The organism is Pseudoalteromonas sp. S327, from assembly GCF_005886415.1.
GTDB lineage: Bacteria > Pseudomonadota > Gammaproteobacteria > Enterobacterales > Alteromonadaceae > Pseudoalteromonas > Pseudoalteromonas atlantica.
Window position 1 is genome coordinate 1 of the sequence record NZ_PNDP01000030.1, and the last position, 57,671, is coordinate 57,671.

Sequence of the window (57,671 nt, forward strand, 5' to 3'; positions counted from 1 at the left end):
TTCAAACTTTTCTTTTGCCATCTTAAAAAATTCCTAATTAAGAAATTAAAGCCTGACTCACTATTGAGCCAGACAAGCTAAAATCATATAACAGCGCGAGCTGAAATTATTGTATCTGCAACATTTTTAGAGGCTTCAGCGTACTTCAAAAACTCCATAGAGTAAGAAGCACGGCCCTGTGTTGCAGATCGTAAAGCAGTTGCATAACCAAACATTTCAGAAAGAGGAACCTGAGCATTAACTTGCTTAAGTCCACCTATTGCATCTTCCATGCCTTCGATTATGCCGCGACGACGGTTTAAGTCGCCAACTACATCACCCATGTTTGAGTCAGGAGTGATTACTTCAACCTTCATCATTGGCTCTAAAAGTACAGGGTCAGCTTTAAGCGCCCCAGCTTTCATTGCCATTGAACCTGCAATTTTAAATGCCATTTCATTCGAGTCTACATCATGGAATGAACCATCATATAAAGTCGCTTTAACGCCAAGTAATGGGTAGCCTGCCAGTACACCTTGAGACATTTGCTCTTGGATACCTTTGTCTACCGCAGGGATAAATTCTTTTGGAACCGAACCACCTACAGTTTCGTTAACGAACTCATAAATTGGTGCTTCATCATCCGAAATATCCATCGGTTCAAGTTTAACCCAGACGTGACCATATTGACCACGACCACCTGATTGACGTACAAACTTCCCTTCAACTTCAACAGTTGAACGAATAGCTTCTCGGTATGCAACCTGCGGCTTACCAACGTTACATTCAACACTGAATTCACGTTTCATACGGTCGACAATGATATCAAGGTGAAGTTCACCCATACCAGAGATTATAGTCTGGCCTGATTCTTCGTCAGTTTGTACACGAAAAGACGGATCTTCTGCGGCTAGTTTACCTAGTGCAATACCCATCTTATCTTGGTCAGCGATTGTGCGAGGCTCAACCGCAACAGAGATAACTGGCTCTGGGAACTCCATACGCTCTAGCGTAATGATAGAGTTCGGATCACACAGTGTCTCACCTGTTGTTACGTCTTTAAGACCAATAGCTGCCGCAATATCGCCTGCGTGAACTTCTTTGATCTCTTCACGTGAGTTTGAATGCATCTGTACGATACGACCAAATCGCTCACGCTTACTTTTAACTGGGTTATAAACCGCGTCACCCTGTTTAACAGTACCAGAGTAAACACGGAAAAAGGTTAAAGTGCCAACAAACGGGTCTGTTGCAATTTTAAATGCAAGTGCAGCAAACGGCGCTTTATCATCAGCTGGACGTTCTTCCTCAGTTCCATTTTCTAGGATACCTTGGATTTGTTTCACTTGTGTTGGTGCAGGCATGTATTCAACAACGCCATCAAGCACAGCTTGAACGCCTTTGTTTTTAAATGCACTACCACACGTAATGGGAACAATTTCGTTCGCTAATGTGCGTTGACGTAAGGCAGATTTAATCTCTGCTTCACTTAACTCTTCACCTTCTAAGTACTTATCCATTAGTTCTTCAGAGGCTTCAGCTGCACTTTCAACTAAATGAGAGTGCCATTCTTGAGCGAGCTCTTGAAGTTCTGCCGGTATTGCCTCATAAGAGAAAGTCATACCCTGGTCCGCTTCGTTCCAGTTAATGGCTTTCATTTTTATCAGGTCAATAACACCTTTAAAGTCGTCTTCAGCGCCAATTGGCAACTGGATTGGAACAGGCGTTGCTCCAAGACGAGATTTCACCTGGTCAACAACCGTTAAGAAGTCAGCGCCGGTGCGATCCATTTTATTTACGAAGATCATTCTTGGAACTTCGTATTTGTTCGCTTGGCGCCAAACTGTCTCAGTTTGCGGCTGTACACCTGATGAAGCACAAAGAACAACTACCGCACCATCAAGTACGCGTAAAGAACGCTCTACTTCAATAGTGAAATCTACGTGTCCTGGAGTATCAATGATATTGATACGATGGTCGTCAAATTGAGCGTCCATCCCTTTCCAGAAACACGTTGTTGCAGCAGAAGTGATTGTGATACCACGCTCTTGTTCCTGCTCCATCCAATCCATAGTTGCGGCGCCATCATGTACTTCACCGATCTTATGAGAAAGACCTGTGTAGAACAGAACACGTTCTGTTGTGGTGGTTTTGCCTGCATCTACGTGAGCTACTATGCCGATATTACGGTAGCGCTCAAGTGGAGTTGTACGTGCCATATGATCCTCTTAAAGGTTAAGGACAGATTACCAACGGTAATGTGCGAATGCTTTATTCGCTTCAGCCATACGGTGAACGTCTTCACGTTTCTTAACCGCAGTGCCTTTGTTGTCAGCAGCGTCAACGATTTCTTGAGCTAAACGTAAGCCCATAGATTTTTCGCCACGCTTACGTGCAGCGTCTACTAACCAACGCATACCTAATGCGTTGCGACGTACTGGACGTACTTCAACTGGAACTTGATAAGTTGAACCACCAACACGGCGAGATTTAACCTCTACCTGTGGACGGATGTTATCAAGTGCAGATTCAAAGATTTCTAGGTGCGACTTGCCTGATTTCTCAGCAGCCACGTCTAGCGCACCATAAACAATTTTTTCAGCAGTAGATTTCTTGCCGTCTAGCATTACGATGTTAACGAATTTAGCAAGAAGTTCCGATCCGAACTTAGGATCTGGAAGAATTTTACGTTGACCTATTACGCGTCTTCTAGGCATTTTGTATCTCCGGTTTATTCAGGTTTGTCCTTTTGGAACAATCACCCAAAACAATAATTAATAATATTTAGTGCTTGGCCTTACTAACGGAAAACAATTAGCCTTTAGGGCGTTTTGCACCGTATTTAGAACGAGCTTGACGACGGTCGCTAACGCCTGCACAGTCAAGTGCACCACGTACAGTGTGAAAACGCACACCTGGTAAATCTTTAACACGACCACCACGGATTAGGATTACACTGTGCTCTTGAAGGTTATGACCTTCACCACCGATGTATGATGTTACTTCGAAACCGTTAGTTAAACGTACACGAGCTACTTTACGTAACGCTGAGTTTGGTTTCTTAGGTGTAGTTGTATATACGCGAGTACATACACCACGCTTTTGCGGACACGCTTTAAGCGCAGCTGAGTTACTTTTAGTAACCTTGCTACGACGTGGCTTACGCACTAGCTGGTTAATAGTTGCCATTTAAATAGCTCCTGAAATTAAAATTACTACTGAAAAAAATAAAAAAATCCGCCCTTTTTACAAGCTTGTAACATACATGCAAGTAAATGGGTGGCGGAATTTTAATGAGCAAAGTTTAACCTGTCAACCTAAACTCATCGTAAGACAGTAGATAACTGTCTTACGATTTATTAATCTGTTGATTAATAAGAGTTTATTGATTTCCAGATAAATCTGCGTTCAGAGCATCTGTTAGTGCTTGAGTTGCCTCTTCTGCACTTACTGTTTGCTCTTCAACAACTTCACCCTGCTTGCGGCGAGCCATACGGTCTTGGTGATACGCAAAGCCAGTACCGGCTGGGATCAGACGACCCACAATTACGTTTTCTTTCAGACCACGAAGCTCATCGCTCTTACCATTCACTGCGGCATCTGTAAGAACACGTGTTGTTTCTTGGAAAGACGCTGCCGAGATGAAAGATTCGGTTGCTAGTGATGCTTTCGTGATACCCATAAGTTGTATTTCAAACTTCGCTGGGATTTTACCTTGTTTTTCAAGGTCACGATTAGCGATATTAACGCGAGCTACTTCAATTTGCTCACCCGCTAAGAACTCAGTATCACCGCCGTCAAGGATGGTACATTTACGTAGCATCTGACGAATAATTGTTTCAATGTGCTTATCATTGATCTTAACGCCCTGCAAACGGTAAACCTCTTGCACTTCGTTAACAATGTAGTTAGCAACATGAGTCACACCACGTAGGCGTAAGATGTCATGTGGTGATTCAGGACCATCGGCGATAACTTCACCTTTAGACACTTGCTCACCTTCAAACACGTTAAGTTGACGCCACTTAGGAATCATCTCTTCGTAATGATCGCCTTCAGCTGGTGTAATAACTAAACGTTTCTTACCTTTAGTCTCTTTACCGAAGCTAATAGTACCTGTGATTTCAGCTAAGATAGCTGGATCTTTTGGCTTACGTGCTTCAAATAAGTCGGCTACGCGTGGTAGACCACCCGTGATATCACGAGTTTTCGAACCTTCTTGCGGAATACGTGCAAGTACGTCACCTGGGTTTGCTGTAACGCCATCTGTCACTTCAATCGTAGTGAATGAAGGTAGACGTGTTTCTTGCAAGCCGCGCTCTTCACTTTCGATGATAAGCTTAGGCTCTTTCGCATTTACTTTAGCAAGGTCTTTAACAACTACACGGGTTAAGCCGGTTAGTTCATCAGTTTGTGCTTCCGTATTTGAGTCATCAATATCGCTGAACGAGATTTTTGACTTATGCTCAAGAACGATTGGGTGACTATGCGGGTCCCAAGTAGCAACGATGTCGTTACCTTGAACTTCTGCATTGTCTTGTACTGTTAGTACCGCACCGTAAGGTACTTTATAACGCTCTTTTTCACGACCGAAGCTATCAATGATAGTGATTTCAGTTGAACGTGAAGTAATTACAATCTTACCGTCGGTATTAAGTACATACTTAGCGTTATGTAGTTTTAACGTACCGTCAGTTTTAACTTGTACATTGTTTTCAGCTGATGCTCTTGATGCCGCACCACCGATGTGGAATGTACGCATCGTAAGCTGTGTACCCGGCTCACCGATTGATTGTGCCGCGATAACACCTACTGATTCACCCGCGTTGATGATATGACCACGTGCAAGGTCACGACCATAACACTTAGCACATACACCAAAGTCGTTATCACACGTGATAACAGAACGTACGCGAACTTCATCTACTGAGTGCTCTTCTAAAAGGTCACACAGTTTTTCATCAAGCATGATATTACGTTCTACTAATACAGTATCTGTATTAGGGATAACCACAGGCTCAGCTACAACACGACCTAGTACACGTTCGCGAAGTGCTTCTACAACGTCACCACCTTCAATAAGCGGTTTCATTGTTAAGCCATCTTCTGTGCCACAGTCGTCTTCATTGATCACCAAATCTTGTGCAACGTCTACTAGACGACGCGTTAGGTAACCTGAGTTAGCTGTTTTAAGTGCTGTATCGGCAAGACCTTTACGCGCACCGTGCGTTGAGATGAAGTACTGTAGTACGTTTAGACCTTCACGGAAGTTAGCCGTGATTGGCGTCTCGATGATTGAACCATCTGGACGTGCCATTAGACCACGCATACCTGCTAGCTGACGGATCTGAGCGGCACTACCACGAGCACCTGAATCGGCCATCATAAACACTGAGTTAAATGACGGTTGCTCTTCTTCTTCACCTTTGGCATTGATAACCGTGTCTTTAGACAAGTTGGCCATCATTTCACGTGATAAGTTTTCATTTACACGTGACCAGATATCGATAACTTTATTGTACTTTTCACCAGCCGTTACAAGACCTGATTGGAATTGTTGGTTGATTTCAGTTACCTCAGCTTCAGCTGATTCAATGATTGATGCTTTAACTGGTGGGATAACTAAGTCATCGATACCAATTGAAACACCTGACTTCATTGCGTAGTGGAAACCGGTGTACATAACTTGGTCAGCAAACACAACAGTGTCTTTAAGACCTAGACGACGGTAACACTCGTTTAATAAGCCAGAAATCTGCTTTTTACCTAATGCTTGGTTGATTGACTCAAACGGCATACCTTTAGGTAAAATTAGAGACAGAATTGCACGACCAACAGTAGTGTCGATAAGCGTCACAGTGTCTTCAACAACACCTGCTTCGTTAGTGATTGACTGACTAATACGCACTTTAACGCGCGCGTGAAGTTCTGCGTTACCACTACGGTATGCTTTTTCTGCTTCTTTAGGATCTTTAAATACAATGCCTTCGCCTTTCGCATTAATGCGATCGCGCGTCATGTAGTAAAGACCTAATACAACATCCTGTGAAGGAACGATGATTGGCTCACCATTCGCTGGAGATAGAATGTTGTTAGTAGACATCATTAGTGCACGAGCTTCTAACTGAGCTTCAAGCGTTAACGGTACGTGTACCGCCATTTGGTCACCATCGAAGTCGGCGTTGTAAGCCGCACATACTAATGGGTGTAAATGGATTGCTTTACCTTCAATTAGTACAGGTTCGAACGCTTGGATACCTAAACGGTGAAGTGTAGGTGCACGGTTAAGTAATACTGGATGTTCACGAATTACTTCGTCTAGTACATCCCATACTTCCGCTACTTCGCGCTCTACCATTTTCTTAGCAGCTTTGATTGTCGTAGCCATGCCGCGACGCTCTAATTTGCCATAGATGAATGGTTTGAATAGCTCAAGTGCCATCTTCTTAGGAAGACCACATTGGTGAAGCTTAAGTGTAGGACCAACCGTGATTACAGAACGGCCAGAGTAATCTACACGCTTACCAAGTAAGTTCTGACGGAAACGACCTTGCTTACCCTTGATCATATCAGCAAGAGATTTAAGCGGACGCTTGTTAGAACCTGTAATTGCACGACCACGACGACCGTTATCAAGTAGCGCATCTACCGCTTCTTGTAACATACGTTTTTCGTTGCGTACGATAATATCTGGTGCAGCTAAATCTAATAGACGCTTAAGACGGTTATTACGGTTAATAACACGACGGTAAAGGTCGTTTAGATCAGATGTCGCAAAACGACCACCGTCTAGCGGTACTAATGGACGTAAGTCAGGTGGCAATACTGGAAGTACTGTCATGATCATCCACTCAGGGTTATTGCCTGATTGGTGGAACGATTCCATTAACTTAAGACGCTTAGTGATCTTTTTACGCTTCGTTTCAGAGTTAATTGTTGGTAACTCTTCACGCATTTCTGCAATTAATTGGCCAAGATCAAGTTCACGAAGCAAGTCTAATACTGCTTCTGCACCCATCTTAGCTTCAAACTCATCACCGTGCTCTTCAAGTGCATCTAGGTATTCTTCTTCACCTAATAGTTGACCACGCTCAAGCGTTGTCATACCAGGCTCAGTTACTACGAATGATTCGAAGTAAAGAACACGTTCAATATCACGAAGTGTCATATCAAGCATTAAGCCAATACGAGACGGTAATGATTTTAAAAACCATATATGTGCTACTGGGCTCGCAAGATCGATATGACCCATACGATCACGACGCACTTTTGTAAGTGTAACTTCAACGCCACACTTCTCACAGATCACACCACGGTGTTTAAGGCGTTTATATTTACCACATAAACACTCATAATCTTTCACTGGGCCGAAAATACGGGCACAGAATAAGCCATCGCGCTCAGGCTTGAAAGTACGGTAGTTAATAGTCTCAGGTTTCTTTACTTCACCGTATGACCATGAACGAACCATGTCTGGTGAAGCAAGACCAATGCGAATTGCATCGAATTCTTCGGTCTTATTTTGTTGCTTCAGAAACTTAAGTAAGTCTTTCACCTTAGCTCTCCTGTCGGAGTTAATCTTGAGGGCGGATAATCTCGCCCCTACATTCTATTCAGCCGTAACAGATGCTGCAGGGTTAACTGCAGCATCTAATTGGCTTAATTTTCTTCCAACTCGATGTTGATACCCAGTGAGCGGATTTCTTTCAACAATACGTTGAACGATTCTGGCATACCTGGTTCCATTTTATGGTTACCATCAACGATGTTTTTATACATCTTAGTACGACCGTTCACGTCATCCGATTTCACTGTTAGCATTTCTTGTAGAGTGTAAGCAGCACCGTAAGCTTCAAGTGCCCATACTTCCATCTCACCAAAACGCTGGCCACCGAACTGTGCTTTACCACCCAGCGGCTGCTGAGTAACAAGGCTATAAGAACCAGTAGAACGTGCGTGCATCTTATCGTCAACCAAGTGGTTAAGTTTAAGCATGTACATGTAACCAACAGTTACTTGACGTTCAAACTGATCGCCAGTACGGCCATCATAGAGTGTAACCTGACCACTTCTTGGGTATCCACCAAGCTCTAGCATGTCTTTGATTTCGTCTTCTTTAGCGCCATCAAATGCAGGAGTAGCGATTGGTAAACCACCTTTTAAGTTATCAGCTAAACGACGAATTTCATCATCAGAGAAGCTAGCAATATCTACTTCTTGACGAGATTCACCGATTTCGTAAGCTTGCTTGATGAATTCACGTAGCTCATGTAGCTCACGTTGTTCCTTCATCATTTCCTCTAAGCGCTCACCAATACCACGTGCAGCTAGACCCATATGTGTTTCAAGGATCTGACCGATGTTCATTCGTGATGGTACACCTAGTGGATTTAGTACGATATCTACCGTACGACCTTTATCATCGTATGGCATATCTTCTACTGGTACGATAGTCGAGATAACACCTTTGTTACCGTGACGACCCGCCATTTTATCACCCGGTTGGATACGACGTTTAACAGCTAGGTATACTTTAACAATCTTAAGTACGCCTGGTGCTAAGTCATCACCTTGAGTAATTTTACGACGTTTGTTTTCAAACTTCTTATCGTATTCAGCTTTAAGCTCATCGTACTGTGCAGCTAGTTGCTCAAGTTCAGCTTGCTTGTCTTCTTGTGCAAGGCTTTGAGTAAGTAGCTTTTCAGCATTTAGTGACGCTAAGTTGTCTTCATCGAAGCCTGCTGCAGCAAGTAGCTTGCGAGCACGGTCTAATACACCGGCTTCTAGAATACGGAACTCTTCGTTGAAGTCTTTCTTCGCTTCGCGAAGCTGCATGTCTTCAACTTCTAACGCACGCTTATCTTTTTCAACACCATCACGGGTGAAAACTTGTACGTCAATTACAGTACCAGTTACAGAGTTTGGTACACGTAAAGAGCTGTCTTTAACGTCAGACGCTTTTTCGCCGAAGATAGCACGCAGTAGCTTCTCTTCAGGTGTTAATTGCGTCTCGCCTTTCGGAGTCACTTTACCTACTAGGATATCGCCGCCTTTAACTTCAGCACCAATATAAACAACGCCTGATTCATCAAGCTTGCCTAGCGCAGACTCACCCACATTCGGGATATCTGCAGTGATCTCTTCAGGACCTAATTTAGTATCACGGGCAACACACTGTAGTTCTTGAATGTGGATAGTCGTTAGACGATCTTCTTCAACTACGCGCTCTGATAGTAAGATTGAATCCTCGAAGTTATAACCGTTCCATGGCATGAATGCCACGCGAAGGTTTTGACCAAGGGCTAAGTCACCTAAGTCAGTCGAAGGACCATCTGCTAACACGTCACCACGAGTAACCGGTTCGCCAACCATGCACGTTGGTTTTTGGTTAATACATGTATTTTGGTTAGAACGTGTGTATTTAGTAAGGTTGTAAATGTCGATGCCCGCTTCACCAGGAATACGCTCATCGTCATGTACGTTTACAACGATGCGGCTAGCATCGGCGTACATTACTTCACCACCACGTTTAGCAACAATCGTTACACCAGAATCTTTCGCTAGTGTTAACTCAATACCTGTACCTACTAACGGCTTATCCGCTTTCAATGTTGGTACTGCTTGACGTTGCATGTTTGAACCCATCAATGCACGGTTAGCATCATCGTGTTCTAGGAACGGGATAAGTGCTGCCGCTACAGAGATCACCTGTTGTGGTGATACATCCATATATTGCTGGTCCATGCGACCCATAAAGGTAGATTCACCTTTGTGACGACACGGAATAAGTTCATCAACAAACTCATTGGTTTCAGTTAAGTTTGAGTTCGCCTGTGCGATAACAAACTGACCTTCTTCAATGGCTGATAAATAATCAACTTCATCAGTTACTACACCATCTACCACTTTACGGTAAGGTGTTTCTAAGAAACCGTAATCATTTGTACGTGCGTACGTAGATAACGAGTTAATTAGACCGATGTTTGGACCCTCAGGAGTCTCGATTGGACATACGCGACCATAGTGAGTTACGTGAACGTCACGTACTTCAAAGCCAGCGCGCTCACGTGTTAGACCGCCCGGGCCTAATGCAGAAATACGACGCTTATGCGTTACTTCTGATAGCGGGTTATTTTGGTCCATAAACTGTGATAACTGAGACGAGCCGAAGAACTCTTTAACCGCTGCCGAAATAGGCTTAGCGTTAATAAGATCTTGTGGCATTATCGCGTCAAGGTCACCTAAGCTTAAACGCTCACGTACAGCACGTTCTACACGTACTAGACCAACACGGAATTGGTTCTCAGCCATTTCGCCAACACTACGTATACGACGGTTGCCTAAGTGGTCAATATCATCAACATCGCCTTGACCGTTACGAATAGCAATTAATACTTTCATAACAGACACGATGTCTTCTTTGCTTAATGTGCCAGGGCCTGTGTCTGTATCGTAACCAACACGGCTATTGAACTTCATACGACCTACAGTAGATAAGTCATAACGTTCTTCAGAGAAGAATAAGTTCTCGAATAAGGCTTCAGCCGCGTCTTTCGTCGGTGGCTCGCCTGGGCGCATCATGCGGTAAATTTCTACTAATGCTTCTAAACGGTTGCTAGACGAGTCAATATTTAATGTATTTGACATGTAAGCGCCGCTGTCCACTTCATTGATGTATAACGTCTCAATTTTAGTGTGACCTGCTTTAACCAATTCAGCCATCAACTCTAGTGATAGCTCGTCATTAGCGTTTGCAATAACTTCACCTGTTGACTCATCAACATAGTTTTTAGCTACAATACGGCCAATGATGTACTCATGTGGTACTTCTAATTGATTAATGCCTTTTTTCTCGATGCTCTTGATGTGGCGAGCCGTAATACGACGACCGCTTTCAACAAGTACTTCACCGTCTTCGCCTTTGATATCAAAAGCGGCAGTTTCACCACGTAAACGTGAAGGCACAAGTTCCATAAGAACTTTACCGTCAGTTACTTCAAACGCGGTAGTATCGAAGAACATATCTAAGATTTCTTCGCTAGAGTACTCAAGTGCACGTAAAATAATAGACGCCGGTAATTTACGACGACGGTCTATACGTACATATAAGTTATCTTTTGCATCAAATTCGAAGTCTAACCATGAACCACGGTAAGGTATAACGCGTGCGTTATATAATACTTTACCCGATGAATGGGTTTTACCGCGGTCGTTATCAAAGAATACACCAGGGCTACGGTGTAGCTGAGAAACGATAACACGCTCTGTACCATTGATTACAAAAGTACCGGTATCAGTCATGAGCGGAATTTCGCCCATGTAAACTTCTTGCTCTTTAATGTCTTTAACTGTGCCTGGAGCTTCTTTGTCCATAACTACAAGACGCAGTTTCACGCGAAGTGGAGCAGAATAAGTCACACCGCGAATTTGACATTCTTTTACATCGAATACTGGCTCACCAATACGATAACTTACGTATTGAAGCTCAGAATTTCCCGAGTAGCTTTTAATAGGGAACACAGAACGGAAGGCTGCTTCCAAACCATGATCGCCATCAGCGTCTGGGACTAAGAATTTTTTAAACGATTCTAACTGTGTCGACAGTAAGAAAGGTATATCCAAAACTTGTGGACGTTTACCAAAATCCTTACGGATACGTTTCTTTTCAGAATAAGAGTAAGCCATGGGGTTCCTCAGCTTGCTGATCTTTGACCCGACCTGTTCTTGTAAGAACAGACTTAACTGGCATCTATGCCAAGATTTACAACATTTAATTGTTGTTCTAATTAACTCCGCCTTAGCAACACTAGCAAACTATAAAGCGTTGAAAGTAAAGAGAAAATCAGATTTTATTTGAGCTACAGGAATACATAACTCTATAGCGCAAAAAGGCCGGTGATTAAATAATCACCAGCCCTTGCCTGATTACTCAGGCAGCGAACCTAGCGTGAGCTAGATTACTTAACCTCAACTTCAGCACCAGCTTCAGTAAGGTCTTTTTGAAGTGCTTCAGCTTCTTCTTTAGATACACCTTCTTTGATAGGTGCAGGAGCAGCTTCAACAAGAGCTTTCGCTTCTTTAAGGCCTAGGCCTGTTGCGCTACGTACAGCTTTGATTGCCGCAACCTTGTTAGCGCCAGCGCCAGTAAGGATTACGTCAAATTCAGTTTTCTCTTCAGCAGCTTCAGCAGCAGGACCTGCTACCATAGCAGCTGCAGCAGTTACGCCGAATTTTTCTTCCATTGCTTCAACAAGAGCAACAACGTCCATTACTGACATTTCAGCAATTGCGTCAAGGATTTGGTCTTTAGTTACAGACATTACAAATTTCCTAATAATTAACGGACTCTAGGTCCAAATAAATTTACACCGAAAGAGAGGTTAAACAGCTTAAAATTAAGCAGCTTGCTCTTCTTTCTGTACACGTACTGCTTCAATTGTTTTACACAATTTGCCAGCAGACGCTTCTTTCATAGCGCTCATTAAGCGTGCAACAGCTTCATCGTATGTAGGTAATGTAGCAAGCATTGCTGCATCTACAACATTTCCTTCAAAAGCGGCCGTTTTAACTTCGAATTTCTCATTCTTTTTCGCGAAATCTGCGAAGATACGCGCAGCAGCACCAGGGTGCTCTGATGAGAAAGCGATTAAGCTTGGACCAACTAACGAATCAGATAGACATTCAAATTCAGTACCTTCAACAGCACGTTTTGCTAGAGTGTTACGAACAACTTTCATCCATACACCAGCTTCACGAGCTTCTTTACGAAGGGCTGTAATTGCGCCTACTGCTACACCACGAGAATCTGCAACAACTGCAGAAAGAGCACCATTGGCTGCTTCGTTGACTTCAGCAACAATTGCTTTTTTGCCTTGAAGATTTAAAGCCATGGGTGTTACTCCTGGTTTAATGGGTCACCGACACTCGGCTTCCCTGTTTTACTCTTCCCTATCAACAAACTTGATAGAGATGCTTTTTACGGCGAGAGCCAGAAGAGATTAGGAAAAATCTATCTGGGGATTCACACCGTCTACGTAGGTAATATTAAGGCCGAAGCCACCTACGGTCTTGGACGGAAGCCCAATTTATCGCATCACTCAAGAGCTTAGCGAAATTATGGACTTCAACCCGAATTCTTTACTTGTTAAATAATAAATTATTCAACAAAATGGCGCAAAATTATAGTACAAATTTCACGCCATGTAAACACCTATTAAGCTACAGAAGTGCTTAAAGTGTTTTGGTCAACAGCAACACCTGCGCCCATTGTTGTAGAGATGGTTACTTTCTTAACGTAAACACCTTTAGCTTGAGAAGGTTTAGCCTTCTTAAGCGCAACGATTAGAGCTTCAAGGTTTTGTTGAAGTTGCTCAGCAGTGAAATCAACCTTACCGATAGTAGTATGGATGATACCATTTTTGTCATTACGGTAACGTACTTGACCTGCTTTCGCATTTTTAACTGCTTCTGCAACGTTAGGCGTTACAGTACCAGTTTTAGGGTTTGGCATTAGACCACGTGGACCTAAGATTTGACCTAGTTGACCAACAACACGCATAGCGTCTGGTGATGCAACAACAACGTCAAAATCCATCTCGCCTTTCTTAACTAGTTCAGCAAGATCTTCCATGCCTACTAATTCAGCACCGGCTTCTTTTGCAGCTTCTGCATTAGCGCCTTGAGTGAATACAGCAACACGAACATCACGGCCAGTACCGTTAGGTAGTACAGTTGCACCACGAACGTTCTGGTCAGATTTACGAGCGTCAATACCAAGGTTAACAGCAACGTCAACACTTTCTACGAATTTAGCTGTCGCTAACTCTTTTAAAAGAGCAACTGCTTCATTGATTTCGTAATCTTTAGTTACTTCCACTTTTTCGCGGATAGTACGCATACGTTTAGTTAATTTAGCCATTTCTTAGTCCTCTACGTTCAAGCCCATCGCACGCGCAGAACCTGCGATAGTGCGAACCGCAGCGTCCATATCAGCCGCTGTAAGGTCAGCTCGTTTTGTCTCAACGATCTCTTCAAGTTGAGCACGAGTTACTGTGCCTACTTTTTCAGTGTTAGGACGGCCTGAGCCTGATTTGATACCAGCAGCTTTCTTAAGTAAGTAAGCAGCAGGTGGCGTTTTCATATCGAACGTAAATGAACGGTCACCGTAAACAGAGATCACTACAGGAACTGGAGCGCCTTTTTCGATAGACTCTGTACGCGCGTTAAACGCTTTACAGAATTCCATGATGTTTACACCGTGTTGACCTAGTGCAGGACCTACTGGAGGACTAGGATTAGCCATACCAGCGGCAACTTGTAGCTTGATTAAAGCTTCAACTTTTTTAGCCATTATAAATACCTCATTTGGTGGGTCTTAGCCTTGTGCGCGCGAGGACGCGTACTCTAACGGCTTCCCAGTTTAAAAATTGGTTTCGTACTTTTTGCGAGCAAAAATAAATTTTTGCCTTAATACAAAAAGGCCGCTGATTATAAGTTAATCAGCGGCCTTTTTCAAGCTTCGTGCCAAAATTTTAGTAAATAATGGCGAAGCTTTTTTAATCAATTACTTATCTTGTTCAACTTGACCAAATTCAAGTTCAACCGGTGTAGAACGACCAAAAATAAGTACCGACACTTTCACGCGGCTCTTTTCGTAGTCAACTTCTTCAACAACACCGCTAAAGTCAGCAAATGGACCATCAGTAACACGCACAACTTCACCTGGCTCAAATAATGTAGCTGGTTTAGGTGCTTCAGCGTTTTCTTGAAGACGGTTAAGAATGCGTTCTGCTTCTTTAGAACTAATAGGCGCTGGGCGGTCAGAAGTACCACCAATAAAGCCCATTACACGTTCAGTGCTGTTCACTAAGTGCCAGCTTGCATCGTTCATATCCATTTGTACTAGTACGTAACCTGGGAAGAATTTACGCTCAGATTTACGCTTTTGACCGGCGCGCATCTCAACAACTTCTTCTGTTGGTACTAATATCTCACCAAAGCTCTCTTCAAGACCTTCAATTTTAATGTGCTCTGATAACGTTTGCGCTACACGCTTTTCGTAACCAGAGAATGCTTGTACAACGTACCAGCGTAATTTAATTTCTTTGTTCTCATCCGACATGGGATCAGATCTCCAATCCAGTTAAAAAGCCTACAGCGCGGAATAAAATGCCATCTAATCCCCAAAGGATAAGCGCCATAATCACTGTTGCAACCATTACGATTAATGTCGTGTGGGTAGTTTCTTGACGCGTTGGCCAAACAACTTTACGTACTTCAATGCGTGCTTCTTTAGCAAATGCTAAAAAGTCACGGCCTTTAGCGGTTTGCGAGGCAATACCTAAACCTGCTGCTATAGCAACCACAACGCCAATTGCACGTAGTAATACAGACTGATCTGCAAACATGTGATTACCAACAACTGCGCCTGCAAGTAGCGCGATTGCTACTAACCACTTTACCGACTCCATCGCACTTGATGGTGTTTCTACATTCGTGCTCATAATATTATTACCTTAACTACAGACACAACAACCCTACACAACGGCAGGGTTAATCCATTAAAATCTAAACTTAAAAACAGACTTATTTAAACCGATTTTTAACCCCAGACTTACTCAACTTATGAGTAAAAATGGCAGGGGCGGAGAGATTCGAACTCCCAACCGTCGGTTTTGGAGACCGCTGTTCTACCAATTGGAACTACGCCCCTGCAAAGTGGATGCCTATTATACTTACGCAAATCATTAACACAAGCCTAAAAGATACCCACATAGGAAAATCTAATTAATTAATTCCATTATTGTTTCGCCTGCCAATCATTTACTCTCTTATATAAAGGCGTAGTGCTTAATTTAATGGTTATTTTTCTAATACTTTATATACATCACTTAGTAAGCTTGATGCGCCAAACCTAAATGTAGCGGCTTGTAAGTAGTCATCGCCCATAATTGAGCGTGTCAGTGCTAAATACTCCTTTGCATCAATAACAGTTTTAACTCCGCCTGCGGCTTTAAAACCAACAACCTTACCCGATTGTTTAATAGCGCTGAGCATCACGTTTGTTGCGTCAAGCGTTGCATTTATTGCCACTTTACCTGTGCTGGTTTTTACAAAATCAGCCCCGCCTTGAATAGCCAAGTTTGTAGCTTTAGTGATTAGCTCTGCAGTTTTAAGTTCGCCACTTTCTATAATTACTTTTAATTGCGCTTTTGTACCACAGGCTTTTTTGCTTTGAGTTACATACTCAAGCACTTTGCTGTGCTCGCCAGCAATAAGTGCTTTATACGGGATCACTAAATCTATTTCATCCGCGCCGCGCTCAATTGCTAGCAGTGTTTCGTTTATCACATCGCTCAGTGGCGCATCACCACTAGGAAAATTTGTAACCGTTGCTACTTTTACATGGTTAAGCTCACGCGCAGCCAGTGCTATTTTTGCATCATCTACAAAATCACTGTAAACGCATACTGCAGCAGGCGTGCCCAATTTAGGGTTAATACTATTTACAAGCTGCTGAATATCACTGGCCGTGTCTGAGGTGTTTAGGCTTGTTAAATCCATAAGCGATACAGCTAAGTGTGCATCGTTGTGTTGTTCAGTCATACGTAATCCCTTTAAGTAGGCGATAAATTAGGTTTAGCGCCATAGTAACAAATTAACGTAATCTCGCTATAGCTCATAACCAAACACTATAAGCACATTATTTTGCGTGTAATGCGCGTTAATCCCCTATAGATTAAGGCTTAAACCTAAAACAACCACCCATTATAACTTTTGGTTATATAAACTTGGTTTTAATTATTTTTTACTTACTAGTGCGCGCTATATTCTGCCCCCTGCTCAATAGCGTTTTATTTTAGATTTTACTTAGAGGTGTTAACCACGTGCAGTATTTACCTATCTTTACCAAACTCGACAACAAACCTGTGCTGGTTGTTGGCGGTGGAGAGGTCGCATTACGCAAATGTCGCGCGTTTTTAAAAGCCCGCGCAAATGTAACCTTAGTGGCACCTTGGTTTTGTGATGAATTAAAAGAACATGCACAAAACAATGAAGTAACGCTTATTGATGCCTATTTTGATGAGTCGCACCTTGATGGCAAAATGCTGGTTATAGCAGCCACAGACTTAGACGAAGTAAACAACAATGTATTTGAGCTAGCTAACGCACGCAATGTATTTGTAAATGTGGTTGATGACCAACCTAAATGTACGTTTATATTCCCATCAATTGTAGACCGTGACCCAATAACCATTGCTATTTCAAGTGCAGGCACCGCGCCAGTACTTGCTCGGCGACTACGTGAAAAGCTTGAAACGTTAATCCCACAACACATTGGCCCACTGGCTACTTTAGTTGGCAGTTTTAGAGACAAAGTAAAACAGCGCTTTAAGCACTTTGCCGATCGTCGCCAATTTTGGGAAGGCGTGTTTGATTCATCAGTCGTAAGCAAAGTGCAAACAGGTAATACCGATGCAGCACAAGCACAACTAGATCAAATGCTTGATGCCAAAGCCGAGCCAGAAGGCGAAGTGTATGTAGTGGGTGCAGGCCCAGGCGACCCTGAGCTTTTAACACTTAAAGCATTGCAGTTAATGCAGCAAGCCGATGTCGTTGTATACGACTATTTAGTGTCTGATGAAATTATGGAATTAGTACGCCGTGATGCCGATTTAGTTTGCGTAGGCAAGCGTATGGGCAATCACAGTGTAGCGCAAGAAGATACCAACCAAATGCTGGTTGATTTTGCCAAGCAAGGCAAAAAAGTATGTCGCATTAAAGGCGGCGACCCATTTATTTACGGACGTGGTGGCGAAGAAGTACAAGTACTGGCTGCCAATAATGTTAATTATCAAATAGTACCGGGTATAACTGCCGCCGCTGGTTGTAGCGCGTATGCGGGTATTCCGCTTACTCACCGCGACCACGCACAAGCCATCCAGTTTGTAACAGGGCATTGTAAAAAAGATGGCCAGGAGCTCGATTGGCAATCGCTTGCTAAAGCGCATCAAACTTTAGCTATTTATATGGGCGTTATTAAATCGCCACATATACAGGCTCAGCTTTTAAAACATGGCCGCAGCGCTAATACGCCAGTTGCCATAATCGAAAACGGCACGCGTAAAAACCAGCGTGTTGTTACGGGGCAATTAGGTGAGCTTGCAGATTTAATAGAGCGCAACAGTGTGGTATCGCCAGCATTACTTATTATTGGCGAAGTAGCCGCCCTGCACTCGCAGCTTGCATGGTTTGGCCAAAACGAGCAAACCAGTAGCTTTGCTCAGCCGCTGACCGGCGTATCAAATACATAATTATATTTTACTTAATCACTTTTAATCATTTTAGTAGGACGACTAACAATGGCTTTAACTCACCTTCAGCAACTTGAAGCTGAAAGTATCAAAATCATGCGCGAAGTCGCCGCTGAGTTTGAGAACCCAGTAATGCTTTACTCAATTGGTAAAGATTCATCGGTACTTTTGCACTTAGCGCGTAAAGCATTTTACCCTGCAAAAATTCCGTTTCCGTTATTACACGTAGACACCAACTGGAAGTTTCGTGAAATGATTGAGTTTCGCGATCGCCTTGCAAAAGAATACGGTTTTGACCTGCTGGTACACAAAAACCCAGAAGGCATGGCAATGGGTATTAGCCCGTTTGAGCATGGCTCGGGTAAACATACCGACATAATGAAAACCCAAGGCTTAAAGCAAGCGCTAGATAAATACGGCTTTGATGCTGCATTTGGTGGTGCACGCCGCGATGAAGAAAAGTCTCGCGCTAAAGAGCGTGTTTACTCGTTCCGCGATAAACACCACCGCTGGGACCCTAAAAACCAACGTCCGGAGCTTTGGAATACTTACAACAGCCAAGTTAACCCAGGTGAGAGCATTCGTGTATTCCCACTGTCTAACTGGACTGAGCTTGATATTTGGCAATACATTTACCAAGAAAACATTGAAATGGTTCCGCTTTATTTAGCGAAAGAGCGCCCAGTAGTAGAGCGCGACGGCACCTTAATTATGGTCGACGATGAGCGCATGCCACTTGCTGAGGGCGAAGTACCACAAATGAAGTCGGTACGTTTTCGTACTTTAGGCTGCTACCCACTTACCGGGGCAGTTGAATCTACAGCCAGTAACCTAACAGAAATTATTGAAGAAATGCTGCTATCTACGTCATCTGAACGTGAAGGCCGTGTAATAGATCACGACTCAGCAGGCTCAATGGAGAAGAAAAAACGTGAGGGGTATTTCTAATGTCTACCAATACTAACGACACCATTAACGAAGTAAAAGAGATTGGCATAGACGCCTACCTAGCACGCCAACAAGATAAAAGCTTATTGCGTATGCTTACCTGTGGCAGCGTAGATGACGGTAAATCAACACTGATTGGCCGCCTACTGCACGACAGCCACCAAATTTATGAAGATCAGCTAGCAGCTCTTCATAAAGATAACGAAAAAGTAGGTAACGCAGGCGAAGAGCTAGACTTAGCGCTACTAGTAGATGGCCTACAAGCTGAGCGCGAGCAAGGTATTACTATTGACGTAGCGTACCGTTATTTTTCAACGGCTAAGCGTAAATTTATTATTGCCGACACCCCAGGGCACGAGCAATACACACGCAACATGGTAACAGGCGCATCAACAAGCGATGTAGCCATTATTTTGGTTGATGCCCGCTACGGTGTGCAAGTACAAACTAAGCGTCATAGCTTTATTTGTGACTCACTAGGTATTAAACAGTTTGTGGTCGCGATTAATAAAATGGATATCGTTGATTTTGACGAAACCGTTTATGAAAAAATTAAAGCCGATTACCTTAAATTTGCTGAGCAACTTAACGTATCAAACATTAAGTTTGTGCCTATGTCGGCGCTTAAAGGCGACAACGTAGTAACCCGCTCTGCTCATACGCCTTATTACACCGACAAGCCATTGCTTGAGCTTTTAGAAGACTCACCAGCGGCCGAAACCGATACCGGCTTTGAAGCACGCTTGCCTGTGCAATATGTAGTGCGCCCTAACTTAAACTTCCGTGGTTTTCAGGGCACATTGGCATCAGGTAAATTACAAGTTGGCGATGCAATAAAAGTATTACCGTCGGGTAAAACATCAAGTATTAAAGAAATTGTGACCTTTAATGGCAACCTAGATCACGCAGAGGCCGGCCAAGCAATTACCGTTACCCTCAATAGCGAAATTGATATTAGCCGCGGCGATGTCATTGTGCCGCAAAGCTCAAGTGCAACGGTTACTAATCTTATAAAAGCTAAACTTGTGTGGATGCACGAAGAACCGCTGGTACTAGGTAAAAGCTACAACATTAAACTAGGTAGCAAAAATACATCAGCCGTGGTTAAAAAGATTGACCACACTATTGATGTAAACACCCTAGAGCACGGCACAGCCGATTCACTTCAGCTAAACGAAATTGCCATTGTCACGCTTGAACTAAGCGAAACAATATTAGCTGACGAGTATCACAACAACCACGAAACTGGCTCATTTATCCTTATCGACCGTTTATCTAACTTAACGGTTGCCGCAGGTATGATTGAGCAAGTACTAAAAAGCGAAAAACAAAACAGCGATTTCAGCGACTTTGAAATTGAGTTTAATAGCTTAGTACGCAAGCACTTCCCACATTGGCAAGCGCTTGATATTTCAAAACTGTAAGTATAAAAATGTCTGTTAGGAATATAAAAGCATGGTAGAGCAGCTCGTTTTAACAGGCATTATGCTTACCTTAGTTGGGTGCCTTTTTGGCACCCGCATTAATCCAGCATGGTTATTTGTAAGTGCTATTGGTACGGGTTATTTAACAGGCCTGATTGACCTTGAAAGCATGTTAGTAAACTACGCAAACCCGTCGCTCATTACCCTCGTATTATTAGTGCTGGTTTCAATCGCTATTGAAAAAACCACACTCATACAACAGCTTTCCCAATCGTTATCTAAAGGGAGCTTAGTAAAGTCGGTAACAAAGCTTGGTTTATCAACCGCGTTTTTATCGTCATTTACTAACAATACCGCGGTTGTGGCATCGCTTATCACCGCCATAAAAGACAACCCAAATCATTCACCCTCAAAGCTACTATTACCGCTGTCGTACACCGCTATATTAGGCGGCACCATTACACTTATTGGTACATCAACCAATTTAATAGTGAACGGTTTTGCCGTAGATGCAGGCATGGCGCCACTGGGCTTTTTCGATTTTACCTTAGTGGGCATTGGCGCATTAAGTGTGGGCCTCATTACTATTTTAGTGATGCTCAAATACCTGCCCGACAACGGCAAAAACACACAAGAGGTTATTCCCTTTTACTTAGAGGGAAAAGTGCAGGCAGACTCTAAACTTATTGGCCGCACCGTAGAAGAAAACGGCCTACGCGATTTAAAAGATTTATTTCTCGCCGAAATTATTCGTGGCGATGAGCGTATATACGCAGTAACCCCTCAGCAAATTATTAGACAAAACGACGTACTGCTGTTTGTTGGCGATATTAAATCGGTGCCCTTATTAAGACGCTTTGACGGATTAAAAGTGGTGCACGACAACCACGAAAAAGACATAGAACACTTAGTTGAAGTGGTTGTAAGCCAATCATCAAAGTTTATTGGCAAAACCGTAAAAGAGGCGCGTTTTAGAGAGCAGTTTCATGCCGCTGTTATTGCCATTCGCCGAGGGCACGACCGCTTACAAGGCGGCCTTGGGCAAGTGCAATTGCAAGCCGGCGACTCCTTAATACTCGCCCCAGGTAAAAACTTTTACTCTTTACCTAATTTAAACCGCGAATTTGTGTATATATCGGGGTTTGATTTACAAACACATCTAAAACCTAAACAATCTAATATTGTATTGGCAGGCTTTGCCGCCGTGTTAGGGTTAAGCATTGTAGGTATAGTTCCTTTAGTAAAAGGCCTGCTGGTGTTACTCATTGGCTTATTGCTTAGCGGTACAGTTAAACTGAGCGAAGTAAAACGTCGCTTTCCCATTGAGCTACTCGCCGTTGTAGGCAGTGCCATAGGGCTTGCTAAATTAATGATAGAAACCGGGCTTGCCGGGCAAATATCAGATGCCCTATTTATGGTACTAGGTGATTTTGGCCCTTATGGCGCGTTTATCGCCATATTTTTAATGACCGTATTATTCACCGAGCTTATTACTAATAATGCCGCAGCAGCGCTTTCATTCCCTGTGGCTTACTCGCTAGCAGTGGGTTTTAATGTAGACCCACTACCCTTTATTATGGCGGTAGCGTTTGGTGCATCAGCCAGTTTTATATCGCCGTTTGGGTATCAAACAAACCTTATGGTTTACAGCGCGGGTAACTACCGCTTAAAAGATTACATAACAATGGGCTTGCCCCTTTCTATTATTTATTCAATCACGGTATTAACCTTGATCCCGCTCGTATTTCCTTTTTAATACGGGCGCTTACAGTACAAGAGACACACCACTATGGATGAAAATATTGTTTGGCATAACTACGCAATCACAAAAGCACAACGTAGTGAGCAAAAAAAACATAAACCGGCCATTTTATGGTTTACCGGTTTTTCTGGCTCTGGCAAAAGCACCGTAGCCAACGCATTAGAAGCGGCGCTTAATCAGCAAGGTGCGCACACTTACCTGCTTGATGGCGACAACGTACGTCACGGCTTATGTAAAGACCTTGGCTTTAGCGACGAAGACCGCATCGAAAACATACGCCGCGTTGGCGAAACCGCCAAACTAATGACCGATGCCGGCCTATTAGTGCTTACCGCGTTTATCTCGCCATTTAGAGCAGAGCGCGACATGGTGCGCAGCCTAGTCGATGACGGCGAGTTTATTGAAGTATTTATAGATACCCCGCTTGATGTATGCGAAAGCCGCGATCCTAAAGGCTTATACAAAAAAGCCCGCGCAGGTGAGATTAAACACTTTACCGGTATCGACTCAAGCTACGAAGTACCCAACAACCCAGAAATAATTTTAGATACCAGTAAAAACACCCTAGACCAATCGGTTACACAACTGATAACGTATCTAAAACAAAAGCATATTATAGGTTAACCCCAATGAACCAAACCGAGCTACTAGAAGAAACCCTCATCCTTGCCCGCAAAGCAGGCCAAGCCATAATGGGGATTTACGAAAAGGACTTTAACGTTGAATACAAAGCCGATGAAAGCCCAGTAACCGACGCCGACTTAGCAGCTCATAAAGTCATTGTGACAGGGCTAAAACAGCTCACGCCCGACACACCTATACTTAGCGAAGAAAGCGCTGATATAAGCTGGGACATTCGTCAAACATGGAAAAGCTACTGGTTAGTAGACCCAATCGACGGCACTAAAGAGTTTATTAAAAAGAACGGCGAATTTACCGTAAATATAGCCCTAATCGAAAACGGCAAACCCGTGCTTGCTGTCGTTGACGCGCCCGCGCTTGGCGTATCCTACTTAGCCAGTAACGATATTGGCGCGTTTAAAGACAAAGGCGATGAGCGTATTGAACTTAAAGTAACCACCAAACCTAATAAAGGGTTAATCCGCGTGGTTGGCAGTCGCTCGCACCCATCACCCGATTTAGCCGAGTTTGTAAAACGCTTTGACGACGTTGAAATGGTCTCAAAAGGAAGCTCACTAAAATTATGCTTAGTTGCCGAAGGCAGCGCTGATATTTACCCGCGCTTAGGCCCAACCTGTGAGTGGGATACGGGAGCTGGCCATGCTATTGCTGAAATAGCCGGTGCTAAAGTCACTAAGCTCGATGGCAGCCCACTTATTTATAACACCAAAGATGAGTATTTGAATCCGTATTTTGTAGTGAGTGCGGTGGAAGAATAAAAGCTAAGAGCTTCGAGCTGTTAGCCACGAGCAGCTCAATGTAAACCTAAACACCGTAGGTTGGGTTGAGTGGAACGAAACCCAACAAGCACCCGTTGACCATCTACACTATTTCGCACTAAACAAAAACTTGTCTATCAATTGATAAAACGTATGCTTTTTACGGATAAGTTCTCTTATATCTTTATTTAGTTCAGGAGCATTTGGGATACATCTAAAATCAACTTCTTTAAAGCTCGAAATAAAATCAGTAACATCTTCGATCTTATCAGCACCTATTAAACTAACTAGTTTAATTCCAGACAGTTGAAATGAATCCAAGTCATTCTTAATGTCTTTTTTATCTTTACAACGCAAAAATGATTTTAGCAGTCCAAACAAAAGTGTAGCTGCTACTAAATCTGACTTACTAAAGGCACTTCTTAAGAGTGGAATTAACACCGTATCTAAACTGTTATCCGCTTTTAGACCCACATAACACATCAGATCACATAAGAAAGTAATATTTTTTTGTTCATTACCAAGCGGCATCATCCACTCATTTTTTATCGGTAACATTTTAAATAATGGATATAGCCATTCAAGGGTTATATTAGAAGCTATTATCTTAATAATTTCCTTATGAATATCATCCATAGCCAAGCGTTCTGATTGATCACCTCCAAGCACTGCGGATAAATCATAACCTACCGATTTTTTATGCTTATTTAAGTCATCAGCAGTAAATAATTCGCCTACGAACATAAACCTCTCAAAGCTGTATTCCCGGGTGGAGTTATAACTTAGTATTTTAGTAATCATAGGAAGTAATTTATTAAAGTCAGATTTTTTAATTTCAAAAAAAGAGCGTATATCTCGTATTATTTCTTGGTCACTACATATTTTTTGGGGAAGTGTTTCCAATACAACTCTATCTAAATAACAAACATCTCCAAAGTTTCGTCCAAAATATTGAAAGTAATTGCACGTATCATTAAGAGTTAATTCACGATGTTCTTTTTTTATTCTTGCTAAGACTTTCTCTTCTTTTATTTGACCTGAGGATATTTTAACTTGATCAGTATGCTTCTGTGCAGGTGACGTTTTATACTTTAAACCAAACATTACTTTGTAATATTCAAACATAAAGTTATCTTTATTAGTGTTGTCGTATTCACTAATTCTTTCGATGAATTCTGTAAGATCGAACCCTTGATAGCCTGAAGGATAGCTTTTATTTTGAAGTAATTGCTCAAACTTATCTGGTGAAACTTCTTTTAAAACAGTACTCATTAATAATGAGGTAAAATTAACTTCCCCCATTAATCCAGTAGGTTGCCATATTTGAGACACCCTCCTTAGAATTTTCTTTAACTTCCTTAATGAAGTTATTTTTTTATCGACTAGTTCTACTGAATTATAAAAAGGAATCTTTATTAATTCTTTTATACGCCACTTAGCTATATCTATAGTGTCAACAAACTTACCATCTTCTAAAATATAAAAACGTTTGCAGTCTTTAATTTTAGCGGCATAAACCTGATGGTAACTAATAGCAAATTCTAAAGAACTAATTATAAAGTTAGATAAAATTCTTCTAGCATCAAATGATAAAACATCCTCCCTATAATCAGTTGCCTTTGAAATAACTTCAGCGGCAACTTCATTCTCATTACCCATTACGACGATAAAGTTAATATGACTTAAACCTTTACCTTTCAGTTTATCCAAAAGTGCAGCTATATCATTCAAACGTTTTTCGTTTTCATCACCTGTTCCGCGATCGGCATCTTGCAAAGTAATCAGTAATTTATGATTTGTAACTTTTAATACTGCGTTGAGCTTTAAAAAGCTGCCCTCAATATCAACAGGGCCAGCAAGTAATGTTGAAGCGAATTGAAATACGCTCCCCCCTGATTTAAGAGCTTCGGTATAATGTTTAGGTAAGGCACGGAAAGCGCACATATCAATATACTGGCTTATATCGTCGATAATATGACTCAATACAACATGCGCAACACTGCCGCTGGCTGCGCCCCACGTTGATATATCGCTGTGTATCCATATCCCATCTGTTTTATCCGCAACCCTTAAGTCATTAGCAATAGCGTTCACAATGCTGCTTTTACCACACCCAAACGAGCCACAAAGTGCTATATGTTGAGCTAATGGTTTTTTTTGATATTCATCGCCCCCATTGATCAAACGGTTATAAATTCGGTCAGCATAAACTTGTAAGTCGGGCTCTAAATCACTTTTATGATCAATAGGTCGATCATCAGCAAACCATTTTTGAAATTCTTTTAAACTATTCAGCTCTGGATTTACTTGAATGGTTACTTCTTCATTTTCAGTAATGATGCTTGGCTGTTTACTTTGTCTATATTCATCAAATAATAAGTAAGCCGCCAATATAAAATAGCTAACGGCTAGATAAATGAAAACGTCAAAAGCAGGGGCTATATCAGCTAGGTTGACTGCAAAAATGATAAAGACTGCACTAAGAGCAACCAATACAGCAGTAAATATTGGCTTTTTGGTATAAAGCTTTATTTGATAAATCACGGTTATTAGCATGGCAATAAACGTAAGTGCTAGGTATTTTAAGCTCATAAAACTTCGTGCGTATAACGTAGCTTCATCAAGTTTTGATACTGTAGTTATTACGTACAAAGCAGTCAGAAGTAATGACACTAATACAGCAATTGTCACCGGCGGATATCGCCAGTTAAACCCAATACTGCGTTTGGGGTGCGATATATAAAACTTATCAAGCAGCAGCTTTATGCCAATACCGGCTAAAAAAGCGCTGCTGTAATGCAAAGCAGGACTCGCATTTAAAATAGCGCCTAAACTTGAATATGACTTTTGTACAAAACCGGCTTTGCTTAAAAATACAGTAATTGTTGCGACGGTAATTGCGCACAATAAAAGGGAAAGCCAGCGTGTAGCTGTAATAGGGAGAGTTTTAACTTGTGACAACTTAATATCCTTATCAATACGTTACCTTGCCAGTGTATATCAATTGAATATTATTGGATAAGCAAGTTTAATAAATAAATCCGCCTCTTGGCTTTACCGCTCGAATGGCGCTATGGCGTGTTGGGTTTCGCTTCGCTCTACCCAACCTACAACTGTGCTGGTTCGGGTATTTGTTTATTTTTACAGCGCTGTTTCGTATTCATGACACTTTTGGTGCAACGGCGTCTAATTAATTAGTCTACAACCCCCCTCAAAACATGAAAATTTTAGCTAAAAACTATATTCTTGCGCGCGATTATTATTTAAATAATGGATGAGTACACACATGACACCATCACAAGATGCAACGCTTTCAAATGCATCAACAACAGGTGAACACACACCTACTTCTAAATGGAACCTGCACGATACGCAGTGGACGTTAAGCCTTTTTGGTACCGCCGTTGGCGCGGGCATTTTATTTTTACCTATTAACATTGGTATAGGTGGTTTTTGGCCGCTTATTATTATGGCGTGTTTAGCCTTTCCAATGACCTTTTTAGCACACCGCGGCTTAGCCCGCTTTGTGTTGTCGTCTAAAAACAAAGATTCAGATTTTACTGATGTTGTTGAAGAGCACTTTGGTGTAACGGCGGGTAGATTAATCTCTTTATTATACTTTTTATCTATATTCCCCATTTTGCTTATTTACGGCGTAGGCTTAACCAATACCGTTGACAGCTTTATGGTTAACCAAATGGGCCTTGAGTCACCTTCTCGCGTGTTGCTTTCGGGCGTATTGGTTGCCGGTATGATTAGCCTAATGATGGGCGGTGAGCGTTTAATGCTACGTGCCTTTGCTATTTTGGTGTATCCGCTTGTAGGTATTTTATTTTGCTTATCGCTCTATTTAATCCCTAGCTGGCAAATGCCTGATATGAGCCTACCTGAGGCGGGCAGCTTTACTAAAACACTGTGGTTATCTATTCCTATTATTGTGTTTTCGTTTAGCCATGCGGCGGCTATTTCAAGCTTTGTGAACGTGCAGCGTGGGCATTATGGCAATCAGGCCACTAATAAGGCTGAGGCTATTTTAAAGCGCACTAGCTTACTACTTATTGTATTTGTACTGCTGTTTGTGTTTTCGTGCGTGCTTTCGCTTACTAGCGAGCAAATGGCTGCTGCTAAAGCGGCTAACGTATCGATTTTATCTTACCTTGCTAATATCACCAGTAACTCGTATATAGCGACTCTTGGGCCGCTGGTTGCCTTTATTGCGATTACGTCATCGTTTTTAGGGCACTTTTTAGGTGCACGTGAAAGCTTTACCGGTTTGGTGACTAAGCAAACCAGCTTAAGTGCAAAAGTAGCCGACAAAATTGGCGTACTCATTATGTTTTTTGCTATTTGGTTTTGTGCGGTTAAAAACCCAAGCATTTTAGACATGATGGATCAGCTCTCTGGCCCTATCATTGCGATGATTTTATTTATTATGCCAATGATTGCCGTATACAAAGTGCCTGCGCTGAGTAAATACCGCAACCGTTTAAGCACATTGTTTGTACTTGCTGTGGGCTCACTGGCCGTATGCGCGCTTATTTACAGCATGCTTAATTAAGCGAATTGCTATAAATACCCCCATAAAAAAATGGCGCTCACCGAGCGCCATTTTTAATACAACTAAATTACTTTTAAACTAATTTATTCTGCGTCTGGCAGGTTACGACCGTAGAATATTTCCTGCATTTCGCGGGTTAGTTTAGAGCGAATTTCTTCTTCTTCCTCATCCGACAGCTCATCAGTAGATAGGCCGAACAGGTAAGTGTTTAAGTCGGTTTCTTTTAACATCATTTTGGTGTGGAACAGGTTTTCTTGATACACGTTCACGTCCATCATTTGGTACGCTTCTTTGGTATCTTCTGTCATGAAGTTTTGAATCGAGTTAATTGCATGGTCAATGTAGTGTTTAACCCCGTTTACGTCGCGGGTAAAACCACGTACGCGGTAGTCAATGGTTACTACGTCTGACTCAAGGCTATGAATTAAGAAGTTTAACGCTTTAAGTGGCGAAATAATGCCACAGGTAGATACTTCAATATCAGCACGGAATGTACAAATACCATCATCAGGGTGTGCTTCTGGGTAGGTATGTACACAAATGTGGCTCTTATCTAGGTGCGCAACAACAGAATCTGGTAATGGGCCTGGCGCTTCGTCAGCATCGTAATTTTGCTGCTCTTCTACCGGCTCTTCCGAAACCAAAATAGTCACACTTGCGCCTTGTGGTTCATAATCTTGGCGCGCCACATTTAAAATGTTAGCACCAATAATATCAACAACATCACCTAGTATGTCGGTTAGTCTATCTGCACTGTACTGCTCGTCGATATATTCAATATATTCTTTACGTTGTTGCTCGGTCTTTGCGTAGCAAATGTCGTAAATACTAAAGCTTAAACTTTTGGTTAAATTATTAAAGCCATGAAGTTTAAGTTTATCGAAGGGTTTGTTCATGATAAACCAACCTATAAATTAGTGAAATCTGCACCTGCAGAATGAAAAGTTCGCGGATTTTATACGAATTTTCCTCACGGAAAAAGCGTTATTTTACCTGTTCTTGCACAACTTCGTGGCTATGGGTAATTTCTACTGTTTTATCAAGCATTAAAGCAACAGAACAATACTTTTCAGCAGAGAGCGAAACCGCACGCGCTAGGTGTTTTTCCGAGACATTATTGCCTGTAACAACAAAGTGTAAATTAATTTTAGTAAATACACGAGGTGCTGTTTCGGCGCGCTCTGAGCTTAGTTGTACTTGCACATCAGAAAAATCTTGTTTGGCTTTTTTTAAAATACTTACAACATCTACCGACGAGCAACAACCTACCGACATAAGTACCATTTCCATTGGACTTGGTGCAGCGCTGTCGCTACCGGCATCAAAAACTACATTGTGATTAGAATTAGAACGGCCAATAAAGGTGTCACCTTCAACCCATTTTACATTTGCTTGCATGTGTTTATCTCTAAAAAAATTTTGTTGATTGTATAACAATCTGCAACGATACGTGAGCGCTGAGATTAAATTTAGTGGTGTTATTAATAAGGCGAGAAGTAATAGAAGCGCAGTCATTAGGTAATACTGCGCTGTGTTAACGGGTAACGTTAAGAGGTTTGTGTTACCGCGTTATCAAATAAGTTTTTAATAAGCCCAGCAAACTCATCTATAAATGCGTGTTGTTCAACCGTAACAGGTTGTGAGGTTATGCTGCTTAGTACTTCTTGTAAGTCGTAAACAATACCGTCTACCTCGCGCACTATTTGGCTGCGTTGTTCAGTATTAAGATTAGTATGTTGTTCACAAATTAGCATAACGTTATGCGCTATTACGTCTTCTATGAGTTCCATAACGGTAGGGGCACCGGGTTTGATTTCGCCTGGCTTCTCAAATAACGCTAAATTTTGAGTTAGATACATGATCAAGTCATCGTACCCTTGCCTGTCTAAAACCATTGTGATTTTCACCTTTGAATAACTAATTGCATAGATTTAAGCAGAAAGCGCCACTAATTACTAGCTTTGCGCGATACCAATACAAAAAAAGCAGCCTAAGCTGCTTTTCTCATTCTTTATAACTATAAATAGAACAGTAATTAATCTATTTTTAAGCCTGGGCTTAGTGTTGCTGGCATCGTTACTTTTTCAAGTTCTACCGATGCTACAGGGTATGCACAGTAATCGGCTGCGTAATATGCGCTTGCTCTGTGATTTCCTGATGCGCCAATACCACCAAATGGGGCTGCACTTGATGCACCTGTAATTGGGCGGTTCCAGTTAACAATACCGGCACGAATACGGCGTAAAAAGTGATTGTAGTCGGCTTCGCTGTCGCTTAATAAACCTGCTGATAAACCAAAGCTGGTATCGTTTGCTTTATCAATTGCGTGGTCAAAGTCATCAAAGCGGAACACTTTTAATAATGGGCCAAAGTGCTCTTCATCTGGGAAATCGCTAATTGCTGAACACTCAATAATACCCGGTGTTACAAAACCAGTATTGGCTGTGTGCTCAAGCTCTACTAGTACTTCACCGCCAAGCTCAACAAGCTCGTTTTGTGCTTTTACCATGCCTGCTGCAGCCGCAGATGAGATCATAGAGCCCATAAATGGCTGATCTTCATCATCGTAGTTGCCTACTTTAATGGCTTTAGTTGCAGTGATAAGGCGCGCTAAAATATCATCGCCTTGTTGGCCTTTAGGTAAAAATACTTTACGTGCACACGTACAACGTTGGCCGCTTGAAATAAACGCCGATTGAATAATATCGTGTACCGCGGCTTTAGTATCTGCCACATCTTTAATAATCAGTGGGTTATTGCCACCCATTTCAAGCGCTAAAATTTTACCCGGCTGACCCGCAAACTGCTCATGTAAAATATGACCAGTACGCGAAGAACCTGTAAAGAATAAACCATCTATGCCTTTATGCGCAGCAAGGGCTTTACCTGTTTCTACTTCACCTTGAACAAGGTTAATTACACCGGCAGGTAAACCGGCTTTTTCCCATAGTTTAAGCGTAAGCTCAGCAACCATTGGCGTAAGCTCTGATGGCTTAAATACTACTGTGTTACCGGCTAAAAGCGCTGGCACAATGTGGCCATTAGGTAAGTGCCCTGGGAAGTTATATGGGCCAAATACGGCAACTACACCATGTGGTTTATGACGGATCATCGCACGCCCTACCGGCATAGCGTTTTCTACGTCGCCGGTGCGCTCTAAAAATGCTTTTTCAGAAATGGCAATTTTACCTACCATTGCGCCCGCTTCTGTACGCGTTTCCCACAGTGGTTTACCGGTTTCTTGGGCAATCGCAACAGCAAGTTCTTCGCTGTGCTCTTTAAGTGTTGCAGCAAAGGTTTTAACTATCTCTAGGCGCTCGTTAAAGCTTTTATCTGCCCAGCTGTAAAATGCTTCGCGCGCCGAATTTACCGCGCTATCTACTTGCTCTGCAGTCGCTGAAGATGCCTGCCAAATAACGTCGTTATTTGCAGGGTTTACTGAATTAAATGCGTCGCCTTGGCCTTGTGACCACTGACCATTAATAAATTGTGCAGGATGAGTCATTATACTTTCTCCTTAATTAGACTGGGGTTGCGCTTACGATGTCGCCCGATTGTAGCTGTAGGGCATCGGCTATTTGTTGCGATAAAATAAGGCTGCTTGCACGCTCATCAAAGCTAAGCGCTGCAACCGTTGCACGGTAATCTTCTAACTTGCCGTTAGCAAGCAGTACCATGGTATCGCCCGATGCTTCGCCTATTTCTACTTTAAAGTCTTTTGCATTACGAATAGTGGCAATGTTATCTACTTTTGCTTCTACTGTGGGGCCCGCATCAAAAATATCGACGTAACCGTTGAAGGTAAATCCTTCATTTTTTAATAGCTCAATAGCTGGGCGTGTGTTGTCGTGTACTTTACCAATCACCGCTTGAGCGTCTTTGCTAAGCAAGTTTACGTAAATTGGGTACTTTGGCATTAGTTCAGCAATAAACACTTTTTGGCCTATACCTGTTAGGTAATCGGCGGTAGGAAAGTCCATTGAGAAAAAGTGCTCTTCTAGCCACTGCCAAAACGGGCTGCTGCCGTTTTCGTCAGACACGCCGCGCATTTCTGCTATTACTGTTTGTGCAAAACGCTGCTCATGTTGTTTTATAAACATAAAGCGCGCTTTTGAAAGAAGTTTACCGTTACAGTTTTTACGATAGCCATCTTTCAAAAATAAGGTACATAGTTCTGTCGCGCCGGTGTAGTCGTTACATAGGGTTAAAATATCAACCGCTTTGTATACATCTAACGTGCGTGATGAGTGAATTACTTTACTTAAGTGGTAATGATAAAACGCATCATCAAGCCCTACTGCAGCTTCAATAGCTGAAGTACCGACTACTTCACCGGTTTCGGTATCTTCAAGAACAAACAGGTAGCCTTCGTCACCAGGTTGTGACGTTTGTTTAGCAAATGAACTTACAGAATGGTCAATTTTCTTTTGCAGTAACTCTTCGTTTAACGGCAAAGATGTAAAACCATGGCCCGATTCGTGGGCAATTTTTAATAATGCTGCGTAATCATTTTGCTGGATTGGGCGAAGGATCATCATGAGTCCGCTTGCTCCCTTATCAATAACGGTAAATAGAATATGCAGGGCAAGCAGGCTTGCCCTTAATAAGGTGGTTTAAAGCGCTTAAGCGTTTACTACGCTTGCTACTGCTTTTTCAAAACGCGCCATACCTTCGCGAATATCCGCTTCGGTGATTACTAACGATGGCGTAAAGCGTACTACATCAGCACCCGCTACAAGCGACATAAGCCCTTGCTCGGTAGCTGCTACTAAAAACTCTTTAGCACGGCCTTTGTATTGCTCGTTAACCGCTGCACCAATTAATAAACCTTGGCCACGAATTTCGCTAAACACGTTGTATTTTTCGTTTACCGCGTTAAGAAGCTCGTTAAATAATGCTGCTTTTTCTTTTACGCCCGCCAGTACTTCAGGGGTATTTACAGTATCAAATGCGGCTTCGGCTACTGCACACGCCAGTGGGTTACCACCGTAAGTAGAACCATGAGTCCCTACTTTTAAGTGCTGAGCAATCTCAGTAGTAGTTAGCATAGCGCCAATAGGGAAACCGCCGCCAAGTGCTTTAGCTGACGTTAAAATATCAGGCACTACGTTTAAACCTTGGTATGCGTATAGCTCACCAGTACGGCCAACACCTGTTTGTACTTCATCAAAAATAAGCAGTGCATTGTGTTTAGTACATAGCTCACGAACGCCTTGTGCAAATTCGTCAGTTGGCGAAATAATACCGCCCTCACCTTGCAGTGGCTCCATCATTACGGCACATGTTTTGTCGCTAATTAGCGCTTCAAATGCAGCTAGGTCATTGTAATCACAATGTACGATGTCGCCTGGCTTAGGACCAAAACCATCTGAGTATGCAGCTTGCCCGCCTACGGTTACGGTAAAGAACGTACGACCGTGAAAGCCTTTGTTAAATGAGATAATTTGTGATTTTTCAGCACCAAATTTATCAAGTGCAAAACGACGAGCTAATTTAAGCGCAGCTTCGTTTGCTTCTGCGCCTGAGTTTGCAAAGTAAACTTTTTCAGCAAAGGTCGCATCGACCATTTTTTTAGCTAAACGCAGCGCAGGCTCGTTAGTCATTACGTTTGATAGGTGCCAAATTTTTTCGCCTTGCTCTTTTAATGCACCTACTAATGCAGGATGGCAATGGCCAAGACAGTTAACAGCAATACCACCGGCAAAGTCGATAAATTCTTTACCTTGTTGATCCCATACGCGAGAGCCTTCGCCTCGAACAGGAATAACGCTTGAAGGCGCGTAGTTAGGAACCATTACGTGATCAAATAATTCGCGATTGACTGTCATTTTTTTTCCTCTTAATTGTGAGCAACACAAAACATCAAAATAGGTGTTTGGTTATAAATGTAACCAAGATATTTACGCACTAAATAGCAAAAGGTTGAGCGTAAAACTGCCTTGTGGTTCAATTTTCAGGCGCTCATTATTTCAGATATTTGTGGTGCTGTCTCGTTAAAAACTTTCATGCAGGCCTTTAAAATAAAGGCCTTGGGATATTATTTCATAGATAGTGAATAACTATCTGCATAGAAAATAAATGCCATTTTTTAATACTTATGCGCCTGCGCAGTGAGTCGCGCCTTACATTAAGCGCTTAAAGCGAGGTGTGCTTGGGGAGATGTTAATGAATGAATAGTCGCAAAAAAATTAACAAAAAATTCAATAGTTAATGAAAATTTGCCGCCACCAACGGCAATTTACCGATATAAGGACCAGCGAGTAAGCTGCTTTTTAGTCAATTTGAATAGCAAGGTTGGTAAAATTGCTTATTTCGAGGGCTTTTAGCTCATTTTTAGTGAATTGGTGATACGAAAACCACGCCTGCATTTCATCTTGTTCAATAAGTTGGTGCTGTTTTAGATTTAAATACTGCGAATAGCATCGCGCTTTAAGCATGACTTCACTCATAGGGAAAACATCACTACTTTGCTCAATACCATGAACAAGTTGCGCCATGACATGATTAAACGGCAAAAACTTAAAAGCCATTTTTCGAATAACTTTAGCACTTAACTCAAGCGACTTATTACTTAACAACGTGGTTAAAAATAAGGGATCTGGCTTTAGCTCCATCAATGCCGTGTGTAAATCTTTTTGCTGTGCTTCGCGTGCTATTTGCACTTTGCGTTGCCATACCTGTTCAAAGGTTTTTAAGTACAAGCGTACTAAGGCTATGCGCCCTACATCTATAAGCATGCCCAGTGTAAACGCATGTACAGGGTTTACATCGTTAAGCTCTGCAATTTTTTGCGCCGCAATTGCATTGGCCATGGCGGCATCGCGCAGGCGGCGTTTTAATAATGGAAATGGCTCTGTGCTGTGTGGCATCCAATGGCGCATAGCAAAAGTAGGAATTACCAATTGTAAGTTATCAAGGCCAATATAGCGCAGTGCAAGTGCGGGGCTGTCTACTTTAACTGAGGTACTTTTGCTGCGCTGCTTTCGGTAGTAAGGCAGGTTTACCAATGACACTAATTCGCGGCCAAGCCAACTAGAATCATTTACCAATGGCTCTAAACGCCCAACACTTGCCGACTTAACCGCCAGTATATCAAGCATGGTAGCAACGTTATCTTCTATGCCTATGGTGTTTTGAATAACAGCATCCATATCTTCTAATTGCTTAAATATGGCTGTTTCTATTACTTTATGAAGTTGTTTGCTCGCTTGTGCTCGGTACTTATGATGCGCGGTGCTACTTTGCTGGCGTTTATGCTGTGCGGCAACTTCTACTTCTAATAAAGTGCGTTGCTTCATTGGTTCGCCATAATCAATTTCCAGCGTATGAATAAAGCCAATTTGTTGATGTGCAAAAATATGGCCAAGCAGCAAGTCGTGAGCACGCTGGTCAAGCATTGAGGCTATTCGCTTTTGCGACGCAAGTTCAGTCATAAAGTCCATTCAGTATAAGTATTACCATTCGGTGGTTACTGTAAGGTTAGAAGCGAGATAAAAAGTTAGCAAGCAATTCGAGCCCTTGAGTTGTTAAAATAGCCTCGGGATGAAATTGCACGCCTTCAAGAGCAAGCTCTGTGTGAAGTAGCCCCATAATTTCGTCAAACTCACCTTGCTCGGTTTGGCTCCATGCGGTAATGGCTAATTCACTCGGTAAACTGTGTTTTTCGACCACCAGCGAGTGATAACGACACACAGTAAGCGGGTTTTCTAAACCGGTAAATACCCCTTTATTATTATGAACAATAGGTGAGGTTTTACCATGCATGACTTGCTTAGCACGTATAACCTTGCCCCCTAGCGCTTGCGCGATGGTTTGATGCCCTAAGCAAATACCCAAAATAGGGTAAATGCCTTTTAGCTGCTCAACGACATTGAGTGACACACCCGCTTCGTTTGGCGTACAAGGCCCCGGAGAAATAACAATATGCTTGGGGTTAAGTTGCTTAATTTGCGCAACAGATATTTCGTCATTACGCTTTACCAGCACCTCTTGGTTTAAGCGCTGAAAGTATTGTACTAGGTTATAAGTAAACGAATCGTAGTTGTCGATCATCAACAGCATTACACAACGACCTTATTTAATAATGTAGTGCTCTTTGCTCACATGTGTGGCTTGTAAAATGAGCGATAGAAGCTTTTATAAGGCCATTCTATCACTAATAATTACCCAACATACATTAGCAAAACGCCTTAAAAACTTACGCCTTTAGCTAAAAATGCTTCAAATTCGTTTGCTGGTATTGGCCGGCTTAACAAGTACCCTTGAATTAGGTCGCAGTTATACTCTTTTAGTTTTTCAAGTTGGGCATGCTCTTCTACGCCTTCGGCGATAATATCGAGCCCTAAGTTTTTAGCTAATTGGCAAATACTCAATACTAAAGCCTGATCCCGTGTGTCTGTCGCCATATTGCGCACAAACGACTGATCTATTTTTAATTTATTAACCGGAAAACGCTGTAAGTAACCCAGCGACGAATAGCCCGTACCAAAGTCATCAATTGATAAGCTAATACCCAGTGCACTCAGCGCCTGCAGTACTGAAATACCAAACTCTTCATCGTCCATAATGGCGGTTTCGGTAATTTCTAGCTCAATTAAATGCGCGGGCACGTTAAAATGCGCCAACCGCTGTTTTATGCTTTGCACAAAGTCTTGCTGTGTAAATTGTCTTGCCGATATATTAATAGCCAAGCGGATATTTAAGTTTTGCTGATGCCATTTTTTAGCTTGGGCAAAGGCACTATCGAGTATCCATTCACCTAATGGCAATATAAACCCGCTGTGCTCGGCAATAGGAATAAACTGCGCCGGAGAGACAAACTTCCCATTATCAAACCACCTAATTAAACATTCGCAGCTGTTTATGGTTTGCGATTTAAGGTGCATTTTAGGCTGAAAATAAAGCTCAAACTGCTGCTTTTCAATGGCGGTATCAAGGCGCCGAGCAATATGCAGCTGCTGTGCATGCTTAACTCCGCTTTCGGTATCAAAATAAGCGTAGGGAATATTACGTTTTACTGCCTCTTCTAAAGCAATATTGGCGTGCAGTAGAAGCGTTTTATAGTTATTACTAGTTGGGTAGCGTGTTACACCGCAGTTAAAGCTCATGCGCATTTCACCGTACGGTGTGCTAATAGCTTGGCTTAAACGGCTTTGTACGCCTTTGAGTAAGTCATCTAGGGTTGTTGAGCAATCTTGCTCGGTATAAATAACCACAAAGTTTGCATCGGCAATGTGATAAAAGGTCAGTTTGTTTTTGCTTTTTAACTGCTGAGAAAATTTATTAGCGCTGTGCGATAAGTGCATAGCAAAGGCATTTATACACTCGTTAGCGCCCGATAAACCATATTGCTCAAGCAATAGCTTAAAGTGGCTTACATCAATCAGCATTAAACTAAAAGGCTGCTCAAGCGAAATTAGCTCATTGGTGTATGTTTCTAAACTGGCTTGGTTTGGCAACTTTGAATACGGGTGATGAAAGGCTAAATACTCTAATGAGCGCTCTGCCTCAAATTGCTCTGTTACATCGCGTATGTGTATATCAAAGGCATCTATTTCTTGCAGCCAATGTATTTGGTAAGTGAGGTAATGGTTATCTAGCTGTGTATAAAAACGCTCAACATGACTAGCCGACTGCTTAGTGTCTATTAGTTGCTGCTTTATATTAGGGCTTAGTAATGCAATGGGCGTGCTATGTTTATCGCTTACGTACGCTTTATGCATAGCAATAGCGGCAGGGTTACAGTAGTTAAGCTCAAGGCTGGCGCTTAAACTCACAATTGGGTTAGGGTTGCGCGTTGGAAATAGCGCTAAACGTTCGTTACGGGCACTAAGCTTTATAAATTTAGATGCGTAACGCCCTGTATAAATGCTTACCAGCACTATGGCAAACGTAAACAAAAACACAATATTGACTGTGGTGTGCAGGTTGCTTTCGGTGTCTTTGTAGCCGCTATCAACCGCATTTGAAATAACCGTTTCTGCATTTGTTAAGTGCCCCATCACTTGGGCTTGCAGTTCGGTGAGTTGCTCTAGTTGCTCTCTGGCTAAATCCCAACTAGTGCTGCTGCTTGATAGGTTTTCGTGTAATTTAAGTGCTAAGTCTAAACCACTTTTAAACTCATCACTTAAGCTGCTTTCTAGCGCTAATGTGCTGTGGTTTTGATCTAGGTTTTTTATCAGCGCAAGTATACGTACATGATTCTCTAAAAAGTCGATTAAATAAAGTTCACGTTTACTCGTTGCGTAATACTCATATAATAAGCGCTCTTGCTTTACTAGGTAGGTTTCGATTAATCGAATATCGCGTAGCGCCGGAATTTGTTGTTCCATTAAGGTCGATGAGGTGCGCTTAATGGTTTCTGCCTGATAATAAACCATCGCAGACAGTACACAGCCTACCAGCACAATACCGATATAAAACTGCTTAGCTTTACTGGCAAATTTATTAGTGAATATTTTCATATAAACGCTTGCTCTGACCCCAAAACATTAACAACTCATTTTAAAACGTAATTATATACGATTAATAAAAGCACTATTGTTTATATTTGGTTATAAAAAAAGATGTACAAACGTTAATCAGGCGGGCATAAAAAAGAAAGAGGCCGGCGAGGATGCCGGCCGTAATGATACCAATCCGCAATAATACTTAATCATTTTCAGGGGCTAAACGTGTCGCTATCTACGTTAAAATTCTCATTTAGAGCAACTAAATAGCGAATTTTTTGCCTTGCTATCAACACGCTTTTCCATCCTCAAAATAGATCACTTAATTATGCGGATTGGTATAATTTATTGTACAGAAATAACAACTTTACCCATAGCTTGGCCACTTGCTAAGCGGTCATGCGCTTTAGCTGCTTCTTCTAAGCTAAAGTCTTGCTCATCAAGTACTGGGCGCATACCGCCTGCTTCAACAATTTGCGTAAGTTTAGTAAGTTTGTCGCCGTGGTCTTGACGGTTAAAGTCGTGGATCATTGGAATAAGCATAAAGATTACGTTTAACGATAACCCTTTAAAGTGTACTGGGCTTAAATCTACTTCTAATAAAGAAAGCGTTGTAGATACCTGTGCATTTAGCTTTGCTGCAGCAAATGAGTTAGTCAGGTTACCACCACCTACGGTGTCAAATACCATGTCAAAACCAACGTTGCTTGTGTGTTTTTCAACGTACTGCTCTACGGTTTCATCTTTAAAGTTTATGCCTGTAGCGCCAAAGCTTTCTATTAGTGCTAGTTGCTCTGCGTTACCGCCAGTTGAGTAAACATCAGCGCCAAAATGCTTAGCTAGTTGTACTGCTAAATGGCCTACACCACCTGCGCCGCCGTGTACTAATACTTTTTGGCCTGCACTTACACTTGCACGTGTTAAGCCTTCAAGTGCTGTAATACCTACAAGTGGAATAGCGGCTGCTTCTTTCATGCTTAGGTTTTTAGGTTTGTGAGCAATTAAGCGCTTATCAGCAAGAATAAACTCAGCAAGTGCACCTGGTAAATCGCCTAGGCCACCAGCACAACCATATACTTCATCACCTACTGCAAAGTCTGTTACGCCTTCGCCAACAGCTTCAACGGTGCCTGCAAAGTCCATCCCTAAAATGCCTGGTAGTTTTGGAGCAAAGGGTAAGTCAGCACCCATTTGACGAATCATCATATCAATTGTATTTACGCTTGTTGCGGCAATACGAACTAACACATTACCTGCTGTTACTTGTGGTTTTGCAACCTCAGCTGCTACAAACTCTTCGGTGCCACCAAAATTATTAATTGTCATTGCTTTCATGGGTATTGCCTCTGTTATCTGTTGATAAGTAATTATGTAATGAAGCTTCATTCTAGACACACCCTTTACAAATGATAATAAGGCTAAACACACAATCAGTTTCAAAATAATATTTATAATAGAGTTTAAAAATCACTCTATCACTGTTTAAAAGTAGGCATTAAACAAAATCCTACCCAGTCGCTGCGCTATACCAATTTAAGCTAGCTATGGTTGATTTATTATTGTCTAAGCCCCAGAGTAATATATGAAAAGGTAGTAATTCACTTAAGTAACTCATTTATCCTACTAAGGAGCGAATATGTTAGGCGAAGACCACTCACTTACCAATGACTTTCCACAGTACCTAAATACCATTGCAGAGCTAAATAAAAGCGACACAGAATTTGCTAAAAAGGCAGATAAATACGACAAGCTAGATAAAGAAATTCGTGTTTTAGAGCTTAAAGATGCGCCCATTAGCGATGAGCAAATGAATCAACTAAAACATGAGCGTTCAGAATTAAAAGATTGGTTGTACGAGCGTTTACAACAAGAGTAATGTTGCACGCAAAAAAAGAGTTCACCGTTAGGTGAACTCTTCGACGATCAACAAAGGGTAAAACATTTAAAGCACATATCGGCTTTATAAAAAACAACTAGGCTTTATAAGGCATGTGTGAAATCTTTTCGCGTTAATTTGCTACTAGCTATCAGCATTTAGCTGAGCAAGCAGGCTATCTAACGTATCAACTAACTGCTGATTTTTAGCAGGGTTGAGCGCATCTGGATGTGGCGGTGCAAAGCGCTCTGCATCGTTATCGAAATAAAGGCCAGTGGCATCTTTAAATTCGTCACTTAATGCGGCGCGGCAAAAAATATCAGCGCCTAGTTTTAAGTCGCCACCAGCAAGCCCGTAAGCATCTTTTACCATTTTACTACCTAGTAACGACTTAGGGTTTACCGCAACAACTAACGGCCCGTTACCTTTAAGTGCTAAACCTAAGTGACGCGACCACATAGTAATAGCCAATTTGCTTTGCGCGTAGGCTGCGCTATCTGATAGCGGCTTTTTGCCCACTAACGAGTCAAAGTTAACGCTGGTTTGTGCAGCCGATGACACGTTAACCACACGTGATTGCGTGTTCATTACAGGCAGTAACGCTTTAGTAAGTAAATAAGGCGCTAACGTATTAACTGCAAACCGTGCATCTAGCCCATTTACAGTAGTGATATTTGCCAATTTATAAACACCGGCGTTATTAATAACTACATCAAGTATTTCATTCGCGTTTTGTAAGTCGGCTAACACTGACTGAGCCAAGGTGTTTACTTGCGCCATATCGCTTAAATCGGCAATGTAGGTGGCTGTGCTTGCTTGCGGGTAATCAGCGTTTAAGCTTGCTTGTACAGTATTTAACTTGTCCTGGTTGCGGCCATGTAATAATACAGTATGCCCTTGCGCTAACAACATTTTAGCGGTCTCTAGGCCAATACCGTCGGTGGCACCGGTTAATAAAATTGTTTTTTTCATGTTGAACGTTCCTTTTTGTATTAAGACTTTGGCCATTGCATTAACGACAAATTACACACGCATTAGCTCACTGCTATTTATTAATAGTACCACCACTTTTAGCGACTAATAATTAGTGGCTCAGTAGAATCAGTTTATAGAATTAATTGATAAACCTATGCGCCCTTATTAAGTAGGTATAGCCATTGTGCCTTTGCTTGGGTAAATTTTAAGCGTTTATTTGAAATAACGGGCAATCATAACTATTGTTTTTAAATTACCTTAATAGTAGTATTTATCATATAAATACACTTTTCGAGAAAACACATGAAAGTTTTAGTTACAGGCGGTATGGGTTATATAGGTAGCCACACTTGTATTGCCCTCCATGAGGCAGGCATTACCCCAGTTATTTACGACAACTTATCTAACGCAAGCCCCCGTGTGCTTGATCAACTCGAAAAAATTACCGGCACCCGTTTTGAGTTTATTTTAGGTGACATTCAAGACGAGCAGCAGTTTAAACTTGCCCTTAAACACAGCCAAGCTGAGGCTGTATTTCACTTTGCAGCACTTAAAGCGGTAGGTGAATCAACCGAGCAACCACTGCGTTATTACCAAAACAATGTGTCGGGCACATTAAGCATGCTACAAAACATGCAAGAGGTAGGCGTTAACCATATTATATTTAGCTCATCGGCCACTGTGTACGGCGAGCCAGACTACCTACCTATTGATGAAAAACACCCTATACGCGCTACTAACCCTTACGGTTGGACCAAAGTTATGGTTGAACAAGCCATGCAAGACGTATGTAATGCCAACAGCCAATTTATGGGCATTGCTCTTCGCTACTTTAACCCTGTTGGTGCGCACCCAAGCGGCTTATTAGGCGAAAGCCCAAATGGTATCCCCAATAACTTAATGCCATTTATTGCTCAAACTGCGGTAGGTAAACGCGAAGTGGTTAATATTTTTGGTGACGACTACGACACCAAAGATGGCACCGGCGTGCGCGACTATATTCACGTTTTAGATTTAGCTAAGGGCCATGTAGCGGCCTTTATGCAACATAAAACAGATACCGCCTTTCATGCATACAACCTAGGCACAGGCCAAGGTTATTCGGTGCTTGATATGATCAAAGCATTTAGCGCATCAGCCAGTAAAGATATTCCTTATAAAAGTGCACCGCGCCGTGCAGGCGATATTGCCTGTAATTACGCCGATGCCACAAAAGCACAAACCACCCTTAACTGGCACGCAGAACTAACACTGAGCGACATGACCAACGACACATGGCGCTGGCAAACTAATTACCCAAGTGGGTTGGAGAGTTAACATGGCTTTATTAGAAAGTACTCACAGACGTAAAAACCCGCTAACGGGGCGCTGGGTATTAGTATCACCGCATCGTAATAACCGCCCGTGGTTAGGTGCTACAGAAGCAGTAAACGAAAGCATATTACCAAAACACGATGAAAGCTGCCCACTTTGCCCAGGCAACACCCGTGCAAATGGCGACAGCAACCCAGATTACAAATACACCCATGTATTTAGAAATGACTTTGGCGCACTGACGCCTAATGAGAGCGAGCAATCGCAAAGCTTAGACTCAGACAGCGATTTATTTATTGCTGATGAAGCAAGCGGCGAATGCCGTGTGATTTGTTTTTCACCAGAGCATAACAAAACACTGCCAGAGCTTGAGCACGATGCCCTGCACGAAGTAGTAAAAACCTGGAAAGACAACTACACAGAACTTGCACAACACTATGAATGTGTTCAGGTGTTTGAAAATAAAGGCGAGATCATGGGTTGCTCGCAACCTCATCCGCATGGCCAAGTATGGGCGCATTCGCACTTATCAACCGAAATAGAAGCCGAAGATACCCAGCAGCTTGCTTATTATAAAAAGCATGGCAGCGCGATGCTTGCCGATTACGTGCAAAAAGAGCAAGCAGATAAAACCCGCGTCGTATTTGAAAACGAGCACTGGCTTGTTGTAGTGCCATTTTGGGCAGCATGGCCGTTTGAAACACTGCTTGTAACTAAAGATAACATTCAAAACTTTAGCCAGCTAAACGATGCGCAAACAGACGCCTTAGCACAAGCGCTTAAAGTATTAACCACTAAATACGACAACGTATTTAATTGTAGCTTCCCGTATTCTATGGGATGGCACAATGCACCGGCTAATCGTGGCTCAGATGAGCAACATTGGCGCTTACATGCCCATTTTTACCCGCCGCTACTTCGCTCTGCCACCGTTAAAAAACACATGGTTGGCTACGAAATGTTAGGCGAAAGCCAGCGCGATTTAAGCGCAGAAACAGCTGCCTCTATTTTACAAGCAGCCAGTACCACACACTACAAAAAAACAGCAGGACACACTGATGACGCTTAACGATTTTCAACAACAATTTTTATCACTGTACGGTGCGCCTGCTCAAGGTATTGCTGCAGCACCTGGGCGTGTAAACCTAATTGGCGAATTTACCGATTACAACGACGGCTTTGTATTTCCGTGCTCGTTAGAGTTTCGTACTCAAGTTATGTTTAAAGAGCGCGACGACAACATCATTACCGTGCATTCGTTAAATTACCCAGGCGAAAAAGACAGCTTTAGTGTTGATGAAGACATCAGCGAAGGGCAATCGCAATGGGGTAACTATATCCGTGCCGTGTCATTTGTACTAAAGCGCGCGGGCCATACTTTACGCGGCGCCGATTTACTTATTGACAGTAACTTACCGCAAGGCAGTGGTTTATCGTCATCGGCGGCATTAGAAGTGGCCATTGGTGGTATGTTTAACCATATTGCACAGCTTGGTTTAAGCGAAGAAAAAATTGCCTTACTAGGCCAAGAAGCCGAAAACGACTTTATGCATTGCCAATCGGGCATTATGGATCAGCTTATTTCGGCAAAAGGCGAAAACGGCCATGCGCTTTTAATTGACTGTGAAAACCTAGCGACTGAATCAGTAAAAGTACCTGATGATTTAAACATTGTTATTGTTAACTCTAACTACCCACGTAAATTGGTAGATAGCGAGTACAACCAACGTCGCGTTGACTGTGAGCAAGCAGCTGCAAAAATGAATGTAGCCACGCTTCGTAAAGCCACCATGGACACGCTTGAAGCAACTAAAGATGCACTAAGCGAAAACGAATACAAACGTGCACACCATGTAATTAGCGAAAACGAGCGTGTAATTGCAGCAACTAAAGCGCTGCAAAATAACGACATTGATACGCTGCGCGAGCTAATGGCGGCATCGCACCAATCGCTTAAGCATTACTTTGAAGTAACCGTACCAGCAACCGACGGCCTAGTAGAAATTTGTAAAGAAGCGATGGGCGAACGCGGTGCAGTACGTATGACCGGCGGCGGTTTTGGCGGTGCGATTGTGTGTTTATGCCGTGATGCAGAAGTACCACTTATCAAAGCAGCGGTGGAGCAGCACTACTTTGAGCGTTTTAATTTAAATGCCGACATTTACGTATGTTCAGCAGGTTCAGGATTACAAATTACGTCTTTTTAAACATCATTAAGGAATAAGCATGGCAAAGGTTAATTGGGGTATTATTGGGTGTGGCAATATTGCTCACACCTTTGCTAAAAGCATTGCGCATTGCGCTAATGCACAGCTTATTGGCGCTGCATCGACCAGCGAGCAACGCGCAAAAGAATTTGCCACTCACTATTCAGTTAAAGGCTATGAGAGCTACCAGGCCCTTATGCAATGCCCACACATTGACGCCATATATATTGCTAATACCCACGAGCAACACTTTAAAACTATTGCGCAATGCTTAGTGCACGATAAGCATGTACTCAGCGAAAAGCCCATTACTGTTAATGCACAGCAACTCATAACCCTTAGCCAGTTAGCCGAGCAACAAAACTGCTTTTTAATGGAAGGTGTATGGATGCGCTTTTTACCTGCCATAGTAAAACTGCAGCAGTTATTAAGCGAGGGCGTAATAGGCAAAGTACACAGTGTGAATGCCAACTTTAGCCTAGCGGGCGACTTTGCTGACTCACACCGGTTAATGAACCCAGCGACCGCAGGTGGCGCATTGCTTGATTTAGGTATTTACCCTATATCAATTGCCGATGTGGTATTTAATAAAGCCCCTGAACAAATTAAATCATTAGTACATAAAAGCACGACCGGCGTAGATGAGCGCAGTGTAACCCTTATAAATTACGGCCAAGGGCAATTTGCGCAGCTTAGTAGCGCGTTACAACAAAATGGCCCTACCGAAGCCTGTATTTTAGGGGAGCATGGGTATATTCGCATTGCTGAATTTGTTGGTGCACAGTCGCTAGAGCTTCATTTAAACGCCCAACAAGTGCAGCAGTTTGATTTTAGCTTTAATGACGATGAAAACTTTAAATTTGAAATTGCGCACGTTAGCGAATGTATTTTACAACAACAAACACAAAGCAATGTATTACCGCTCAGCACAAGCCTGCGGGTAATGCACATAATGGATACGCTTCGGGCGCAGTGGCAGCTTAAATACAGCGATAGCGTTGAAGCCCATCAGCTAGATTAATAATAAAAAATACACACAACAAGGATACACAATGACAACCACACACACGTTAAAGGCGCTTTCAAAAGCCTTGCTGCTAGCAACGGGCTGCTTAACAGCAAGTACTGTTTTTGCAGATCAAAAAACGCCAGAGCAACTCTACCCACCTTTAACCAGCGAAGTACTTCCTGAGCTTGCTGCTAAAGGTAGCTACAGCGTTGGCGTACAAACGCTTGATTTAGTAAATCCCGCGCAGTTTGACCCTGCAACCCAAGGGAAAAAAGATCGCCCTTTAAAAGTAGAAGTGTGGTACCCAGCAGCAGACAGTGCAAACGCACCCTTAACCAGCTACAGCGACATAACCCGTACTGGTAAAATGTTTACCTTACAAGCCGATGCCATGCGCGATGTAGCCATTAATAACAAAGAGCACTACCCTGTTATTGTGCTCTCACACGGTTATACCGGCTATCGTACAATTATGTATTACTTGGGCGAACATTTAGCATCGCATGGGTACATTGTGGCAGCCATAGATCATACCGACTCAACCAATGCAGATGTTGATTTTAAAAATGCGCCGTTTTCGGGCTTTTTTAGTACCCTTATTAACCGCTCACGCGATCAACAATTTGTACTTAACTACTTTAACGAACAAAACAACTTTGCCAGCAAGCAAGTAGATAACAAAAGCGCAGGCATAATTGGTTACTCTATGGGTGGTTTTGGCGCGGTTAATACAATTGGTGGCTGTTATGACTTTAACGAGCAAGCCACTGCAATGTTTACCGGTATAAAAGATTCGGCGCAAATTAAACAAGTGCAGCAATTACTCAATAGCTGTGCAGGTGGGCAATATAAAAACCCACAAGTAGATACACGCATTAAAGCCATGGTGGCCTTTGCGCCTTGGGGCGGGCAACATAACTTATTTAATGCCAGTGCTATGCAAAACATTAAAGTGCCTTCGCTTTATGTAGCGGGTAGCTTAGATGATATATCCGGTTATGAAGGCATTAAAAACCTATATAACCAAACGGGCAGCCCCGACAAGTACCTGCTTACTTACAAAAATGCGCGCCATAATATTGCGCCGCACCCTGCTCCTGCTATTGCCAAACGTAGCAGCGAATTAGATATAGGCCATTACTACGAGCCATCGTGGTCAATGCGCACCCTAAACGAGACCAACAAACACTTTGTACTTGCTATGATGGACTGCCACGTAAAAGGCATTACCAGCCAATGTGAATACCTAGACTTACCACAAAATGGCGACCAAGCTGTGGTTAATGGTAAGCCACTGCCAGCATGGCATGGGTTTGATAATCGTTTTTCTACTGGTATGGATTGGCAACAAGCTAAACCGCGCACCAAGTAACACAAACTTTGGCGGCTATTTTTATATTTAGCCGCATACGCACTTAAAATAATGCTGCTATAAAACACCTGTTATTTAAAAGAGTTAGCAAATAAAAACAGCGTGCTTATTTTTTAAACGGCTATTTTAAGAAACAATCATTGCCATTAATGTAAGTTAAAGGCAATCTAGTCATATATAAGATAAGATAAATAACACAAATATCATGTCAAAATACATACTCTCAATTGATCAAGGAACCACAAGCTCTCGGGCCATCTTGTTTACAAAAGATGCAGACGTTTTTGGCTCAGCACAACAAGAATTTTCGCAGCATTTTCCACAAAATGGTTGGGTAGAACACGACCCTAACGATATTTGGCAAACCGTGCTAAGTACCAGCCGCGAAGTATTAGCAGATAAAAACGTTAAGCCTGAAGAAATTATTGCCATTGGTATCACCAACCAACGTGAAACCACTTTAGTGTGGAACAAAAAAACCGGCAAACCTATTTATAACGCCATTGTGTGGCAAGACCGCCGCACCAGCGATTACTGCGAAAGCCTAAGCACTGACGAGCTTTGCCAAACCATAAGTGATAAAACCGGCTTACTGCTAGACCCGTATTTTTCGGCCACTAAAGTACGCTGGATTTTAGACAACGTTGAAGGCGCACGCGAACAAGCCCTTGCAGGTGAACTGGCGTTTGGTACCGTTGATACCTACTTACTATGGCAGTTAACCGGTGGTAAAGAGCACCGCACCGACGCCACCAATGCATCACGCACTATGTTATTTAATATTCATACTCAGCAATGGGATCAAGAACTCCTCGATTTATTCGAAATTCCTGAGTCTATGCTGCCCCAAGTGATGGACTCAGCCGACGAATTTGGCTCAACCAGCGACGATATTTTTGGTGCACCAATACGCGTATGTGGTATTGCCGGCGACCAGCAAGCAGCCCTTGTTGGCCACGCATGTTTTGAGCAAGGTATGGCAAAAAGTACTTACGGTACGGGCTGTTTTTTAATGCTGAATACCGGCGAAAAAGCGCTTACCTCTGAAAACCGCTTATTAACCACGGTGGCTTATAGGCTAAATGGCAAACCAACATATGCCATTGAAGGCAGCATTTTTATGGCAGGCGCCACGATGCAGTGGATTGTTGAAGGCTTAAAACTATTAAGCCATGCCGGAGAGAGCGAATCGTTAGTAAAAGATGTACCGCTTGATCATGGGGTATTTTTAGTGCCTTCGTTTACAGGTTTAGGCGCGCCCTACTGGGACCCAAATGCACGTGGCGCTATTTTAGGTTTAACCCGCGACTCGGGCATTAGCACCATTGTTGCTGCTGCGCTGCAATCGGTTGGGTATCAAACCAAAGACTTACAAAAAGCAATGGAACGTGATGGCTTACGCCCAAGCGTGTTACGGGTAGATGGCGGTATGGTTAAAAATAACTGGGTACTGACCTTTTTATCAAACATTTTAGGCGCAACGGTAGAGCGCCCAACAGTGACCGAAACCACCTCTTTAGGCGTAGCATACTTAGCAGGCTTACAAACCGGTGTGTATGAGTCAACTGAGCAATTAGCTAAAATGTGGACCTGCGACCGTCGTTTTGAGCCAACAATGAGCGCTGACGAACGTAACGATTTATACGCAAAGTGGCAGCACTGTGTAGCGCAAGTTTGTCTCTCTAGTGACGATAGCAAACAAGCGTAATACGCCCAGCCGCTAATTAAAATTAGCGGCTTACAAAACACCGGCAACAGCGCTTAAATGGCGCGTTGTACGCTGTATGTTTTAAAAAGATCAGGATTAAAAATTAACAAGCAAAAAGCGCGGTTATCTATTGTCAAATAAGAGCCGCAGCTTTATGATGCTATATGTCTTATTTATATTACAAATAAAAAGGTTAGCTCGGTGGAATTAGCAGATAACGAATACGACTTACTCGTCGTCGGTGGCGGTGTAAACGGCACTGGAATAGCAGCTGATGCAGCAGGCAGAGGATTAAAAGTTCTATTGTGTGAACAATCAGACCTTGCCAGTGCAACGTCTTCAAATAGTTCTAAGCTGATCCACGGCGGTTTACGCTACCTTGAACATTACGAATTTAGATTAGTAAAAGAAGCCTTGGCTGAGCGCGAAGTGCTGCTTAAAAATGCCCCGCATATTATGTGGCCGCTCACCTTTAGGCTACCGCATCAATCGCACCTACGCCCAGCATGGATGATCCGTATTGGCTTATTTATGTACGACAACCTAGCTAAGCGCGAAACACTGGCTGGCTCGCGTGGCATTAAATTTGGTGAAAACAGCGTATTAGAACCTTCAATTACCAAAGGGTTTGAATACTCAGATGGCTGGGTTGATGATTCACGTTTGGTAATTTTAAACGCCTTAGCTGCCCAAAACAAAGGCGCGACCATTGCTACGCAAACCAAGTGCGTAAGTGCAAAACGCATCGATAACCAATGGCAGGTAACGCTTGAGCAACAACAAACTAAGGCGCAACAGACTATTAAAGCCAAAGGTATTGTTAATGCAGCAGGCCCGTGGGTTGCAAAATTATTTGACGAAGCACTGATAGAAAAGTCACCACAAAATATTCGCCTTGTTAAAGGCAGCCATATTGTGGTGCCGCGTATTCACGATGAAAAACAAGCCTACATTTTACAAAATAAAGATCAGCGCATTGTGTTTGTTATACCGTTTGAAGATGACTACTCGCTAGTAGGCACCACCGATGTTGAACACAAAGGCGCAGCGCAAGATGTAAAAATTAGTGATGAAGAAATCGATTACTTAATCGATATTACTAACAGCTACTTTAAAAACCACATTAAACGCGAAGACATAGTACATACCTTTTCGGGTGTGCGCCCACTGCTTGATGACGAATCAGTGAATGCACAAAAAGTAACGCGTGATTACAAGTTAGAGCTTTCAAGTGAAGGCAAACACACACCACTGTTAAGTGTGTTTGGTGGCAAAATTACCACCTACCGTAAACTTGCCGAAGCTGCAGTGAATAAGCTTGAAGAATTTTACCCGCAAATGAGTGAAGCGTGGACCAAACACAGCGCCTTACCTGGTGGCGATTTTAGCTCGGTAGAAGCGCTGACCAATGAGCTTAAAGCGGCTTATAGTTGGTTACCAGAAATCACTCTTAAACGCTTTGTACGTACCTACGGCACTCGTGCAAAACTAATTTTAGGCAGTGCAACCCAGCTCAGTGATTTAGGCCAAGACTTTGGTCATGGCTTATTTGCAGCAGAAGTCGATTACTTACTAAATGAAGAATGGGCGGGCAACGCATATAATATTTTATGGCGCAGAAGTAAACTAGGACTGCGCTTTAATGAAGCACAAGTGGCAACGCTTAATCATTATATTACGCAAAGCCAAGCGGCTAAAACAGCTTAACAGCAGCTTTAATCCTTACTTAATTTAAGAACTAGCCCCCAATAATTGCACAATCAATATTGGGGGCTTTTTTATATTATTTGGTTTTATTACTATTAAATAAGTAGTTAAAACCACTTAACGTAGCCTCTTTCACGTCAAACTCTAAACATTGCACACCAATGCAATTTAACGCATGAGTAAAGCAGGCATTTAGTTGCTCTGTGCCAATAACGACCACTTTAGAATTATTCACCAATTGCCACTCACTGGCATGGCGTGCAGCGCGTACATCACTACCAATAAGTACGCCCGACAAGTATGCCTTGGCTTGCACTGGTGTTAACTCTTTTGAAAGCTGGCGCGTACGGACACTAAAAATACCGTGCGCCAAATTACCGCTGTCACTGCCTAACGTGAGTTCACAGCCTTGCTCAAATGCATGCCAATCAAACTCCCCCGCTTCACAGTCGTTAGGAATAAGTACACTTTGATGACATAGCAAGTCGTATAATTCGCCGGTCATTGCGGTTTTAAAACAGATGATTTGGCCATCTTTTAACAGCACCCATTTAGTATGGGTACCGGGTAAACAAATGAGTACGTTGCCGTGCTGATAGGCCGGGTTTTGCTTTAAAAAACCTAAAATTTGCAGCTCTTCGCCGCGCATTACATCAAATAAATTGTTTTGTAATGTGCATTTTGTACCAGGCAAAGCACTGACTTTATTACCTGCACAATCAAAATTAATTGCGCCACTAAGCAGGCTTTCGGGGTTTATGGGGCACGCTAAATAAGGGGTTTCTTTCCAGCCAATACTTGAGGTGATTTGCCCTGCCATATAAATAGGTAAAACGCCGTATTCGCTGGTCCATGGTGCAACGACACCAATTAAAGTATGTTCAAAGTTTTGTTTATCTCTAATCACACCTGGGCCGTCGCGCTGAGCAATTAAAGTTAACTGCCCTGTGGTATTTACGCTGCATAAATAGGCGCGCAAATGACTCGTGCCCCAATCTACGGCTATAAAAAGGTTTAAGTGCTGCAACTTAGAGCCTCCCACCGTCAATTTTAATACCTTGGCCGGTGATCATACTGCTTTCGTCGGCAGCTAAAAAAAGTGCCAAATTAGCTACATCTTCAGGGGTTACTAACTTTTTAAGAGCCATGGCTTCCATCCACTTCACTTGCTCTTGCTCGGTAAACCAACTGGCTAATTGGCGGTCGGTGGCAACCCAACCCGGTAAAATAGCATTCACCCGAATACCAAATTCACCATAATCGCGTGCCAGTGCTTTAGTCATGCCGATTAAACCGGCCTTTGCCGTTACGTAACCCGCCATTTGTGGCTGCCCCATGATGGCATTGATAGAGCTAAAATTAATAATGCTCCCCGCGCCTTCGCTTTTCATAAAAGACATAGCGACTTGCGAGGCAAAAAACGCCGGATTTAAATTAATTTGTAGGCATTGATCCCAATCTTGTACTGTAACGTCTTCACTGGCTTGGCGGCGGTCATTGGCTACATTGTTTACCAGTACATTAATAGCGCCTAGTTCAGCACATGCATCTACCAAAGATTGCTGTAAAGCATTTGAGTCGGTTACATCAACCTGTCTAAACCACAATTTGGCGTTTGGCAGTGAGGCTATAAGAGATTGAGCAGCCTCGTTATTAATATCTATAAAGGCAATTTTGGCAGCTTGAGCGGCGAACGCCTTTACCATTGCACGGCCAATGCCTGAAGCGCCCCCGGTAATAAAAACAACTTTGCCAGAAATACTGGGATAGTGAGCGTGATTATTCAAATGCGTTTCTCCATAATACAGACTGCCCCTCTCAATATTTATAATTATTTGCTAAAGAGGATTACTGTTACAGCTGTGTTAAAATACTTGCCTTTAACAAAGTTTATAACATATCCTTTCGTACATTAATATGATATATGATATATAATAAAGCAATAACTCATTCGGATAACGCTCAATGAAAAGCCAACCTCGTCAAAATTTAACACAACAATTAACCCATGATTTAGGCTTTGCAATTGTGCGTGGCGTTTACCCAGTTAACGAAGGTCTGCCCTCAGAAGCTGACCTATGCGTAAAATACGATGTGAGCCGCAGTGCAACACGCGAAGCTGTAAAAATGCTCTCTGCTAAGGGCTTAATATCTTCTCGCCCTAAGCAAGGGATCCGTGTACTGCCAGAAAGCAGCTGGAATATGTTTGACACAGATGTACTGCGCTGGATTTTAAGCAGTAAACCGTCGCTTTCTTTATTAAAAGAGTTTACACAAGTACGTGTCGCACTTGAGCCACAAGCCGCTGCCCTAGCAGCTGAAAATGCCAGCGCCGAACAACTTGCTGAAATAGATAACGCACTTGCCCGCATGGCCGATGCAGACCAAGGCTTAGACGATCCGCTTGAAGCCGATATTGCCTTTCATACCAGTATTTTAGTAGCCAGTAATAACCGCTTTTTTGTACAGCTCACTGAATTTATTAGCACCGCGCTGCGCGTAAGTATTCGTTACACCAACCACATTAAAGGTGTGCCAGGGGCCGACGTTGCAAAGCATGCTGATATTTTAGATACGATTAAATCGCGCAATCCAGAGCGCGCTAAAAAAGCAGTAGAAACCATTTTAGAAGAAGCGCTTGAGCTGATTGAGTCTAAACTCGACTAATAGCTTAAAAAACATTATTAAAAAAGGGAGCTAATTAGCTCCCTTTTTACTGCTTGCTATATTTTAAGCTTTGTTAAGCTCAAAAATAAGCGATGTTTGCGGGAATGAAATTGGCATTTGTAGGCCAAATTCCATCAACACTTCACCCGTAAAGGTTTGCCCGTTAACAGCAGCAATAGACGAAGGTCGGTATTCTTCAAATTTAACAGGCCACACTAAATTAAGTGTGTACTGCGTATCTGCATCTAAACCAACAAAACGAAGCTTATTAGGCGCAGTGCGCGGTGTTTCGCGTACACTGTTATACGCAAATAACGCTTTTGATTTTTGCTCGTCGATTAAACCAAAGTTAATTGATAAATCGTCGCTATCGAGGCGGTACAAATCGGCAGCATGAATAAATTCACGGTGCTCTTTGTGCAGCGAAATAGCCGCTTTAAGCGCATTGTATTCGTGATCGGTCAGCTCACGTGGGTCCATTTCAATACCCATGTGACCAAACATAGATACCGCAGCACGCATTTCAATACTGACATTACGACCTGTGATATGACAATCACGAGGGCCTACGTGTGCACCCATAACCGACGATGGGAAGAAGAACGAACAACCACGTTGAATTTCAAGACGGTCAAGTGCATCGTTAGAATCTGACGTCCATACACGGTCTGTGTGTGCAAGCACACCATAATCTACACGGGCACCACCTGACGAACAGCTTTCTATTTCAAGGCCAGGGTGCGCCGCTTTAATACGATCGATTAAGCGATACAGTGCCAGTGTTTGCTGATGCACCGCAGGCTTGCCTGAGAAGTTACCCGCGTGGTTTATATCGCGGTTCATATCCCATTTAATGTACTTAATTGTTGGGTATTCAACTAAAATGTCATCAATCGCTTTGTATAGGTATTCAATAACCTCAGTGCGCGTTAAATCAAGCACTAGCTGGTTTCTAAAGCTAAGTTGCTCGTTATTTTCTGAGCCTAATACCCAATCAGGATGGGCGCGGTATAAGTCACTATCTGGGTTTACCATTTCAGGTTCAAACCAAATACCAAACTCCATGCCTAAGCTATTTACATGGTCAATCACGGGCGATAGGCCGTCTGGGTAAATTTCGTAATCTACGGTCCAATCACCTAGGCCTGCATAATCACCACGGCGACCTTTAAACCAACCGTCGTCCAGTACAAAACGCTCAATACCTAATGGCGCTACTTTATCGGCTAACTGCTTTAGCGTGTCTACATCGTGATCGAAGTAAATACCTTCCCACGTGTTGTAATGTACTGGGCGTGTTTTTTCGCGCTGCGCCTGGCTAAGTAAGTTAGCTTTAACAAAACGATGAAAATTACGCGACAGCGCACTAAAGCCATCGCTCGAAAACGAGCCATAAATACTTGGGCTTTGATACGTTTGGCCTTTAGCAAGGGTTAGCTCGCCCGGTAATAATAACTCACCCATTTGCACATAACGGCGCCCTTCTGGTAGTAGCTCAGCGCGTAGCTTGTTGTTACCGCTCCAACCTAAATGAAAGCCATAACACTCGCCTTGTTGCTCGCCTGCGCCTTCGCTATGAACTAATAAACCAGGGAATACGTCGTGCGATGTTTTACCTTTGCGGTTTTCGCGTACAAAGCTGCCTAATACTAAATCAACCGATTGACGTTGAAATTCGTTAGACCAACGTCCTTCAAAGCTCACTAGCTTGTTCATGCTATCGGGTAGTTGGAACGTAGGTGCGGCGCAAAAATTAACGCTTAGCGGGGCATCACTTAAATTAGTTAATACAGTATGCGCACTTAGCACATCGGTGTTGCTATCAAGTGTGATGCTGTGCACTACTTCAATACCACGCAGCTCATCAACACTTACAAACTCTAAACTAGAAGGGGTTGGCTGACGAACATCTTGAAGAGCAGGCCCAACTGACCAAGCTATGGTGTCGTTTGACAGCTCTAGCCCTGGCGCGCCTGTAAAGCCTTCACCTAATAGCGGAGAAAGAGAAATAGGTGCTTCTTCAACCACGGCACATTTTACTTCCTGACGAGTCGCAAGCTGAGTTAGCATTGTTTCAGTTGTTTGCTCAGATAGGCGCTTACCAAAATAAAGTAAAGCTGGGGTTTTGCTCTGGCAGTCGAAAATAACGGTGCTGTTTGCGCTGTCTAATCGAAAGAATGGTTTAATATCAGCCATGATTCTCCTGTCCTCTTTAATGAAGATGAGTTTAATACGCGAGTACATTATATGTGTGCTTACTCGCCGCTTACTGCATCAAATTGCAGTCAGTGATTTTAAAATAATAGTATATATCATACAAATTACTTTTAGATAGTGTTTACGGTGTAATTTAGCCAATATTATTACTGGCTATACCAGTCATTAACTTAAACAGCGGTTAAAAAATTTAATACCACCTTGAGCAATATTATATTTAGTAGGCTTTTAGCCTGGGGTAGTCTGTAAAACCCCAGCAGGTAGTCACACGTTTAGCCCCGCAAAATGATTAAGTATTATTGCCCATGGGTGTTATCTACAGTGTCGATTAATTGAATAAATAAAAATCGGCCTAAGTTACCTTAGGCCGATTTAGTAATGTGTTAACTGGCTAATAAAAAGTGACTTAACTTTTTATTGCTGGTTATTTTGGTGCGTGCACTGGTGGCGTATCTTCAATAGCAGGTGTTTTACCTGCCCACTGTGCATTTAAACCAAACACTACTTTATTAACGATTAACGCAAAGGCTACACATACAATAAGTGTAATTGGCATTAAGTGAATATAGTGTAGTTCAGTATGTAGCGGCGAATTTTCAAACGTCAGCATGCCATACATAACCACGCCTAAAATTACCGCGGCAATACCTGCACGCGCATCTACATTTTTAAACAATAAGCCCACTACAAAAATTGAGAATATAGGCATACTTAATAAGCCGTTTAACTGTTGTAGTAAGTTAATAATGCTGTCGGCTTGCTGATAAATTGGCACAAGCACAAGCGTTAAACTAGTAAGTAACAACGTAACGTAGCCACTTAGCTTTACTACACTTGGCTCTTTATTAAAGTAAGCTTCGTGAATATCACACACGTAAAGTGCCGTAGCCGAGTTTAATAAGCTGTTATAAGTAGAAAGCACTGCCGCCGCCATTGCTGCGGCAAACACACCCGTTAACCATGCAGGCATTACATCACCTACAATTCGACCATAAGCTGCATCGCCAATGTCGCCATACAATTTGTACGAAATAATACCCGGTAGTACCACAATCGCCGGTACAATTAAAAAGCGAATACCCGCTGCTGCAAATATCCCTTTTTGCGCTTCTTTAACGTTTGGCGCAGCCATTGCACGCTGGGTAATGGTTTGGTTAGTACCCCAGTAATACATTTGAATAAAGATCATACCGGTTAAAAGCGTAGGCCAAGGGATTGGCGAGTCAGCGTCACCAATTAATGTTAAGCGCTCTTGTGGAATACCGCTAAAGTCGTAATCAATCGCGTTAAGCGCTAAAAATACGACCAGTATTGCCATACCTAACACTAATAAACCATTGTAGGTATCGGATACGGCAACCGCACGTAAGCCACCAAAAAATGCATAAATAGCCCCTACTAAAGCGAATGCGGTCGCTATGTACATTAGCGGAATATCAACCTTAAACATGGTCTGCATAAATAGCGCACCAGAATAAATAACCGCAGGCATGTAAATTAGCGCATTACCTAAAAAGAATAAGCCACCAATAACAGCGCGAATGTGCTTGTTGTTGTAGCGTTTTTCTAACAGTTCCGTGGTGGTTGTACAGTTGTACTTGTAATAAACAGGAATAAATACTTTGGCTAAAATAATAAGCCCTAAAATAGCCGCCAATTCCCACCACACGAGCAAGGCCATTTGATTACCATTCATGCCCACCAGCTGGTCGGTACTTAAATTTGTGAGCGTAATTGAGCCTGCTACAAACATCCAAGTAAGGCCACCGCCCGCTAAAAAATACTC

General features: G+C 42.5%; 44 protein-coding genes and 1 tRNA gene (1 of these 45 running past the window's edge). 16 read left to right on the plus strand and 29 right to left on the minus strand.

Annotated elements, in window-relative coordinates; all coding sequences use genetic code 11:
• Nucleotides 1-83: 83 nt before the first annotated feature.
• The 13 genes from fusA to deoC form a co-directional block, all read right to left on the minus strand.
• Complete coding sequence (fusA, locus tag CWB60_RS09085; RefSeq protein ID WP_054983403.1) at nucleotides 84-2,198, minus strand: elongation factor G; 2,115 nt, start codon at nucleotides 2,196-2,198, stop codon at nucleotides 84-86.
• A gap of 27 nt (nucleotides 2,199-2,225) precedes the next feature.
• Nucleotides 2,226-2,696, minus strand: coding sequence for a 30S ribosomal protein S7 (gene rpsG, locus CWB60_RS09090; RefSeq protein WP_004588211.1), 471 nt, complete (start codon nucleotides 2,694-2,696; stop codon nucleotides 2,226-2,228).
• A gap of 97 nt (nucleotides 2,697-2,793) precedes the next feature.
• The gene (gene rpsL, locus CWB60_RS09095; RefSeq protein ID WP_002958885.1) at nucleotides 2,794-3,168 is read right to left on the minus strand and encodes a 30S ribosomal protein S12; all 375 of its coding nucleotides are present in this window, start codon (nucleotides 3,166-3,168) and stop codon (nucleotides 2,794-2,796) included.
• 193 nt (nucleotides 3,169-3,361) lie between these two features.
• Nucleotides 3,362-7,534 (minus strand): DNA-directed RNA polymerase subunit beta', encoded by a 4,173-nt coding sequence (gene rpoC, locus CWB60_RS09100; protein WP_004588210.1) that lies wholly within the window; start codon nucleotides 7,532-7,534, stop codon nucleotides 3,362-3,364.
• Between the two features lie 104 nt (nucleotides 7,535-7,638).
• A complete protein-coding gene (rpoB, locus tag CWB60_RS09105) occupies nucleotides 7,639-11,664 on the minus strand; it encodes a DNA-directed RNA polymerase subunit beta (RefSeq protein ID WP_004588209.1) in 4,026 nt (1,341 codons plus the stop codon).
• A gap of 272 nt (nucleotides 11,665-11,936) precedes the next feature.
• Nucleotides 11,937-12,299 carry a 50S ribosomal protein L7/L12 gene (gene rplL / locus CWB60_RS09110; protein WP_004588208.1) on the minus strand — a complete coding sequence of 121 codons (363 nt, stop codon included), beginning with the start codon at nucleotides 12,297-12,299 and terminating at the stop codon, nucleotides 11,937-11,939.
• Between the two features lie 75 nt (nucleotides 12,300-12,374).
• A complete protein-coding gene (rplJ, locus tag CWB60_RS09115; RefSeq protein ID WP_024032046.1) occupies nucleotides 12,375-12,869 on the minus strand; it encodes a 50S ribosomal protein L10 in 495 nt (164 codons plus the stop codon).
• Between the two features lie 323 nt (nucleotides 12,870-13,192).
• Nucleotides 13,193-13,897 carry a 50S ribosomal protein L1 gene (gene rplA / locus CWB60_RS09120; protein WP_004588206.1) on the minus strand — a complete coding sequence of 235 codons (705 nt, stop codon included), beginning with the start codon at nucleotides 13,895-13,897 and terminating at the stop codon, nucleotides 13,193-13,195.
• 3 nt (nucleotides 13,898-13,900) lie between these two features.
• Entirely contained in the window at nucleotides 13,901-14,329 is a 429-nt protein-coding gene (rplK, locus tag CWB60_RS09125; protein ID WP_004588205.1) for a 50S ribosomal protein L11, read from the minus strand.
• Between the two features lie 213 nt (nucleotides 14,330-14,542).
• Nucleotides 14,543-15,100: a transcription termination/antitermination protein NusG gene (gene nusG, locus CWB60_RS09130; protein ID WP_024032045.1), complete on the minus strand. Its 558-nt coding sequence runs from the start codon at nucleotides 15,098-15,100 to the stop codon at nucleotides 14,543-14,545.
• Between the two features lie 4 nt (nucleotides 15,101-15,104).
• Nucleotides 15,105-15,482, minus strand: coding sequence for a preprotein translocase subunit SecE (gene secE, locus CWB60_RS09135; protein ID WP_004588203.1), 378 nt, complete (start codon nucleotides 15,480-15,482; stop codon nucleotides 15,105-15,107).
• 132 nt (nucleotides 15,483-15,614) lie between these two features.
• Nucleotides 15,615-15,691: transfer RNA gene (locus CWB60_RS09140), tRNA-Trp, on the minus strand.
• 149 nt (nucleotides 15,692-15,840) lie between these two features.
• A complete protein-coding gene (gene deoC, locus CWB60_RS09145) occupies nucleotides 15,841-16,584 on the minus strand; it encodes a deoxyribose-phosphate aldolase (protein ID WP_138578019.1) in 744 nt (247 codons plus the stop codon).
• A gap of 281 nt (nucleotides 16,585-16,865) precedes the next feature.
• Here deoC and cysG point away from each other — a divergent pair, with 281 nt between their 5' ends.
• Genes cysG through cysQ form a run of 6 tightly spaced genes read left to right on the plus strand, consistent with a single transcriptional unit; the run spans nucleotide 16,866 to nucleotide 23,827 of the window.
• Nucleotides 16,866-18,293: a siroheme synthase CysG gene (gene cysG / locus CWB60_RS09150; RefSeq protein WP_055255188.1), complete on the plus strand. Its 1,428-nt coding sequence runs from the start codon at nucleotides 16,866-16,868 to the stop codon at nucleotides 18,291-18,293.
• Between the two features lie 48 nt (nucleotides 18,294-18,341).
• Nucleotides 18,342-19,241: a sulfate adenylyltransferase subunit CysD gene (gene cysD, locus CWB60_RS09155; protein WP_004588199.1), complete on the plus strand. Its 900-nt coding sequence runs from the start codon at nucleotides 18,342-18,344 to the stop codon at nucleotides 19,239-19,241.
• Nucleotides 19,241-20,665, plus strand: a complete 1,425-nt coding sequence (gene cysN / locus CWB60_RS09160; protein ID WP_138578021.1) for a sulfate adenylyltransferase subunit CysN — start codon at nucleotides 19,241-19,243, stop codon at nucleotides 20,663-20,665. The genes cysD and cysN overlap by 1 nt, the downstream gene beginning before the upstream one ends.
• Nucleotides 20,666-20,696: 31 nt before the next feature.
• The gene (locus CWB60_RS09165) at nucleotides 20,697-22,421 is read left to right on the plus strand and encodes an SLC13 family permease (RefSeq protein ID WP_054983400.1); all 1,725 of its coding nucleotides are present in this window, start codon (nucleotides 20,697-20,699) and stop codon (nucleotides 22,419-22,421) included.
• Nucleotides 22,422-22,454: 33 nt separating this feature from the next.
• Nucleotides 22,455-23,051: an adenylyl-sulfate kinase gene (cysC, locus tag CWB60_RS09170; RefSeq protein WP_138578023.1), complete on the plus strand. Its 597-nt coding sequence runs from the start codon at nucleotides 22,455-22,457 to the stop codon at nucleotides 23,049-23,051.
• A 5-nt stretch (nucleotides 23,052-23,056) separates the two neighbouring features.
• Entirely contained in the window at nucleotides 23,057-23,827 is a 771-nt protein-coding gene (gene cysQ, locus CWB60_RS09175; protein ID WP_024032039.1) for a 3'(2'),5'-bisphosphate nucleotidase CysQ, read from the plus strand.
• A gap of 108 nt (nucleotides 23,828-23,935) precedes the next feature.
• On the opposite strand, the gene CWB60_RS09180 is transcribed toward cysQ, so the two are convergent.
• Nucleotides 23,936-26,788, minus strand: a complete 2,853-nt coding sequence (locus CWB60_RS09180; RefSeq protein WP_138578025.1) for a hypothetical protein — start codon at nucleotides 26,786-26,788, stop codon at nucleotides 23,936-23,938.
• A gap of 325 nt (nucleotides 26,789-27,113) precedes the next feature.
• Here CWB60_RS09180 and CWB60_RS09185 point away from each other — a divergent pair, with 325 nt between their 5' ends.
• Nucleotides 27,114-28,385 (plus strand): aromatic amino acid transport family protein, encoded by a 1,272-nt coding sequence (locus CWB60_RS09185; protein ID WP_004588194.1) that lies wholly within the window; start codon nucleotides 27,114-27,116, stop codon nucleotides 28,383-28,385.
• An 83-nt stretch (nucleotides 28,386-28,468) separates the two neighbouring features.
• On the opposite strand, the gene speD is transcribed toward CWB60_RS09185, so the two are convergent.
• The 10 genes from speD to CWB60_RS09235 form a co-directional block, all read right to left on the minus strand.
• Nucleotides 28,469-29,281 carry an adenosylmethionine decarboxylase gene (gene speD, locus CWB60_RS09190; RefSeq protein WP_004588193.1) on the minus strand — a complete coding sequence of 271 codons (813 nt, stop codon included), beginning with the start codon at nucleotides 29,279-29,281 and terminating at the stop codon, nucleotides 28,469-28,471.
• Between the two features lie 88 nt (nucleotides 29,282-29,369).
• Nucleotides 29,370-29,783, minus strand: coding sequence for an OsmC family protein (locus tag CWB60_RS09195; protein WP_004588192.1), 414 nt, complete (start codon nucleotides 29,781-29,783; stop codon nucleotides 29,370-29,372).
• A gap of 149 nt (nucleotides 29,784-29,932) precedes the next feature.
• Nucleotides 29,933-30,280, minus strand: coding sequence for a DUF3802 family protein (locus tag CWB60_RS09200; RefSeq protein ID WP_004588191.1), 348 nt, complete (start codon nucleotides 30,278-30,280; stop codon nucleotides 29,933-29,935).
• 140 nt (nucleotides 30,281-30,420) lie between these two features.
• Nucleotides 30,421-31,890, minus strand: a complete 1,470-nt coding sequence (gene astD / locus CWB60_RS09205) for a succinylglutamate-semialdehyde dehydrogenase (RefSeq protein ID WP_138578027.1) — start codon at nucleotides 31,888-31,890, stop codon at nucleotides 30,421-30,423.
• Between the two features lie 16 nt (nucleotides 31,891-31,906).
• Nucleotides 31,907-32,923 (minus strand): arginine N-succinyltransferase, encoded by a 1,017-nt coding sequence (gene astA, locus CWB60_RS09210; protein WP_138578029.1) that lies wholly within the window; start codon nucleotides 32,921-32,923, stop codon nucleotides 31,907-31,909.
• 84 nt (nucleotides 32,924-33,007) lie between these two features.
• Nucleotides 33,008-34,213: an aspartate aminotransferase family protein gene (locus tag CWB60_RS09215; protein WP_004588188.1), complete on the minus strand. Its 1,206-nt coding sequence runs from the start codon at nucleotides 34,211-34,213 to the stop codon at nucleotides 33,008-33,010.
• A gap of 444 nt (nucleotides 34,214-34,657) precedes the next feature.
• The gene (locus CWB60_RS09220; protein ID WP_138578031.1) at nucleotides 34,658-35,818 is read right to left on the minus strand and encodes an HDOD domain-containing protein; all 1,161 of its coding nucleotides are present in this window, start codon (nucleotides 35,816-35,818) and stop codon (nucleotides 34,658-34,660) included.
• A 46-nt stretch (nucleotides 35,819-35,864) separates the two neighbouring features.
• Nucleotides 35,865-36,446: an anthranilate synthase component II gene (locus CWB60_RS09225; protein WP_004588186.1), complete on the minus strand. Its 582-nt coding sequence runs from the start codon at nucleotides 36,444-36,446 to the stop codon at nucleotides 35,865-35,867.
• Nucleotides 36,447-36,574: 128 nt separating this feature from the next.
• On the minus strand, nucleotides 36,575-38,848 hold the full coding sequence (locus tag CWB60_RS09230; protein WP_138578033.1) for a putative bifunctional diguanylate cyclase/phosphodiesterase: 2,274 nt from the start codon (nucleotides 38,846-38,848) through the stop codon (nucleotides 36,575-36,577).
• 330 nt (nucleotides 38,849-39,178) lie between these two features.
• Nucleotides 39,179-40,168 carry a zinc-dependent alcohol dehydrogenase family protein gene (locus CWB60_RS09235; protein WP_024032031.1) on the minus strand — a complete coding sequence of 330 codons (990 nt, stop codon included), beginning with the start codon at nucleotides 40,166-40,168 and terminating at the stop codon, nucleotides 39,179-39,181.
• Between the two features lie 301 nt (nucleotides 40,169-40,469).
• Here CWB60_RS09235 and CWB60_RS09240 point away from each other — a divergent pair, with 301 nt between their 5' ends.
• The gene (locus tag CWB60_RS09240) at nucleotides 40,470-40,709 is read left to right on the plus strand and encodes an HP1242/YdcH family protein (RefSeq protein WP_004588182.1); all 240 of its coding nucleotides are present in this window, start codon (nucleotides 40,470-40,472) and stop codon (nucleotides 40,707-40,709) included.
• Between the two features lie 144 nt (nucleotides 40,710-40,853).
• Here the strand turns inward: CWB60_RS09240 and CWB60_RS09245 are convergent, their stop codons facing one another.
• Nucleotides 40,854-41,681: an SDR family NAD(P)-dependent oxidoreductase gene (locus CWB60_RS09245; RefSeq protein WP_138578035.1), complete on the minus strand. Its 828-nt coding sequence runs from the start codon at nucleotides 41,679-41,681 to the stop codon at nucleotides 40,854-40,856.
• A gap of 306 nt (nucleotides 41,682-41,987) precedes the next feature.
• On the opposite strand from CWB60_RS09245, the gene galE reads away from it, so the two are divergent.
• From galE to glpD, 7 genes are all read left to right on the plus strand, one after another.
• Nucleotides 41,988-43,001 carry a UDP-glucose 4-epimerase GalE gene (gene galE / locus CWB60_RS09250; RefSeq protein WP_138578037.1) on the plus strand — a complete coding sequence of 338 codons (1,014 nt, stop codon included), beginning with the start codon at nucleotides 41,988-41,990 and terminating at the stop codon, nucleotides 42,999-43,001.
• A 1-nt stretch (nucleotide 43,002) separates the two neighbouring features.
• Nucleotides 43,003-44,067 (plus strand): UDP-glucose--hexose-1-phosphate uridylyltransferase, encoded by a 1,065-nt coding sequence (locus tag CWB60_RS09255; protein WP_138578039.1) that lies wholly within the window; start codon nucleotides 43,003-43,005, stop codon nucleotides 44,065-44,067.
• On the plus strand, nucleotides 44,057-45,205 hold the full coding sequence (gene galK / locus CWB60_RS09260) for a galactokinase (RefSeq protein WP_024032028.1): 1,149 nt from the start codon (nucleotides 44,057-44,059) through the stop codon (nucleotides 45,203-45,205). The genes CWB60_RS09255 and galK overlap by 11 nt, the downstream gene beginning before the upstream one ends.
• 19 nt (nucleotides 45,206-45,224) lie before the next feature.
• Nucleotides 45,225-46,226, plus strand: a complete 1,002-nt coding sequence (locus CWB60_RS09265; protein ID WP_138578041.1) for a Gfo/Idh/MocA family protein — start codon at nucleotides 45,225-45,227, stop codon at nucleotides 46,224-46,226.
• Nucleotides 46,227-46,257: 31 nt separating this feature from the next.
• Nucleotides 46,258-47,586 carry an alpha/beta hydrolase family protein gene (locus CWB60_RS09270; protein WP_138578042.1) on the plus strand — a complete coding sequence of 443 codons (1,329 nt, stop codon included), beginning with the start codon at nucleotides 46,258-46,260 and terminating at the stop codon, nucleotides 47,584-47,586.
• A gap of 205 nt (nucleotides 47,587-47,791) precedes the next feature.
• Nucleotides 47,792-49,294: a glycerol kinase GlpK gene (gene glpK, locus CWB60_RS09275; protein WP_039972273.1), complete on the plus strand. Its 1,503-nt coding sequence runs from the start codon at nucleotides 47,792-47,794 to the stop codon at nucleotides 49,292-49,294.
• Nucleotides 49,295-49,495: 201 nt separating this feature from the next.
• Complete coding sequence (gene glpD / locus CWB60_RS09280; RefSeq protein ID WP_096041020.1) at nucleotides 49,496-51,001, plus strand: glycerol-3-phosphate dehydrogenase; 1,506 nt, start codon at nucleotides 49,496-49,498, stop codon at nucleotides 50,999-51,001.
• Nucleotides 51,002-51,077: 76 nt separating this feature from the next.
• Here the strand turns inward: glpD and CWB60_RS09285 are convergent, their stop codons facing one another.
• A complete protein-coding gene (locus tag CWB60_RS09285) occupies nucleotides 51,078-52,028 on the minus strand; it encodes a 2-dehydro-3-deoxygalactonokinase (protein ID WP_126005559.1) in 951 nt (316 codons plus the stop codon).
• A gap of 1 nt (nucleotide 52,029) precedes the next feature.
• Entirely contained in the window at nucleotides 52,030-52,788 is a 759-nt protein-coding gene (locus tag CWB60_RS09290) for an SDR family NAD(P)-dependent oxidoreductase (protein WP_024032022.1), read from the minus strand.
• 178 nt (nucleotides 52,789-52,966) lie between these two features.
• Between CWB60_RS09290 and CWB60_RS09295 the strand changes: the two genes are divergently transcribed.
• Nucleotides 52,967-53,668, plus strand: a complete 702-nt coding sequence (locus CWB60_RS09295) for a FadR/GntR family transcriptional regulator (protein WP_004588172.1) — start codon at nucleotides 52,967-52,969, stop codon at nucleotides 53,666-53,668.
• Between the two features lie 63 nt (nucleotides 53,669-53,731).
• Here CWB60_RS09295 and CWB60_RS09300 read toward each other — a convergent pair whose 3' ends face one another.
• Nucleotides 53,732-55,864 carry an alpha-galactosidase gene (locus CWB60_RS09300; RefSeq protein ID WP_138578043.1) on the minus strand — a complete coding sequence of 711 codons (2,133 nt, stop codon included), beginning with the start codon at nucleotides 55,862-55,864 and terminating at the stop codon, nucleotides 53,732-53,734.
• A gap of 445 nt (nucleotides 55,865-56,309) precedes the next feature.
• Nucleotides 56,310-57,671, minus strand: partial view of an SLC5 family protein gene (locus tag CWB60_RS09305; protein ID WP_024032020.1) — the 3' portion only. It continues 117 nt past the right edge of the window; 1,362 of the gene's 1,479 nt are visible here — the last part of the coding sequence; its start codon lies beyond the right edge, outside the window; the stop codon is at nucleotides 56,310-56,312.

Bases quoted from the DNA above. Each gene is read 5' to 3' on its own strand.
- CWB60_RS09185 (WP_004588194.1), top strand. From the start codon at position 27,114: ATGACACCATCACAAGATGCAACGCTTTCAAATGCATCAACAACAGGT.
- rpsG (WP_004588211.1), bottom strand. From the start codon at position 2,696: ATGCCTAGAAGACGCGTAATAGGTCAACGTAAAATTCTTCCAGATCCT.
- CWB60_RS09225 (WP_004588186.1), bottom strand. From the start codon at position 36,446: ATGCTGTTGATGATCGACAACTACGATTCGTTTACTTATAACCTAGTA.
- CWB60_RS09220 (WP_138578031.1), bottom strand. From the start codon at position 35,818: ATGACTGAACTTGCGTCGCAAAAGCGAATAGCCTCAATGCTTGACCAG.
- astA (WP_138578029.1), bottom strand. From the start codon at position 32,923: ATGATGATCCTTCGCCCAATCCAGCAAAATGATTACGCAGCATTATTA.
- CWB60_RS09165 (WP_054983400.1), top strand. From the start codon at position 20,697: ATGGTAGAGCAGCTCGTTTTAACAGGCATTATGCTTACCTTAGTTGGG.
- rpoB (WP_004588209.1), bottom strand. From the start codon at position 11,664: ATGGCTTACTCTTATTCTGAAAAGAAACGTATCCGTAAGGATTTTGGT.
- CWB60_RS09240 (WP_004588182.1), top strand. From the start codon at position 40,470: ATGTTAGGCGAAGACCACTCACTTACCAATGACTTTCCACAGTACCTA.
- nusG (WP_024032045.1), bottom strand. From the start codon at position 15,100: ATGTCGGATGAGAACAAAGAAATTAAATTACGCTGGTACGTTGTACAA.
- CWB60_RS09200 (WP_004588191.1), bottom strand. From the start codon at position 30,280: ATGGTTTTAGACAGGCAAGGGTACGATGACTTGATCATGTATCTAACT.
- galE (WP_138578037.1), top strand. From the start codon at position 41,988: ATGAAAGTTTTAGTTACAGGCGGTATGGGTTATATAGGTAGCCACACT.
- CWB60_RS09195 (WP_004588192.1), bottom strand. From the start codon at position 29,783: ATGCAAGCAAATGTAAAATGGGTTGAAGGTGACACCTTTATTGGCCGT.
- rpsL (WP_002958885.1), bottom strand. From the start codon at position 3,168: ATGGCAACTATTAACCAGCTAGTGCGTAAGCCACGTCGTAGCAAGGTT.
- secE (WP_004588203.1), bottom strand. From the start codon at position 15,482: ATGAGCACGAATGTAGAAACACCATCAAGTGCGATGGAGTCGGTAAAG.
- CWB60_RS09300 (WP_138578043.1), bottom strand. From the start codon at position 55,864: ATGGCTGATATTAAACCATTCTTTCGATTAGACAGCGCAAACAGCACC.
- fusA (WP_054983403.1), bottom strand. From the start codon at position 2,198: ATGGCACGTACAACTCCACTTGAGCGCTACCGTAATATCGGCATAGTA.
- CWB60_RS09235 (WP_024032031.1), bottom strand. From the start codon at position 40,168: ATGAAAGCAATGACAATTAATAATTTTGGTGGCACCGAAGAGTTTGTA.
- cysQ (WP_024032039.1), top strand. From the start codon at position 23,057: ATGAACCAAACCGAGCTACTAGAAGAAACCCTCATCCTTGCCCGCAAA.
- CWB60_RS09245 (WP_138578035.1), bottom strand. From the start codon at position 41,681: ATGAAAAAAACAATTTTATTAACCGGTGCCACCGACGGTATTGGCCTA.
- speD (WP_004588193.1), bottom strand. From the start codon at position 29,281: ATGAACAAACCCTTCGATAAACTTAAACTTCATGGCTTTAATAATTTA.
- cysN (WP_138578021.1), top strand. From the start codon at position 19,241: ATGTCTACCAATACTAACGACACCATTAACGAAGTAAAAGAGATTGGC.
- CWB60_RS09215 (WP_004588188.1), bottom strand. From the start codon at position 34,213: ATGACAGTCAATCGCGAATTATTTGATCACGTAATGGTTCCTAACTAC.
- rplK (WP_004588205.1), bottom strand. From the start codon at position 14,329: ATGGCTAAAAAAGTTGAAGCTTTAATCAAGCTACAAGTTGCCGCTGGT.
- glpK (WP_039972273.1), top strand. From the start codon at position 47,792: ATGTCAAAATACATACTCTCAATTGATCAAGGAACCACAAGCTCTCGG.
- cysC (WP_138578023.1), top strand. From the start codon at position 22,455: ATGGATGAAAATATTGTTTGGCATAACTACGCAATCACAAAAGCACAA.
- rplA (WP_004588206.1), bottom strand. From the start codon at position 13,897: ATGGCTAAATTAACTAAACGTATGCGTACTATCCGCGAAAAAGTGGAA.
- rplJ (WP_024032046.1), bottom strand. From the start codon at position 12,869: ATGGCTTTAAATCTTCAAGGCAAAAAAGCAATTGTTGCTGAAGTCAAC.
- galK (WP_024032028.1), top strand. From the start codon at position 44,057: ATGACGCTTAACGATTTTCAACAACAATTTTTATCACTGTACGGTGCG.
- CWB60_RS09255 (WP_138578039.1), top strand. From the start codon at position 43,003: ATGGCTTTATTAGAAAGTACTCACAGACGTAAAAACCCGCTAACGGGG.
- deoC (WP_138578019.1), bottom strand. From the start codon at position 16,584: ATGACTGAACAACACAACGATGCACACTTAGCTGTATCGCTTATGGAT.
- CWB60_RS09265 (WP_138578041.1), top strand. From the start codon at position 45,225: ATGGCAAAGGTTAATTGGGGTATTATTGGGTGTGGCAATATTGCTCAC.
- CWB60_RS09230 (WP_138578033.1), bottom strand. From the start codon at position 38,848: ATGAAAATATTCACTAATAAATTTGCCAGTAAAGCTAAGCAGTTTTAT.
- rplL (WP_004588208.1), bottom strand. From the start codon at position 12,299: ATGTCTGTAACTAAAGACCAAATCCTTGACGCAATTGCTGAAATGTCA.
- CWB60_RS09295 (WP_004588172.1), top strand. From the start codon at position 52,967: ATGAAAAGCCAACCTCGTCAAAATTTAACACAACAATTAACCCATGAT.
- CWB60_RS09270 (WP_138578042.1), top strand. From the start codon at position 46,258: ATGACAACCACACACACGTTAAAGGCGCTTTCAAAAGCCTTGCTGCTA.
- cysD (WP_004588199.1), top strand. From the start codon at position 18,342: ATGGCTTTAACTCACCTTCAGCAACTTGAAGCTGAAAGTATCAAAATC.
- astD (WP_138578027.1), bottom strand. From the start codon at position 31,890: ATGACTCATCCTGCACAATTTATTAATGGTCAGTGGTCACAAGGCCAA.